Annotated in this window: 45 protein-coding genes and 1 other RNA gene; 20 read left to right on the top strand and 26 right to left on the bottom strand. The window is 47.2% G+C overall.

Annotated elements, in window-relative coordinates; translation table 11 throughout:
• The 3 genes from HMPREF9441_RS09570 to HMPREF9441_RS09560 all read right to left on the bottom strand — a co-directional run.
• Positions 1 to 3,686: hypothetical protein (locus HMPREF9441_RS09570; RefSeq protein ID WP_008620578.1), on the bottom strand; the 3,686-nt coding region annotated here is incomplete at its 3' end.
• A gap of 227 nt (positions 3,687 to 3,913) precedes the next feature.
• Positions 3,914 to 4,558: a hypothetical protein gene (locus tag HMPREF9441_RS09565; protein WP_008620576.1), complete on the bottom strand. Its 645-nt coding sequence runs from the start codon at positions 4,556 to 4,558 to the stop codon at positions 3,914 to 3,916.
• A 78-nt stretch (positions 4,559 to 4,636) separates the two neighbouring features.
• Positions 4,637 to 8,299 (bottom strand): hypothetical protein, encoded by a 3,663-nt coding sequence (locus HMPREF9441_RS09560; protein ID WP_244949719.1) that lies wholly within the window; start codon positions 8,297 to 8,299, stop codon positions 4,637 to 4,639.
• A 157-nt stretch (positions 8,300 to 8,456) separates the two neighbouring features.
• Between HMPREF9441_RS09560 and HMPREF9441_RS09555 the strand changes: the two genes are divergently transcribed.
• Positions 8,457 to 8,882, top strand: a complete 426-nt coding sequence (locus tag HMPREF9441_RS09555) for a BT0820 family HAD-type phosphatase (protein WP_039865136.1) — start codon at positions 8,457 to 8,459, stop codon at positions 8,880 to 8,882.
• A 43-nt stretch (positions 8,883 to 8,925) separates the two neighbouring features.
• On the opposite strand, the gene HMPREF9441_RS09550 is transcribed toward HMPREF9441_RS09555, so the two are convergent.
• Complete coding sequence (locus HMPREF9441_RS09550) at positions 8,926 to 11,433, bottom strand: GumC family protein (protein WP_008620573.1); 2,508 nt, start codon at positions 11,431 to 11,433, stop codon at positions 8,926 to 8,928.
• Positions 11,434 to 11,638: 205 nt separating this feature from the next.
• Here HMPREF9441_RS09550 and HMPREF9441_RS09545 point away from each other — a divergent pair, with 205 nt between their 5' ends.
• From HMPREF9441_RS09545 to rny, 6 genes are all read left to right on the top strand, one after another.
• Positions 11,639 to 13,045 carry an undecaprenyl-phosphate glucose phosphotransferase gene (locus HMPREF9441_RS09545; protein WP_008620572.1) on the top strand — a complete coding sequence of 469 codons (1,407 nt, stop codon included), beginning with the start codon at positions 11,639 to 11,641 and terminating at the stop codon, positions 13,043 to 13,045.
• Between the two features lie 20 nt (positions 13,046 to 13,065).
• Positions 13,066 to 13,956, top strand: coding sequence for a glucose-1-phosphate thymidylyltransferase RfbA (rfbA, locus tag HMPREF9441_RS09540; RefSeq protein WP_008620570.1), 891 nt, complete (start codon positions 13,066 to 13,068; stop codon positions 13,954 to 13,956).
• Positions 13,957 to 14,148: 192 nt separating this feature from the next.
• On the top strand, positions 14,149 to 14,784 hold the full coding sequence (locus HMPREF9441_RS09535; protein ID WP_008620568.1) for a hypothetical protein: 636 nt from the start codon (positions 14,149 to 14,151) through the stop codon (positions 14,782 to 14,784).
• A gap of 54 nt (positions 14,785 to 14,838) precedes the next feature.
• On the top strand, positions 14,839 to 15,132 hold the full coding sequence (locus HMPREF9441_RS09530) for a hypothetical protein (RefSeq protein ID WP_008620566.1): 294 nt from the start codon (positions 14,839 to 14,841) through the stop codon (positions 15,130 to 15,132).
• Between the two features lie 6 nt (positions 15,133 to 15,138).
• Entirely contained in the window at positions 15,139 to 15,441 is a 303-nt protein-coding gene (locus HMPREF9441_RS09525; protein ID WP_008620565.1) for a cell division protein ZapA, read from the top strand.
• Between the two features lie 112 nt (positions 15,442 to 15,553).
• Positions 15,554 to 17,083, top strand: coding sequence for a ribonuclease Y (rny, locus tag HMPREF9441_RS09520; protein WP_008620564.1), 1,530 nt, complete (start codon positions 15,554 to 15,556; stop codon positions 17,081 to 17,083).
• Between the two features lie 103 nt (positions 17,084 to 17,186).
• On the opposite strand, the gene HMPREF9441_RS09515 is transcribed toward rny, so the two are convergent.
• A complete protein-coding gene (locus HMPREF9441_RS09515) occupies positions 17,187 to 18,212 on the bottom strand; it encodes an MraY family glycosyltransferase (RefSeq protein ID WP_244949718.1) in 1,026 nt (341 codons plus the stop codon).
• A gap of 285 nt (positions 18,213 to 18,497) precedes the next feature.
• Between HMPREF9441_RS09515 and HMPREF9441_RS09510 the strand changes: the two genes are divergently transcribed.
• From HMPREF9441_RS09510 to HMPREF9441_RS09500, 3 genes are read left to right on the top strand one after another with little or no spacing between them, the layout of a single operon-like run.
• The gene (locus HMPREF9441_RS09510) at positions 18,498 to 19,169 is read left to right on the top strand and encodes a DUF3874 domain-containing protein (protein ID WP_008620560.1); all 672 of its coding nucleotides are present in this window, start codon (positions 18,498 to 18,500) and stop codon (positions 19,167 to 19,169) included.
• Complete coding sequence (locus tag HMPREF9441_RS09505) at positions 19,147 to 20,040, top strand: Rpn family recombination-promoting nuclease/putative transposase (protein WP_008620559.1); 894 nt, start codon at positions 19,147 to 19,149, stop codon at positions 20,038 to 20,040. Before HMPREF9441_RS09510 ends, HMPREF9441_RS09505 begins: the two co-directional genes overlap by 23 nt.
• Before the next feature lie 46 nt (positions 20,041 to 20,086).
• Positions 20,087 to 20,965 carry a glycosyltransferase family 2 protein gene (locus HMPREF9441_RS09500; RefSeq protein ID WP_008620558.1) on the top strand — a complete coding sequence of 293 codons (879 nt, stop codon included), beginning with the start codon at positions 20,087 to 20,089 and terminating at the stop codon, positions 20,963 to 20,965.
• Here the strand turns inward: HMPREF9441_RS09500 and HMPREF9441_RS09495 are convergent.
• From HMPREF9441_RS09495 to HMPREF9441_RS09465, 7 genes are all read right to left on the bottom strand, one after another.
• On the bottom strand, positions 20,919 to 21,731 hold the full coding sequence (locus tag HMPREF9441_RS09495) for a glycosyltransferase family 2 protein (protein ID WP_008620557.1): 813 nt from the start codon (positions 21,729 to 21,731) through the stop codon (positions 20,919 to 20,921). The genes HMPREF9441_RS09500 and HMPREF9441_RS09495 overlap by 47 nt on opposite strands.
• A gap of 15 nt (positions 21,732 to 21,746) precedes the next feature.
• Complete coding sequence (locus HMPREF9441_RS09490) at positions 21,747 to 22,619, bottom strand: glycosyltransferase family 2 protein (RefSeq protein ID WP_008620556.1); 873 nt, start codon at positions 22,617 to 22,619, stop codon at positions 21,747 to 21,749.
• Positions 22,595 to 24,022: a flippase gene (locus HMPREF9441_RS09485; RefSeq protein WP_008620554.1), complete on the bottom strand. Its 1,428-nt coding sequence runs from the start codon at positions 24,020 to 24,022 to the stop codon at positions 22,595 to 22,597. The genes HMPREF9441_RS09490 and HMPREF9441_RS09485 overlap by 25 nt, the downstream gene beginning before the upstream one ends.
• Positions 23,994 to 25,199 (bottom strand): DUF6337 family protein, encoded by a 1,206-nt coding sequence (locus tag HMPREF9441_RS09480; protein WP_244949717.1) that lies wholly within the window; start codon positions 25,197 to 25,199, stop codon positions 23,994 to 23,996. Before HMPREF9441_RS09480 ends, HMPREF9441_RS09485 begins: the two co-directional genes overlap by 29 nt.
• A gap of 109 nt (positions 25,200 to 25,308) precedes the next feature.
• Positions 25,309 to 26,361, bottom strand: coding sequence for a Wzz/FepE/Etk N-terminal domain-containing protein (locus HMPREF9441_RS09475; RefSeq protein WP_008620551.1), 1,053 nt, complete (start codon positions 26,359 to 26,361; stop codon positions 25,309 to 25,311).
• A gap of 16 nt (positions 26,362 to 26,377) precedes the next feature.
• Complete coding sequence (locus HMPREF9441_RS09470) at positions 26,378 to 28,927, bottom strand: SLBB domain-containing protein (protein WP_008620549.1); 2,550 nt, start codon at positions 28,925 to 28,927, stop codon at positions 26,378 to 26,380.
• Positions 28,927 to 29,559: a sugar transferase gene (locus HMPREF9441_RS09465; protein WP_008620548.1), complete on the bottom strand. Its 633-nt coding sequence runs from the start codon at positions 29,557 to 29,559 to the stop codon at positions 28,927 to 28,929. Before HMPREF9441_RS09465 ends, HMPREF9441_RS09470 begins: the two co-directional genes overlap by 1 nt.
• Before the next feature lie 197 nt (positions 29,560 to 29,756).
• On the opposite strand from HMPREF9441_RS09465, the gene ssrA reads away from it, so the two are divergent.
• The 3 genes from ssrA (at position 29,757) to HMPREF9441_RS09455 (ending at position 31,623) form a co-directional block, all read left to right on the top strand.
• Positions 29,757 to 30,155, top strand: a transfer-messenger RNA (tmRNA) gene (gene ssrA / locus HMPREF9441_RS17820).
• Positions 30,156 to 30,216: 61 nt separating this feature from the next.
• Complete coding sequence (locus HMPREF9441_RS09460; protein WP_008620545.1) at positions 30,217 to 31,398, top strand: phosphoribosylaminoimidazolecarboxamide formyltransferase; 1,182 nt, start codon at positions 30,217 to 30,219, stop codon at positions 31,396 to 31,398.
• A 15-nt stretch (positions 31,399 to 31,413) separates the two neighbouring features.
• Complete coding sequence (locus tag HMPREF9441_RS09455) at positions 31,414 to 31,623, top strand: hypothetical protein (RefSeq protein WP_008620544.1); 210 nt, start codon at positions 31,414 to 31,416, stop codon at positions 31,621 to 31,623.
• A gap of 192 nt (positions 31,624 to 31,815) precedes the next feature.
• Here HMPREF9441_RS09455 and HMPREF9441_RS09450 read toward each other — a convergent pair whose 3' ends face one another.
• From HMPREF9441_RS09450 to hpt, 5 genes are all read right to left on the bottom strand, one after another.
• Positions 31,816 to 33,036, bottom strand: a complete 1,221-nt coding sequence (locus tag HMPREF9441_RS09450; RefSeq protein ID WP_008620539.1) for a M23 family metallopeptidase — start codon at positions 33,034 to 33,036, stop codon at positions 31,816 to 31,818.
• 16 nt (positions 33,037 to 33,052) lie between these two features.
• Positions 33,053 to 33,865: a peptidoglycan editing factor PgeF gene (gene pgeF / locus HMPREF9441_RS09445; protein WP_008620538.1), complete on the bottom strand. Its 813-nt coding sequence runs from the start codon at positions 33,863 to 33,865 to the stop codon at positions 33,053 to 33,055.
• A gap of 9 nt (positions 33,866 to 33,874) precedes the next feature.
• On the bottom strand, positions 33,875 to 35,053 hold the full coding sequence (obgE, locus tag HMPREF9441_RS09440; RefSeq protein ID WP_008620537.1) for a GTPase ObgE: 1,179 nt from the start codon (positions 35,051 to 35,053) through the stop codon (positions 33,875 to 33,877).
• A gap of 5 nt (positions 35,054 to 35,058) precedes the next feature.
• Positions 35,059 to 35,634, bottom strand: a complete 576-nt coding sequence (locus tag HMPREF9441_RS09435) for an adenylate kinase (RefSeq protein WP_039865135.1) — start codon at positions 35,632 to 35,634, stop codon at positions 35,059 to 35,061.
• A gap of 65 nt (positions 35,635 to 35,699) precedes the next feature.
• A complete protein-coding gene (gene hpt, locus HMPREF9441_RS09430; protein WP_008620535.1) occupies positions 35,700 to 36,236 on the bottom strand; it encodes a hypoxanthine phosphoribosyltransferase in 537 nt (178 codons plus the stop codon).
• 160 nt (positions 36,237 to 36,396) lie between these two features.
• Between hpt and HMPREF9441_RS09425 the strand changes: the two genes are divergently transcribed.
• Both HMPREF9441_RS09425 and HMPREF9441_RS09420 read left to right on the top strand, forming a co-directional pair.
• Complete coding sequence (locus HMPREF9441_RS09425) at positions 36,397 to 37,908, top strand: bifunctional ADP-dependent NAD(P)H-hydrate dehydratase/NAD(P)H-hydrate epimerase (protein ID WP_039865129.1); 1,512 nt, start codon at positions 36,397 to 36,399, stop codon at positions 37,906 to 37,908.
• A gap of 21 nt (positions 37,909 to 37,929) precedes the next feature.
• Complete coding sequence (locus tag HMPREF9441_RS09420; protein ID WP_008620533.1) at positions 37,930 to 39,009, top strand: DUF4831 family protein; 1,080 nt, start codon at positions 37,930 to 37,932, stop codon at positions 39,007 to 39,009.
• A 79-nt stretch (positions 39,010 to 39,088) separates the two neighbouring features.
• Here the strand turns inward: HMPREF9441_RS09420 and HMPREF9441_RS09415 are convergent, their stop codons facing one another.
• Both HMPREF9441_RS09415 and HMPREF9441_RS09410 read right to left on the bottom strand, forming a co-directional pair.
• A complete protein-coding gene (locus tag HMPREF9441_RS09415; protein ID WP_039865126.1) occupies positions 39,089 to 40,087 on the bottom strand; it encodes a class II fructose-bisphosphate aldolase in 999 nt (332 codons plus the stop codon).
• 155 nt (positions 40,088 to 40,242) lie between these two features.
• Positions 40,243 to 41,289, bottom strand: coding sequence for an endonuclease/exonuclease/phosphatase family protein (locus tag HMPREF9441_RS09410; protein WP_008620526.1), 1,047 nt, complete (start codon positions 41,287 to 41,289; stop codon positions 40,243 to 40,245).
• A gap of 155 nt (positions 41,290 to 41,444) precedes the next feature.
• Here HMPREF9441_RS09410 and HMPREF9441_RS09405 point away from each other — a divergent pair, with 155 nt between their 5' ends.
• The 5 genes from HMPREF9441_RS09405 (at position 41,445) to HMPREF9441_RS09380 (ending at position 48,411) form a co-directional block, all read left to right on the top strand.
• The gene (locus HMPREF9441_RS09405) at positions 41,445 to 44,003 is read left to right on the top strand and encodes a TonB-dependent receptor (RefSeq protein ID WP_008620524.1); all 2,559 of its coding nucleotides are present in this window, start codon (positions 41,445 to 41,447) and stop codon (positions 44,001 to 44,003) included.
• Between the two features lie 21 nt (positions 44,004 to 44,024).
• The gene (locus HMPREF9441_RS09400) at positions 44,025 to 44,834 is read left to right on the top strand and encodes a DUF5689 domain-containing protein (RefSeq protein WP_244949716.1); all 810 of its coding nucleotides are present in this window, start codon (positions 44,025 to 44,027) and stop codon (positions 44,832 to 44,834) included.
• A gap of 29 nt (positions 44,835 to 44,863) precedes the next feature.
• Positions 44,864 to 46,897: a DUF6359 domain-containing protein gene (locus tag HMPREF9441_RS09395; RefSeq protein WP_008620522.1), complete on the top strand. Its 2,034-nt coding sequence runs from the start codon at positions 44,864 to 44,866 to the stop codon at positions 46,895 to 46,897.
• 202 nt (positions 46,898 to 47,099) lie between these two features.
• Entirely contained in the window at positions 47,100 to 48,035 is a 936-nt protein-coding gene (locus HMPREF9441_RS09385; RefSeq protein ID WP_008620517.1) for a DNA/RNA non-specific endonuclease, read from the top strand.
• 124 nt (positions 48,036 to 48,159) lie between these two features.
• Complete coding sequence (locus tag HMPREF9441_RS09380; RefSeq protein WP_008620510.1) at positions 48,160 to 48,411, top strand: type B 50S ribosomal protein L31; 252 nt, start codon at positions 48,160 to 48,162, stop codon at positions 48,409 to 48,411.
• Between the two features lie 273 nt (positions 48,412 to 48,684).
• On the opposite strand, the gene HMPREF9441_RS09375 is transcribed toward HMPREF9441_RS09380, so the two are convergent.
• The 7 genes from HMPREF9441_RS09375 to HMPREF9441_RS09345 form a co-directional block, all read right to left on the bottom strand.
• On the bottom strand, positions 48,685 to 49,323 hold the full coding sequence (locus HMPREF9441_RS09375) for a DUF3256 family protein (protein ID WP_008620508.1): 639 nt from the start codon (positions 49,321 to 49,323) through the stop codon (positions 48,685 to 48,687).
• Positions 49,324 to 49,408: 85 nt separating this feature from the next.
• Complete coding sequence (locus HMPREF9441_RS09370) at positions 49,409 to 50,326, bottom strand: DMT family transporter (protein ID WP_008620507.1); 918 nt, start codon at positions 50,324 to 50,326, stop codon at positions 49,409 to 49,411.
• Positions 50,317 to 51,123 carry a tRNA pseudouridine(38-40) synthase TruA gene (truA, locus tag HMPREF9441_RS09365; RefSeq protein ID WP_008620506.1) on the bottom strand — a complete coding sequence of 269 codons (807 nt, stop codon included), beginning with the start codon at positions 51,121 to 51,123 and terminating at the stop codon, positions 50,317 to 50,319. The genes HMPREF9441_RS09370 and truA overlap by 10 nt, the downstream gene beginning before the upstream one ends.
• Before the next feature lie 97 nt (positions 51,124 to 51,220).
• Positions 51,221 to 51,703, bottom strand: coding sequence for a GNAT family N-acetyltransferase (locus HMPREF9441_RS09360; protein ID WP_008620504.1), 483 nt, complete (start codon positions 51,701 to 51,703; stop codon positions 51,221 to 51,223).
• A 30-nt stretch (positions 51,704 to 51,733) separates the two neighbouring features.
• Positions 51,734 to 52,354, bottom strand: a complete 621-nt coding sequence (locus tag HMPREF9441_RS09355; protein WP_008620502.1) for a DJ-1/PfpI family protein — start codon at positions 52,352 to 52,354, stop codon at positions 51,734 to 51,736.
• 223 nt (positions 52,355 to 52,577) lie between these two features.
• A complete protein-coding gene (locus HMPREF9441_RS09350) occupies positions 52,578 to 54,923 on the bottom strand; it encodes an endonuclease I family protein (protein ID WP_008620501.1) in 2,346 nt (781 codons plus the stop codon).
• Between the two features lie 225 nt (positions 54,924 to 55,148).
• On the bottom strand, positions 55,149 to 56,021 hold the full coding sequence (locus HMPREF9441_RS09345) for an OmpA/MotB family protein (protein WP_039865123.1): 873 nt from the start codon (positions 56,019 to 56,021) through the stop codon (positions 55,149 to 55,151).
• Positions 56,022 to 56,455 lie beyond the last annotated feature (434 nt).

Raw genomic sequence — 56,455 nt, 5'->3', positions numbered from 1 at the left:
TCGCTCATCTTATCCTGACGGATGTAGATGCCGCGCTGCTTCGGTTCAGCCACACGCACACCGTTGATAGTGTACCATGCGGAACTTACCACCGTTGCCTTACCGTCAGTTACGACTTCGTCAATATTTGTATCCAAGGCATCGTCGATGTCATCCGGCTTGTTGGCATCACCGTCCCCGTAGTACAACAGCTTGAAGTTGTCGAAGCAAGTCCAGTCGTTCGTAATCTTACCTGTCTTACGTACGCCTAATACCGGTTCTTCACCCTCTTCTACACGGAAACTGAAGTCGCCCTCGTATTTACCTTCTTCAAAAACTATTTTCGCCCCACTCACACCATTAATAATAAAATGATATAACATACCTTCATCTTCTGGGGTCAACAACGTATCTGCCACGGCCTTGTCGTCTGTCGTGTATTTATATTCACTTAAGTTCTCGAAGATGGAAACCAGTTTTTTGTTCCACTTGGATTCATTGCCGTCCAAATAGACTTGCGCGTTCAGAGGCTCCACACCTTCACGACGAGACAAAGCCGCAGGAGTAATATCTCCCGCACGGTAGAAGCCATTGTAAACCAAACGGTAGTAACCGGCAGGCATGTTGTAGAGCTTCTGGTGGATTCCAGCAGTATCATTAAAGATTTCATAATTCAATCCACTCGTAGCCGTACCACCGGTAGCCGTCCAACCATCCGATGATGAAGCATCTTCCCATACCTGCGTAGTTTCGTTAAAAGTACGCGTTTGGAAACCCGGGGTGATAATCAGACCTGTGGCGTCCACCGGCGCATCCTTAGACGCGGTAGAGAAATCAATGACCCCACTCACCATCTTGGTATAAGCCTTGTTAATCTTGGCATTATAGTCGTCGATTTCTTCCATGGAAGCAAAGATGCCCTCACCGCTTATCTTTCCTTCGATTTCCAAAACTACCTTTTCAAGTTCCGCAAAACCGTCCGTATCAACATAAGCGTCATAACTTTCTTCACCTACAGAAGTCAGCTTGTCATTATGGTTGTCGTTTCTCTTCTCCAACGCGGTAGCCGCATCAATGGCTTCCTGACCGGCCTTGATAGCCGCATTCAAGTCTGCCACTTGCTCATTGTACACTTCCAACGTCAAACCTTCAGACACAGCCTTGTTTGCCGATTCGATGGCTGTATTCAGGCCGTCCTTGGCTTCTTGTGTAGTGAGAACCTCTTTATTCACCATGTCCGTAGCTGTTGCTATCAAAGCATTGATAGAAGTCTCGGCGCCGGTCATGTCTTCAGCTCCCAAATACTCTACTTCAAACTTATCAAAAACCGTCCATGTACCGGTCCAATCGACAGAAGCCGTAGCTGTTTTGATACCCAGCCGAAGCTTACCATCCTCGCCCACGTAGCAAACCACCTCGTTGACATACCGATCTGGGAACTTCGCAAACGTTTCCGCTACCGCCGGTTTGAGACGAACCAACCACTTATCCTTGTATTGCGGGTCGTCCGTAAAGGTGATTTGTTCGTAACGCTCGGCCGTACCCTTTTCTTCTTCCGTCAAAGGATAGTCCATCACGTGATGAAGCTTCACTGATGCATCGTTGGCGAACAGCGACCCCAAGATGTCATTCGCGGTATCACCTTCCTGTCCCCAAGACTGCTGCCAAGAGTTGGAATTGTTCGAACTCGGGGAATAGAAACCCTGCATCGTAATCTTGTAAGAACCTGAAGGCAAGCCGTTCAGTTCTTGCGACACTTCACCGTCGCCTCCTTTAGCATTCCAAAGTTCGGCCACCCCTGTATTATCATGTTTCAAGTCACCTTTTCCCGTCAATGTCCATCCATTAGTACCATTCGAGAAATCCATGTTGGTGAACAAGCCCGTCACTGTACGCAAGCCATCTTCCGACTGCAAAGACTCCAACACGGCCTGTTTCAGAATCCGGTCTGCACGTGGCTGGATGCTGTCCACTTCGTTGGGATTGAACGTGCGTTGCGCAAGCCCGTCAGCTAATAAATCCAAATAATCCTCATACAAAGGCAGTCCCACTTCCTCGTACTCAGTCCCAGCATAAGCTTCTTCCAATTCTGCAGATTTTTGTGCCAAAGTCTTATATGCAGAAATATCCATAGCTAAGGAGTCCATGCGAAGCTGAACCGTAGTAATGAATCCCATCAAGGTCTCGTCATCCAACTGTTCATTGGCCACCGCATCCTTGGCTGCCTTTATGGTCTCTTCGTATTTTTGCTGGCCGGACACACTGAAACGTTCATTAGCCCCTGTATATTCCGCATATTTGGCTTCCGCATCCTTTATGTTTTGCTCCAACATACTACGAACCGTAGCGGCATCGGCCTTTCCCAAATATTGCAAGGTAAAGTTATCTACGGCTGTCCAGTTAGAGTTTGCGTTTTCTACGACCATTCCAATCGTAGCCGTCCCGCCGATAACAGAAAACTCTAATGTATAAGGAGCAAAATAGCCGTTCGCCTTATCCGGATTTTCAATCGCCGGCACATCCGCTTCTTTACGAACCTCACCGGCCATCGTCTTAGCCATCAGGAAACGTCCCTTGGGACCAGTCACATCGCCTTGTGCCAATACATTGGTCATGATATAAGCCCCTAAACGATACTTGCCATCCGGCAAGTCCTTCAGTTCCTGAGTAATGGACCAATTCGGTTGGTTACCTTCTTTCGGATCGGTCCAATACTCAAAGAAGTTTTCACACTCCTTGCCGTCACTGGCTATCATCTTATCACCCGCCTTACGAGTGAAATTACCGCTCGACCCCTCTCTCTTAGTCACCCATCCATCCGTACTTTCGTTAAATGAAGGTTGGGAAATCAGTTCTGTCACCTCTATCGGTTTGCCAGACGTAGCCGAACTGTATTTAAATTCCAAGATGTCCAGTTTCAAGTCCTCTACAGCTTGCTCTACTTCTTCCGCTGTAGCATCCGTTCTATTATAGAGTGCCGCATAATCGGCAATTTTATCGAAACCTGCCACATCGGCGGCATCCAACTGCTCCTGTAACTTTTTCTTAGCCTTATATACGTTATAAGCCTCCGGTGTCACGAACTTCCAGTCCAGTTGTCCGTTCTCAAATCCGGCCATATTCGTATCGAGCACAGGATTCACACCCGTTTCACCCTCGTTCACGCCCATATAAGCATTCTTATACAATCCACCGCTGGCATTCACACCGAACTTGGTGTCTTCATCCAAAATCTTGATACGGTAATTGCCATCATCTTGTTTCGTGATTTTCCATAAAATATGCCCCTGCTTATTATGATCCACACAAATAGCCATGGAAGCCTCGCGGATGAAAAGTTCATGATAACCACCATTCGTTGGCCCGTTCATCATACTCATGCGCCATCCCTTAGCTGTCGTTCGATCCGGATCGCCCTCGGGACGACGGACTAATTCGTAATCTTCACCGTAACTCAAAGTTATCTCTTGCCCCTCATCGCCCACGACAAGTTCTGTCTTCCAGTTATTTTTCCAATCACCGTTCGTCATGAACTTTTGGGTAGCTACGTGATAGATATAATACACACCACCGCCCGTTTCGTCTTGGGTCAAATTAGGATCAACGAAAGACAAGGTCGGATCCGGCCAATTCTCGGATGCCCACAAAGGCATTGTAGATGAAGTCGCGCCGCAAAGCGCCATCAAAGCAAGTAATCTGTTTTTCATGCTTCTTGAAAATTAAGTTAATATAATGTATTAGTCCTTCTATTAGGATTTATTATGGCAGCAAAATTACAAGAAGTATTTTATTAAAAAAATAATTCAAGAAGAAAAAAGCAGAAAAACTCCATTTTTTAACAGTTTTGTGTCCCCACACAGCCCAAAACTGTGTAGGGACACAAATAGAAATAAGAAACAAAGAGACTTCTTCCTACCTTTTCAACATCTCTTAATCAACGTTTCGGATAAAGTTCCAAATCCTCATTCTGTAACAAATTAAAAACACGCAATGAATTATAATAAGATAAATCTAAATCTAAAGACTCATAAGTAGTAACAAAACCACACCCAGCAGAAGCTTTATCAAAGCCCAAAACAATTTTTAAAACCATCCCGTCAAAAGGGGTAATTTGAAAAGTACCTTGCTTATAAAAGGTACATTTTGCCCACATTGGCTCACGTTCTTCATAAAAAACAGGAACATCAATTCTATCATCTTCTGTAGCTATTTTTTGATTATATACCAAATACAATCGCTTCACATACTCTTCCACATATAACGACCAACCATTATCCGTTAACGGATCCATCGCCAATTCCCAACAAAAAGGTTTGTCCGGATTACTTTTATATTTTACATATACACCAACTGCTGCAAACCGATTGGTTTTGACATCTTCCATTAAACTGTAGATTGAACTACCAAATAAATCCGTTATCTCTATTCCCGCCATCCATGTATCAGGTTCGGAAGATTTTTTCTTCTGCGATTGATTCACTTTTGCAACCTCTTCATCACTTTGCACTAGTTCATCCTTAGTACAAGAATAACAAACACACAAAAAGAATAAAAAACCAATAAAATGTAATACTTTCATTATTATTTTTTTTAAAAGGTCTATGAAACATAAAGACTATGCCCATAGACCTTATAGTTAAAACAACCTAATTATAATTTATCTCACCATCACTTTTTCAGCCTTTACCGTTCCGTCGCTCATCTTGTCCCGACGGATATAAATTCCGCGCTGCTTCGGTTCGGCTACACGCACACCGTTGATGGTGTACCATTCGGAAGCAACCACTGTAGCCGTTTCACCACCGACAAATACCTCATCAATATTGTCCACGAAATCGTCCGGTCTATTGGTTTCTCCATCACCCAGATATTCAAGGGAGAAGTCGTCGATGCAAACCCAATCGTTGACCAATCCGTCATCCTTGCGCACACCGACAACCACAGATTCGCCTTCTTTCACATAGAAAGGTTTATCCACTTCATAATACCCCCATGTCATGGCAGCACGTGCCCCTAAACGTTTATCTGCCACACAGTGGTATGTACGATCGGAACCGGGGAACAGTGAATCGGGTAGCAACGCATCGTCAGGCGAGAGCAAGCCATCGTGTACACATTCGAACAAGCTGGCAAGTGGTGTTGCAAAGTCTTCCGTTTCCGTTTGGACATACAAGGAAGTTAATAGCTTTTCCGTTCCATCACGATGAGCTATTGCCGCCCCTATAAGGTCACCATACCGGTAGAATCCATAAACTTTGACACGATAATAACCTTGTTTCATACAATACAAGCCCTGATGAATATCAGCCTGAAGGTTATTGAAGAACTCGAATACGGAGTCGTTGGCCGCAGCCCCGTCCGGGTTGTTGGAAACCTCTACCTCCCAACCATCATAATTGAACACCATGTTCCCTTCTTCATCTTCTTGCTGGAACGACGGATTCTCCAACAGCTCGGTCACATCTAAAGGTTCGTCCTTGGAAGCTGCAGAGAAGTCGATGGCACTCTGTTTCATCTTGCCGTAAGCATTGTTCATATCTGCAATGTATTGCTCAATCTGCCCCACACTCTCGAATGAACCGCCGTCGATGAAATCCATAACTTCATAAACAATATTCAAAAGCGCGTCTACATCATCCTGGTCATACGAATCGTAAACTCCATCATTATATTCCTGATCATACCGGGTCACTTGACGGTCTATTTTATTCAAGAGTTCGATGGATGTATGGCCTTGTTCTATAGCGGCTGACAACGAGGCCATGGTTTCTTTGAACAACTGACCGGAAATCTCACCTTTTATAACTTCTTCCGCTTCCAAAACAGAAGTCTGCAAAAGCTCCTGCACGTCCAACGGTATCAGGCTCCCGTCAGCTCCCACCTGTCTGGCTTCATTGATTTTAGCCTGTAAGGCTGCCACTGCACCTTCCTGATTGTCCAATCCCAAATAAAGCACCTGGAAATTATCCATCGTCACCCATGATTCATTGATGGTCACACCGGCCAACTTCACTCCCACACGGAGCTTGCCGTCCTCGCCTACATAGCAACTGACGGTATTGAGATAATTCTCCGCATTTTCTTTAAAAAAGGCTTGGGATGAAGCTTTATCGGTGGGGAGCCATTTGCCATTCAGGTTATCATCGGCCGTACCGGTCACCTGCTCCCAACCTCCTTCTGTCATTTTGTCGTTACGCGGGAAATCGGCGATATGATGGAGTAAGGCAGAGGCTTCATTCCCGAATACGGAAGCCTTCACCTTATTCACTTCGTCTCCTTCAAGCCCCCAAGCCCCATGCCATACGGACGTGGTCGGAGAACTCGGGCTATAGAAGCCTTGCATGGTGATTTTATAGAACCCTTCGGGCAAACCGGTCATGTCCTGATAAACTTCCCAATCCCGGCCATTCCAGACTTCGGTCATTTCCGTACCTTCGTTCTTAAAGTCGCCGTTTCCCGTCTTGGTCCATCCGTCATTGCTCTTTGCAAAGCTCGGGTTGACCAACAGCCCTGTCACATTGTCAGTAGCCCCACTCTCCATCATGTCGGCCACATCTTGCTTAAACAGCTTTTCGGCGTATGCCTCAGCTCCGTCTATTTCCGCCGGAGCCATCGAACCATCGTCATAGGCCCGGTAGAGTTTGTCCAAGTAATCCTCATAAGAAGTCAAGCCTACCTCACTGTAAGGACTGTCGGTAAGTTTGTTTTCCAACGCCGGAATCACCACGTCGTTCAGTTTTTTATAAGTAGCAATATCCACTGCCAAGGAATCCTTTCGGGCATTCACCATCCGGATAGCGGCAGCCCAATCGTCATCTGTCAGTCCGGCATTGCCGGCAGCTTCTTTGGCATAGGCCAAGACTTCTTCATACTTCGCCTTGCCCGACGCCGAGAAGTGCGCATTGGCTCCTATCTGTTCCTGCAAATAAGCCTCTGCACTTTTTACCGTGCGAGCCAATTCGGCAGCCAATCCTCCTTCGCTACCCATATATTCGAGCTTCACATTGTCTATACCAAACCAGTTGCAATTGGTGTTTTCGGTCATAAAACCAAGCGTCAAATCACCGCCGCGGGAATAAAACTCCAATACGACCTTACGCGGTGTCGGCACGTCGGCACCACCCGGCGTACCATTCTTTATGCCATAAAATTTCACCGTATGCGCCTCAGCTCTGAACTTCTCGTCATATTTCGACGCATCGGCAAAGAGATATAACCCTCGGGGGATATCGTTCAAATTACTTTGATTGTAACCCAGAGTCACTGCCGACAAACGGTAACGGCCGGAGGGCATGTTTCCGAATTTCTGATAAAGATGTATGGCACTGGTCCCTCCAGGTTTTGTCCACTTCTCACAAAACTGGTCCATTACCACAGATTCATCGTCCGGGTCCTGATATTTATCGTTCTTCTGGTGTCCTAATGTAGGAGAACCGCCATCCTCAATCCAACCGCTGTTGTCTGCATCAAACGAAGGATTAACCAATAAATCGGTAAATTTGGGCTGTTCTTCCGAGGCTCCGGCCCCCAACCGATCGGTCACAGCCTGTTGCAGTTCATCCGCAGCACTCTCCAACTCCTCAGCCGTGGCGTCTGTTTTTTCGTAAAGCACCACATAGTTTGCCACATCCGTATAACCGTTCTCGTGTGCAAACTCCAACTGGGCCTGCAAAGCCTTTTTAGCCTGATATACAAAATAAGCTTCGGGCGTAACAAAAGCCCAATCGGTCTCCACTTTCTCGAAACCGCCCTGATCCTTATCGGCAAAAGGATACACCACCGTGCTGCCGGGATTTACCCCCCACACGCCGTTCACCGTCATCTCATTCCCGGAAACCGTCCCGAAATCGGGATCCTGATCCACAATCTTTATCGCATAATAACCATTTTCCTGCTTTTTGATTTGCCACAGAGTATGGCCGTCCGATCCGCAATCCACGTATGCGCTCCCGGTACCGGTCACATAAATCTCATGGAAACGGTTGCCGTTGGACGGCCCGTTCAGCATGTTGAAAATCCAACCTTTACCCGGCACCTTCGGTTTCTGTACCAATAACGGAGGACGTTCTTCCCCGTAAGCCATGGTTATTTCCTGCCCGATGGAATCTACGCTCAATTGCGTACCGGAAGCATTACCGGCAGCAATAAACTTTCGGGTAGCCACATGATAGATATAATACTTTCCCCCTCCGGTCCCGTCGGTTGCAAGATTGGGTTCCACCGTCACAATCGTAGGGTCGTCATACTCGGCGGCCCACAGAGGCATCGTTGAAGAAGTAGCGCAGCACAATGCCATAGCTGCAAGGATTCGGTTCTTCATTTTTCTACGTTTTTAAAGATTAATGTATAGTCTTTCTTTGAGTCTTTATGCAGATTACGAACGAAGGACTGAAAAAGCACAAAGAAAAGGGACTTTTTTTCGTTTTACCTTTAAAAAGAACTATCTTTGCCTGCAAAAACAATTTAATTTGACGAATATGATTATAGCCGTAGACTTCGACGGAACTATCGTGGAACACCGTTATCCTGAAATCGGACGTGAGATTCCTTTTGCTGTAGAAACATTGAAAAAGCTCATCGAAGACCGCCACCAACTCATCTTATGGAGCGTACGGGAAGGGCGCTTGCTGGATGAGGCCGTGGAATGGTGCCGCCAGAGAGGAGTAGAGTTTTATGCCGTAAACAAGGACTTTCCGGAAGAGGACACCGACAAAAACCGTCATTACAGCCGCAAGCTGAAAGCCGACCTGTTCATCGACGACCGTAACGTGGGCGGACTTCCGGATTGGGGTACCATCTACCGGATGATTAAAGAAAAGAAAAGTATGGCGCAACTGTTACAGGAAGAATGGGAAGAAGACCAGCCCGTAACACAAAAGAAGAAAAAGAGATGGTGGTTCTGACCTCCATCTCTTTTTCTTTCCATGCCCTATATATATAAAGGTATCAATCCTTATCATCGAAATGGTCCTCACGGAGGTAACGACTGCTTCCGTGCCGGGACTTCGACTTACCGGTGTGCGTCTCCTTACCGTAGCCTCCGTAATTACCATAACCGCCATAGCTACCGTAAGAACCGTAGCGGCCGTAGCGGCCATAATTACCGTAACCGTAGTAATAACCATACTTGCGCTGTTGCAAGTCCACCCCGTTAAGCACGAGGTTCATCTTCGGCAATTTTCCTTCCTGATGAATCGTATTCACGATATTAAAATTACGTTTGAGCGAATAATCACACCGGCACACAATAAGAGTGGCATCGGCCAGACGCCCTAATAATAAGGTATCGCTCACCAGACCGACAGGCGGAGTATCGACAATCACTATGTCATACCATTCACGGAAACGTGCAAAAGCATCGTCCAAACGTTCCGAAGTAATCAGTTCACCGGGATTAGGCGGAATCAAACCCGCAGGCAATACATCCAGATTGGCATGCATGCCGGAATTGAACACCTGTTCACGCAAAAATTCGTCCGAACTGTCTTCCCCGGCCAAATAAGTCGTCAACCCATGATGTCCTGTGACCAGACCGAACAACTTGGCCAATCGCGGCTTACGGATATCCAATCCGACCACCAAGACTTTACGCCCCATCAAAGCCATACTCATGGCCAGATTGGTTGACACGAAAGTTTTTCCTTCACCGGATATCACCGACGTACATAAGAGCACCTTTTCGCTCTTCTTCATGACAAAGCCCAAATTGGTACGCAGACTGCGGAACGTTTCTTCCATTATATCGTTGGTATTCTCCCGTACGACAATCGCCCGTTTTCCGTCTTTCAATTCTCCGGCTACAAAAATATCGCTCAAGACCGCCAAGTCGGTCAGCTTTTCAATATCATTACGCCCTTCGATGCGATAGCGCAACAAGTTCAGCACGTATATCAGTCCGGCCGGAATGGCTACCCCCATCACCAAAGCGATAAGCGCTACCAGCTTCTTTTTCGGTGAAATAGGACGAATAGTGCTTTCCGGAGCGTCGATAACCTGAGCCTTGTCCACGGTGGAAGCCAAAGAAATGGCGTTCTCCTCGCGCTTCTGCAACAGAATCTGATAAAGTGCCGCTTTCACAGACTGCTGACGGCCTATATCGGAAAGCACGCGCTCCTGCGTCGGTGCATTGGAAAGTCGTCCGACGAACAAATCATACTGTTCGTCCACATTGCGTTTCTGTACCCGCAAATTGTCATACACAGTAGACAGAGAATGACGTATGCCCGGATAAAGGGAAGCAATGGCATTCGTAGCCGAGACCACTACGGGCGAAGATTCCGGTGCCGTTTTCAGCAAGCGTTTACGATCTACCACCTTAGCGTTATACTCTGCGATAATGTTATTCAGCCCCTGGTCGGTCAGTCCGAGATTTGCCGGAATGACCTCCATATAATTGGTCGGATTTTCAACATATTCCTTTAACGATTTCACCAGAAGCATCTGTGTCTGCAACTCAATCTGCTGCGTCTGATAATTCTCTATACCTTTATAAGCAGCCTCGGCATCCGACATCAAATCTACCAACTGGTTCCTTTTTTTGTACATCTCCAAATCCGACTCGGTCGTACCCAGTTCCGCATCGATAATCTTAATACGTTTGTTGACAAAGGCTTCCGTCTTGAGAGCCACCTCATTCTTCACCTCGTTGGCATCCTCATTATACACGCGAATCAACTCGTTCATATAATCTTCCGCCCGCTGACGTTGCGTATCGTTCTTCGTGATACGGGCTATCGTCGTCATCTTGCTGATAGGTTCAATGGAAGTAGCCTCCAGAAAAGCCTCCGCCATAATCGTCGGACGATAAATGTAAATCCGCAAGGCACGGTCGTCGAACACACAGGTAGGATCGGGATTAGGCCGTAAAGATACCCATCCGGACAAGGTCTTCACCCTCACCGGAAGCGTCTTGACATCGGCTTCAAAACGTTCTTCCAACGCCTCGCCTTCTATATGATATCCCCCCTCCTGCAAGGGTTTGATTTCCAAAAACACCGGCATGGACAGCGTATCCAAGTCCACCGAAGACATATCGGCCAAAATGGGAGACGTACGGTAAAGCTCCTCATCACGCACCGTACCGTCGAACGCATAACGGACATAAAGCTTCAGGTTGGTCACGGCTCTCCGGGCCAACGTCTTGCTGCTCAAGATTTCCACTTCATTGTCGAAACCATTACTGTTCGTCAGGATTCCCAATTGCGAAAAGTCGGCCAAGGCACTCCCTTGCATCCTGCTTTTATAGGGGTCTTCTTCCTTAATCAAAACCTCAGCTCCAGTTGAATAAACCGGAGCCTTATACCTTAAATATAAAAAAGCAATAAAAAGACAACCGACAATGGATATGGCAAACCAATGCCAATGCAAAATGACCGCATCCAATATCTCACGATAATTAAAATCGGAACCTTGTTCTTCTACAGCATCGTTTGTTTGAAAAGTTTTGTTGGGCATATTATTCCTAATTATTCTCTGATTATTTCCATTCAAGCCACAAAATTAGAAATCTTTGACATACATTCCAAATAAATAAACGAAATAGTTCTTTATTTCGGGCTTTTTTAATTTTCAATCAATTTAAAAACAATATATTATTGTAGGATTCCCTAAAAATATATACATTCGCAGTCACGTAACCAACCTTTCGAAGAGATAAAATATGAAAATTAAGAATCTGGAAGAATCCGGCATTGTAAAATCCGCCATCATCTGCAACGATATCATATTGCTGATGGTCAGTTATTGGTTTGCCTTTGCGCTGACCCACAGTTTCGCACTGGCTTTCAGCTTTCCATACGCCCTGAAAACGGAATTGCTCATCGGCGCTCTGACGATATTCCCTACCTTTTATATAGCTCCGCCCGTATTCCTGAAACGTATGGTTTACGGCAACGACATTCTGGGACGTTCGGTTTATACCGTATGTCTGCAAACACTGTTCATGATAGCAGCTATCAGTCTGATACGGCGGATGAACGTGGCCGGCGAAGAACTGCTCATGGGGGCCTCTTTTTTCTTCTGCCTGCTGTATGCGGAGCGAACTATCGTACACAATATCCTGAAACACAGCCGTTCGAAAGGGCATAACCAACGCTACGTCATATTAGTGGGACATCCGTGGAACTTAGAGGATATTTACCATACGCTGAACGACCATAGTCTTGGATTCAAGATTTTAGGCATCTTCACCCGTAAAGAACTGCCGGAAGACATGCAACTGAAAAATCTGGGAGACCGGCGGATGGTGATGAGTTACTTGCGTCAACACCAGGAGGTGACAGACTTATACATGGTGCCCGACACAGACTATACGGCAGAAACAGACGAGATATTCCGTTATTGTGAAGACCACATGATTCGTTTCTACGCCCTGCCCGTATTCATGGAGTTCCTGACCAAACGCATGGAATTGTCGCATTTAGGCAGTACCATGCTGCTGAGCGTACGAAACGAGCCGCTGCAAGACCCGGTGAACCGCGGGGTCAAACGGCTTTTCGATATTTTGACATCCGGGCTATTTCTGCTCACCGTATTTCCGATTGTGTACCTCATTGCAGGTATCATCATCAAAATACAAAGTCCGGGGCCGATTCTCTTTAAACAAAAGCGGAACGGACTGGACGGAAAAGAGTTCTATTGCCTGAAGTTCAGAAGCATGCACGTCAACAAAGACAGCGACCGCATACAAGCCACCAAGAATGACCCGCGCAAATTCAAATTCGGCAACCTGATGCGTAAAACCAACATCGACGAGTTGCCGCAATTCATCAACGTGTTCAAAGGCGACATGAGCCTCGTAGGGCCGCGCCCGCACATGCTGCTCCATACACAGGAATACTCGCGCCTGATTCGCCGTTACATGGTGCGTCATCTGGTGAAACCCGGCATCACGGGATGGGCGCAGGTGCAGGGCTTCCGCGGCGAGACAAAGACGCTGGACCAGATGGAGAACCGCGTGAAGGCCGACATCTGGTACGTGGAAAACTGGAGTTTTGGGCTCGACCTCCGCATCATGTGGCGCACGCTCCTGAACATGCTGAGGCACAATGAGGAAAATGCTTATTAATCACATATACATATAATATTATGAAAGGTATCGTATTGGCCGGCGGGTCGGGCACACGTCTCTACCCCATCACAAAAGGCGTAAGCAAACAAATGCTTCCCATTTTCGACAAACCGATGATTTATTATCCCGTATCGGTCTTGATGCTGGCCGGCATCCGCGACATATTGATCATATCCACGCCTCACGACCTTCCGGGATTCCGTCGGCTGTTGGGAGACGGTAGCGACTTCGGCGTACGTTTCGAGTATGCAGAACAGCCCTCTCCCGACGGATTGGCTCAGGCTTTCCTCATCGGACGCGAATTCATCGGAAACGATAGCGTCTGTCTGGTATTGGGTGACAATATTTTCCATGGAGCCGGATTCACCGGCATGCTGCGCGAAGCTGTGGCTCATGCCGAACGAGAGGAAAAAGCTACCGTATTCGGTTATTGGGTGAACGACCCGGAACGCTATGGTGTGGCCGAATTCGACAAGGCCGGCAACTGTCTGAGCATAGAGGAAAAACCGGCTTCGCCGAAGAGCAACTACGCCGTGGTGGGCTTGTATTTCTATCCCAACAGTGTGGTAGACGTAGCGGCGCACATCAAACCGTCGGCCCGGGGTGAACTGGAAATCACCACGGTGAACCAAGTTTACCTGAATGAAAGGAAACTGAAAGTAAAAACCCTCGGGAGGGGATTCGCCTGGTTGGATACCGGTACGCACGACAGCCTCTCCGAAGCCTCTACTTTCATCGAAGTCATCGAGAAGCGGCAAGGGCTGAAAGTGGCCTGTTTGGAAGGTATCGCCTACCGTCAGGGTTGGATCAACGCGGAGAAATTGCGTGAAGTGGCTCAGCCTATGCTGAAGAACCAATACGGACAATACCTCATGCGCCTGAGTGAGGAGGTTTTCGAGCAGGAATAAACTGATTTCTCTTTTTCATTTTGACCGGCGGGAATGCAAGGGTGGATCAATCCCCCACCGACATTGCATTCCCGCCGTTTTTATGTCCCTAACCTATACATGGCAGAGTCAGAAAACTGCGTTTTCGCTTGTCTCTGCGCTTACCTTTCACTATCTTTGTACCCTGAATTTAACCGAATAAGAGAAAATACAATGGGTATAATAGCAAAATTATTGGGCAAAGCACCCCAAGAAGAGACCGTACGAGTGGGAGGAATGGAGGACTTCATGACCCTCATCCGTGTATATTACCAAGCCGTAATGGCCATGCAAATGGGAATCAGCAATCTGGCCGTACTACCGGACCTGCGCATCTTTAAACAAACGCTGCATGTCCCCACAGTAAACAACAAGCTGGGCATCGGCGAGAGGAAACGTTGCCGCACCATGCTGATGGACGTCTACGGGATGGAAGATAACTTTTTTAAGGAAATAGATGCCAGCATCAAACGCAACTGCCGCAATGTGAACGACATCAAGAACTATCTGCTCATGTTCCAGGGATTCAGCCAAGACCTGATGATGCTCATGGGTAACCTAATGCAATGGAAGTTCCGCATGCCTTCGATGTTCCACAAAGCACTGCGCGGCATGACCGCCAAAACCATACACCAGATCATGACCAAAAACGACTGGCGCGACGACAACGTACGACGCACTTGCGTCAACATCCGTCAATATCAAATGCGTTTAGGCTACAGCGAAGCGTGGATGACCGAATATGTCCACCGCATCGTCCTTTTGGCCAAGAAAGAGCCTAAACCCAAAGACGTGGACGAGAAAAAATAAAAAACGCTTGGGACGTTAAACGTTTTTTCTTAATTTTGTAACGAGAAGGCAAAAATGACAGCAGAAGAAGATGCATTATTACGGACATTAGAGGCTCGTGTCACTCAGGTGACGCTGGAATACAAGGCCTTGAAAGACCGTTATGCCGCGTTGTCGCGCACCATGGAAGAAAAAGATGCCACCATCACCGCGCTACATTCGCAAATCGACCGCCTGCAAACAGATTATGCCAACTTGAAAACGGCCAAGATGATCGACATCAGTAGCGAAGACATGAAAAACGCTAAGTCGAGATTATCAAAGTTAGTGCGTGAAGTAGACAAGTGTATCGCACTTTTAAATGTGTAAAACATCATGGAAGTAAGCGAGGACTTTACCATAACCCTGAGATTGGGGCAGCAACCTCTGTCCATCACCATACGGCGGGAAGATGAGGAAGCCTATCGGGCAGCCGAAAAGCTGATCAACCAAAGATACAACAGCTACGCAGCCCAGTATCCGGATCAGGGCAATGAAATTTATTTGTGCATGGCGGCGTTGAGCATTGCGCTCTCGTTGAAAAAAAACGAATTCCGCAACGATACACAGCCATTCGTTGACAGCATGAAACGCATGTTGGACACTTTGGATGAAACCTTAGGGACGAAAGCACAATAAAAACATTCATTCTACAGGAAAAACCACACGCACTGTTTCTCTTTCTCCGCGCCATGCGGACGGGGTGAGCAGTGCGTGATTTTTTATATTATTCATTATAAACAAAAAAGATATGGTATTTATAATCTCCGTAGCTTGCCTCATCGTCGGATGTATAGCGGGATTCGCTTTATTCCGCTATGTGGCAACGGGTAAATATCGGCAAATTATCGAAGAAGCGAGCAAAGAAGCCGAAGTCATCAAAGAGAAAAAACTGCTCGAAGTGAAAGAAAAGTTCCTGAACAAGAAGTCGGAACTGGAAAAGGAAGTGCAGCAACGCAACCAACAAATACAGCAGCACGAAAACCGCCTGAAACAACGCGAACTGAGCCTGAACCAACGTCAGGACGACCTGAACCGTAAAAAAGGCGAAATAGAAACCGACCGTAAACGGCTGGAAAACCAACAGCAGGGATTGGCGCGTCGCGAAGAAGAGTTGAAGGAACTGGAAGCCAAAGAACGCGAAAAACTGGAAGCCATCAGCGGGCTGAGTGCCGACGAAGCACGCGAACGCTTGGTAGAATCCCTGAAAGACGAAGCCAAGACCAACGCGGCAAGCTACATCAATGAAATCATGGATGAAGCCAAATTGACAGCCAACAAGGAAGCCAAACGCATCGTCATACAAAGCATACAGCGCGTAGCAACGGAAACGGCCATTGAAAACAGCGTGACCGTATTCCATATCGACAACGATGAAGTGAAAGGACGTATCATCGGCCGTGAAGGACGCAACATCCGTGCATTGGAGGCTGCCACGGGCGTGGAAATCGTCGTGGACGACACTCCCGAAGCCATTGTCATTTCGGCATTCGACCCCGTACGTCGGGAAATCTGCCGCCTGGCCCTGCATCAGCTCGTAGCCGACGGACGTATCCATCCGGCACGTATCGAAGAAGTGGTAGCCAAAGTGACCAAGCAAGTGGAAGAAGAAATCATCGAAACGGGAAAACGTACGGCCATCGACTTGGGTATTCACGGCCTGCATCCGGAACTGGTACGCATCGTGGGCAAGATGAAATACCGCAGCAGCTACGGACAGAACCTGTTGCAGCATGCCCGTGAAACAGCTAATCTCTGTGCCGTAATGGCTTCGGAGCTGGGACTGAATCCGAAAAAAGCCAAGCGTGCCGGTCTGTTGCACGACATCGGTAAGGTGCCCGACGAGGAACCGGAATTGCCACACGCCATCTACGGTGCCAAATTGGCCGAGAAATATAAAGAGAAACCGGATATCTGCAATGCTATCGGGGCTCACCATGACGAAATGGAAATGACTTCATTGCTCGCTCCCATCGTACAAGTGTGCGACGCCATCAGTGGAGCGCGTCCGGGAGCACGTCGCGAAATCGTGGAAGCCTACATCAAGCGACTGAACGATTTGGAGAACATAGCCATGAGCTATCCGGGCGTAACGAAAACCTACGCCATCCAAGCCGGCCGTGAGTTACGCGTCATCGTAGGTGCAGACAAGATAGACGACAAGCAGACGGAAAGCCTGAGCGGAGAGATTGCCAAGAAAATCCAAGATGAAATGACCTATCCGGGACAGGTGAAGATCACGGTCATCCGCGAAACCCGCTCGGTAAGTTATGCGAAATAAGAGCACCGCTCTTTAAGGATAATAAATACGAAAAAAGCCTTTCAGCTAACAACTGAAAGGCTTTTGTTTTTCCCCACTCCGACCACCTACCGAACCAAGTATATCAAGCCCGACATTTAGAGCACAAATACATAGCTACATGAAACAATCCGTAAGACAACACGTCAAGTACGACTATCCATGTATCGGAAACTCCCCAAACGTAAAGGGCTGCATTCAAACCGCAAAAGAAAAGAAACAGTCCCATAATGACAGCCCATGCCTGATGCATGGAAAAACCGGCAGCCATCACCAAATGGTGGATATGACTCTTGTCTGCCTCAAAAATGGGCTTGCCCCGATATAAACGGAACAGCGCCACCCGTATGACATCGAACGTCGGCACAATCAATAATGTGTAGGAGATCAACAAGGCATCGCCACGATAAGGCAACACCACCGGATTGTTCGTCGCATATTTAATAGACAAATACGCAATGGCATATCCCAAAAACAAACTTCCAGAATCCCCCATAAAGGTCTTTGTCCCCTTCTCCGCTTTTCCCCACATATTAAAATAGAAAAAGGCCACCAATGAACCCAACAACCCTGATGCCACCAAAGCATAAACAAAAGTACGTTCCATCTGCAAATACAGGAAGATATAGGCCGCAAGAATGCAAATGCATAAACCGGATGCCAAACCGTCAATCCCATCAATCAAGTTTATGGAATTTACGACCAACAAAATGACAAATACCGTGAAAGGATAACTAAACCACACGGGCAATTCATGCAAGCCGAACAAACCATAAAAGTTATTGATGAGCAATCCGCAAAACGGCATCAGCAAGGCAGCCACCAACTGTACCGCAAACTTATGATTGGGTTTCATCCCTACCAAATCATCCACCGTGCCTATTATATATATAAGAAAAGCCCCGACTGCCATCGCCAACGACGACACCTTTAAAGTCAGTACCCCTTGCCACCACGAAGAAGACAGGATCAAAACCGAAACCAACGCCACCAACATGGAAGGCATAAAAAGCAACCCGCCTAAGCGCGGAATGGCACAATGATGTACCTTCCTCCCCCCAGGCAAGTCATAATATCCTCTCTTACGGCAAAAATCCAAAAGAAAAGGCATTATCCCAAACGTTATTCCCATCGCAACTAAAGCTGCAGATATTATACTACATATTCCTCCGCTCATTTTACGTATTCATTAACCTTATTTTGGAAACGTGAAAGAATGGTTTTTATTGTAAACAACCGGATAGAAATCGCAAAAACAGACAAATTTGTCACTCCTTTGCAATCCCCCTACTTTTTCTGACAATAGGCTTCATGCTTCAGCATAATACATAAACCTTTAGCTTCAAGTATATTAGTACCCTGAAGGTTGAAGTAACCAACTTTCAGCCGCCCTCAGGTGACGGACAGCAGTCCTTATAAGCCAAACGATTTTCCGTTGTGCTCTGACCGCCTGTCCGATTATCATCCCTTCCGCGATTATTTCGACCGCCTGCCGCGCATCGCCTCCTTCATCGCCACGTCCAACAGCCACAAACTGCTCTCCGACCCTTCGGGTAGCCACCGTTTCCTCTACGTGGAGATGGAGCGACCCATCGACAGCACAAACATCGAACATACCCAAATCTACGCCCAACTGAAAACCATGCTCCTCGGCGGCGAACGTCATGGATTCACGGCGGAAGAAGAGGCGGAAATCCAACGTGCCAACGTGGCCTTCTACCGCATTTGCCCGGCGGAAGAAGCCTTTGCCCGCCACTTCCGTGCCGCTCGTCCGGACGAAGAGGCCCTGTCCGTTTCCCTTCCCGAACTCATCGCCCTGTTGCGCAAGCGTCAGCCGGGCACGTTCACGGGTATCGGCATACAGGAGTTCAGCCGTGCCCTCGTGGCCGCAGGCGTGGAACGGCGACACACGGAAAAGGGTAACCGTTACCGGATTGTGCCATTGGAAAATTTTATTTCTCAAAAAGACCCTACGGGATTGCTCCATACGCCAAAAAAGACTACCTTTGCAATATCGTACCAACCCTTAAGCGTGGAACACAACCATGGGAAAGAAGATATTCAATGAAGACCGTTATGTAAACCCTTACACCGATTTCGGGTTCAAGAAATTGTTTGGCACCGAGATGAACAAAGACCTGCTTCTCAGTTTCATCAATAGTTTGCTGCATGACAAGGAAAAAATAAAATCACTCACTTACCTCAACACCGAGCATTTCGGAATCAACGAGACTGACCGTCGAGCCGTATTCGACGTGTATTGCGAAAACGAAAAGGAAGAAAAGATCTTAGTGGAAATACAACGTGGAGAACAACAGTTTTTCAAAGACAGAAGCCTATACTATTCCACGTTCCCCGTACAAGAACAAGGGAAGAAAGGGAGTTGGGACTACCAGCTCAAAGCGGTCTACGTCATAGGTATCCTCAACTTCACTTTCGACTACAAGCATGACACGTACTACCACCACGAGGTACAACTGACAGATCGGAAGACTCAGGAAGTATTCTACGACAAGCTGACATTCATCTACCTCGAGATGCCGAAGTTCAACAAGCAGGAAAGCGAGTTGGACGGTATGTTCGACAAATGGCTCTTCGTCCTGCGCAATCTGACGTGGCTCATGGAAAAACCCGCGGCACTTCAGGAACGCGTCTTCACCAAACTGTTCAAGGCAGCCGAAATCGCCAAATTCACAAAAGAAGAATATGACCGCTACGAGGAAAGCCTGAAAGTGTACCGGGACTGGCAAAATACCATCGCCACAACTGAACATAAGGCTGTAGAACGAAGAATGAAACAAGGGTTGAAGGAAGGGGAAAAAGAGGGAGAACTCCACAAAGCTTTGGAGATTGCGCAGCAAATGAAAGCTAATGGAATCTCTCTATCTGTCATTGCGCAATGCACCGGATTGGACATCAATGAAATAGATAAATTATAATACACTTTAACAATGTACTTAAAACAACTTATCCACCCAATGAAGCATGACAAACAATAAAAAACGCATAAATGAAGATTTGGTATCTGTCATCATGCCGACATACAATTCAAGCAGATTCGTAGCAGAAAGCATAGAAAGCATTTTGCACCAGACTTATTCCAATATAGAACTTCTGATTACCGATGACGGTTCGACAGACAATACAACTGAAATTATAAATTATTATGCAAAAAAAGACAAACGTGTCAAATGCTTCTCGTTATCGGAAAACATGGGAGCAGGACACGCACGTAACTATTCTATCCAAAAAGCTAACGGGAGATATATCGCTTTCTGCGACAGTGATGACATTTGGATGACAGACAAATTAGAAAAACAAATCGCTTATATGCAAGAAAAGAAGTGCAGTTTTTGTTTCTCTTCATATTTCGTTTGTGATGAAACGGGAACACAAACCAGTATTGTTTTGGCTCCTCATTCCGTTTCATTAGCAGATACCAAACGCGATGATAAAATAGGATTCCTTACCGCTGTGTACGACACATATGCATATGGAAAATTTTATATGCCTACGTTACGCAAACGCCAAGATTGGGCCTATGTCCTGCTTATTCTTCAGAAATGCAAAAGAGCTTTTGCCCTTCGAGAACCCCTTGCATATTACCGCAAGTCAAAAGGTTCCATTTCCTCTAACAAACTTTCCCTTATTAAATTCAATGCGAAAGTTTATGAAACGGTTTTCGGTTATTCTACATTTTTAGCCTACTTCTATTTATTCAGTTTATTCCTACCGTCCTACTTTCTCAAAAGAGTCAATCATAAGTTCACGAATATATATTACAGGAAAACACTATCCGCCCAAACTTCCGGCAGGATTACTCAGACGAATAAAATGTCTCCAATATATAAGACAAAGCACTAACATTATAGCAATAATAGGCAGGTTTGCGCAGCCCACCTATAGAAACATGCTCTTTATCCCATAAACTTATACTGGGGCAATATACTACAGAGAGACCGTTAGACTTACACTTTTCTGCAAGATAAAGCTCCTCTCCAAAAAGAAAGACCGGATAAGCCGGAATCCCACAACGATTGAAATATTCACGCGTAAGTATCATAAACGAGCCGTGCCCGGCATAAAATCTCAGTCCTTCACGGTAAGTTCTATGGAATTTTTTTCGTTTATAAAACGTTTTTTTGTACATAACACATATCCAAGGATAACTAAACATCAACCGTAAAAGCTGCAAATGTCTCTTTGAATAACGCAACAACACACTAGGATTACGATCATACCCTAACTGGGCAGAAAACAACCGTGGAGCAATCCATCCTACATTATTTCCTAAATCCAAATCAGCCATAGCCAACAAGGAATCCTTGTCGAGAATCAAATCCACATTGCTTATCGCCACATAGTCGTATATTGAAATATCTGTCAAAGCCATCATACGCTGTACAGCACCCATGTATCCTAGATTCTCATGAAATAAAAAAATCCGGATAGCGCACACTCCTTTTTCGACATGTATGGGTTCTGCATCTTTGTCTGTATTATCAGCCACAAATACATCTACTGCCAATACTTCTTTAGCCTTTTGTGCCGCCTCCTGCACAGAAGATAAAAATGAGACCAATTCCCCATAAGAAGCATAATTCACACAATATATTGCCAATCTTTTCATTTTTTCCCTTTCCTGTTAATATTTGCCTAGCCTTCCCATACAGGCATGGCAAATTCCCTTATACATATATTTCATCTTTTCGAGTCTGCCCTCCTCATATAACACAACCAACAGAAATCTTTTGAACACTTCAAAAGCCCAATGCCAAAATACCCTATAAGTAAAGCCTATATATAGATAATTGCGAGCTATATAATAAAGCCTCAATGGAGAATGGTTTAGAACCAAAGCTTCATGTCCCAAAAGGCACACTTTCTTAGCATACCCCACCTCATGTAACAGAAAAGCCCCATGAACGCGTACGACAGAATAACCGGCCGCCCTCATCCTAAAACAAAAATCATAATCAACCCCATCAATAAATAAATCCTCATTAAAGCCCCCGGCAGACTTCCAAGCCTCGACCGAAAGAAAACTACCCGAAGTGATACAGAATTCTATTTCCTCCGCTTCCTTACATCTGGAAGAATACATCCAACCAAAATTCCTATCTTTCACACGACATGTCAATATGCCTATTCTGTCAACCATAAATTTCCGATATTCCTCAACTAACCCTTCGCCGACCACCGAATCCTGATCCATTGTTAAACACCAACCTCCGCCCATAAGTTCAACCTGTCTCATGATTTGATTCAATGCCGTAGCAATACCCATATTTTCGGTATTCTCTATCCAAACAAAATCTTTATGATTTCCCCATAAAGCTTTCACTTCCGCCTTATTAGCCGAAGCATTATCTACAAGGATAATACGCTTCCACCCTATCAATGCATACAGTGCCTCTACATTTTGCTTAAGCCGTTGCACATCTGGATTATAAAGGACTATCCCAACGTACCATCTCATATCTATCCCATTATTTATTTTTTTCTCATTTTCTTCCATACAGTAGACAATACATGTATCCTTAATACATATTCCTCACATACAATAGCATAACAAAGAAAGAAAGCCAAAGCCCAAGCAAGACGGCCAATCCCACTCTCACTTGCCACAAAAATCGTAATCGCCCCTAATACATAAGGCAGCGATATGCAAGCATAACGACAAAACATGGCAAAAGGAAAATTTATACCTAAAAAAGCCTTCACATAATGCAAAGCAACCAACATGACCGCCAACTCAGAAAAAAACCATGTCAAAGCGGCTCCCATACTATGCATTTGCGGAATCAACAAGCCTCCCCCCAACAAGCAAACAGACACACCACAAATGGCTGCACGCAAAATTTCACGTTCCTTTTGCATAGGAATCAGAATCTGTAGTATACATATTTGCTCCGTACCAATGATAAACACTTGAAATACCACAATGCGCATAGGAAAAACTGCCGCTTCAAACCCCGGCCCCGCGATTAAAGAAATTAAATCCGAAGCAAAGAATTCCATAAAAGAAAAGACTGGAAAGGCAAATAAAAATAAAATCTGAAAAGCTTTCTCCGTCAGTTGCCGCACATCAGTTAGCCTGTTTTCCTTGAACAAGACACTCATACGTGGAATTATTACACTTGTCAATGTAGAGAAAAGAGCTATGATAACCTGATGCAAACGCGTAGACGTAGTATAATATCCCACTTCCGTTTCTCCACATTGTAAACCTAACCATACCGTAATAAGCTGTGTATAGACAGAAGACAATACCGCAAACCCACCCAAACGGAAAAAAGGCTTTGCATAACGCTTTATGTCAACATGCCGCAAAGAACAACCAATGTAACGCTTCCTGAAATTCCAATTGAAAATTGCATTCCCCAAAGTCAATGATACAAAAAGAAAGTAATATACACCATAATCTTGTTCCTCATGCACCAACAAATAAACAAAACAAATGAACAACAAACGTAATACAACAGAACGAATTGTAATATAACGGAAATTTTCTATCCCTTTAAAAAACCATTCTATCCAAAATAAATTAGCAACCAACTTAATAGCTCCAATACAAAACAACTCTTTCTTGTCCCATAACTGTGGAACAAGGCATATCATAAGTGCTAATACAAACAAAACTACCAACGTAGATAACAAGTTCAAAGAAAACAAGTCAGCAAACGCTTGCTGTAACAAAACAGGATTAGACTTGTTTCTGGCAATCTCCCGTACCCCTAACGTCGTCATCCCCATCATAGACAATAAAACACAATAATTGATGACACTGTCCACGAAATCTACAGCCCCGATTCCATCTACCCCCAACACGCGACTGATATAAGGGAACACGAGCAAAGGAACCAGATAAGTACTGCATGTCAATACGGCACTATACACTATGTTTTTCTGCAACCCCATAATCCCCAACTTTATTTGTACGCTCTCGCATGGAAAAGAACTTGTCCAACACCATTAAAAACAAAGTCAGTATAGGCACTTCAATCATAGCAAGATGAAAGAAATAAAATTCAAACCAACCCATGCCTAGCAAGCCACACTCAAAGAAATATATCACATATATATATACATTATTAAATACCAACGTACACAGCTTCAAAACATACATCATTATACTCGCAAACAAGACGTATAAAACAAAGCCGGACTCTCCCGAATATATATATATCGTCCCGAAAAAGGTACGGACATTCGTATAACTTATTCCCGTATGGAAAAACAGAGGATTAACAGGAGAAAGAATTTCCTTGTCCCCCAATATTTGGTTGAACAAATTCACGAAAGGTGCTATCAGGATTTCAAAATCCCCCTTATCAGGAAAACCATGGGCCATATCGTAACTCAGCCCCAAAACACCACTAGTAAAATAATGAATAAAGCGTTCATAGACAAGTTCGAAAAGGTCTGAAGTAATTACACTGTCATTCCCCAACACAGGCAAGAACATATACGACACCAAGAAAACGAAAAATGCTCCCAAAGTCGTATAACACAAGAATAACAGATTCAACTTCATCTTTCCTGAATATAACCGTAAAGCCAAACCTGAAATAACCGGAATAATAACCCACCCCTTAACCTGATTGAGAAAATTAATCAGCAATACGGGCACTACTACCAAACACAGCCACCAGTGTTTCTTATCCAAATAATAAATTGCCATAATTAAAATAGGCAAAGATATTAATCGCAAATGAGCCCAAAAACCATAACCGCTAAAATCATTAGCAAAATCATCAGACCCTACAAAAAAGGTGGTACCACCCAATATTTGCCGAAAATGATAAATGAACAACAGTATCACCAATCCTATGAAAAACAAAATCGATTTAGGAAAAGAACCTTTATCTACTTGTCCATTCACAGGCTTGCCATAAAAAGCCAACAGGGCACCAAGTGTTAAACTAGGTATTGCAAACAACAGCATTCCCCCACACCATATCAAAATGCTCGGATAATAAAACTCCACAAAATTAAAGTTCCCGGCCACAGATATAGATATCAACAAAACTACAGTATATGGCAATACAAGGAAAGAAAATGGGGTATATAAAGTTTTCCATGTTTTTACTTCCAAATATATAAGTAAAGACACTTCCACTATATAAGTGACCAATATTAACAAATTCCCGAAAGAGCCCATCACCGTGTTTTTTACGCAAATCCTAACGCCAATTCAGAGTACATTATCTTTTAAACAACCTTTCCTTTAAGATAATCCAAGAGGATGTACCGAAGAATGCAAGAAAAACAAATATAAAAGCTGTCATCATTTTTTTGGGTGCCGAAGCCTGTTGAGGCACAACCGCAGGCTGCACTTCTACACAGACAGGTGTTTTCTCTTGTACTTTTGCCTTAGCCATATCCAATTGCTGAGCCATTTGAGAGTAAGTATTATAAGCTAACGACATTTCGTTTTCCAATTTTTCCTGCTCTGCCTTGACAGACTCAAAAAATAAACTTTGATGAGCATCCACAAAATTTGCGTATGCAGTCTGTGCTTTATAATAATTCGATTGAGACTCCTTATACAGTCGTTCTATATATTGTAAATCCTTACGTGCCTTTGCTGTCCTATATTTCTCTACGTAACCCTGCAACTTGCTCGAAAGTGCTTGAGCTACTGTAGCCGCAACAAGAGGGTCTTGCAAAGCAGCACTAACTGTAATCAAGCCAGTCATCTTGTCGATTTCTACACCGATTGATTTTTCCAACACACTCAACAACGTCATTTGCTTTTCACTTAATTGGAATGATGTCGCCTTGCTTAATTCTATTTCATTCTCTTTTTCCTTACTACCATCTACCAACGAGCGAAAAAAACTTAACGGAACTGTGGTAATACATGACCACCATGGAGATTTTTGGTAAAGATCCAAATAGTCATACATATTAGCTTTTACTTCTCCGTCCAAGGTCTCCACACGTACTTCCATCATTTCCATTAAAAAAGGGGTGGAAGAAACTATTTCAGGATATAAATCCGGAAAAATAGCTTCATTAGAAGATAAATTCGACATATTAATACCTGCCATTGAAGCCAAGGTTCCTAAATTTGACGACAACCCAGACATTCCCCCTGACATTTCCGGTGCTAATATGACTTTCGCCGTATACTCTTTAGGAATACTGAAAGCTACAATCAAGGCTAATCCAAAAGCTATCACACAATTCCGCAACAATATTTTTTTATTTTGCCACAAAAGCCTCAACAAGACAACGATTTCAATATCACGCATAATCCGATTCCTATTATCATTTAAATATATTCACTAACGTAGCAATCATCGTAGCAATCGAAGCCGTTGAGGTCCCGATAGTCATCATTTCTGCCGTGGTCATTTTTGTCTTTTGAGGTTTAGAAGGCACTACTATCTCACAACCAGGCTGAATAGCCTTAGCAGAACGACGACCGAGCTGCTCCACCGCACCATTCATATAAACCGCATAGACACGGGACTTGTGTGCACGGTCCGCATAGCCGCCGGCACGCTTGATGTAATACTTCAAAGACTTACCCTTCTCATAGTTTATGGAAATCGGATACATCACATCACCACTGATTTTTACCGTATTGGAGAACTGTGGAATTTGCAACTCATCTCCTTCACGCAAAAGAACATCGTCCACACTTCCGGGATTTCTCATCGCCTTTTCAAGATTGATGGCCACGGGATAAGTATCTCCCAAATCCAATTTCAGATTCTGGATGGAATCAGCCCGTGCCATGTCAAATGTCTTTTCCGAGCGCATACTCTCCTCATATAATTGGATCTGTGCAGCCTTCATGGCTACCTCCCGTTGTTTTTTCTCTTCATCCGTCAATTTACGTTGTAACCGCGCACCTTTTGCATAAGCCAAAGAAGACAGACCTCCGGCCGCTTTCACCAAGTCGCTCAAACGATAGTTTTTGTTATCCATCGCATAGCTACCGGAAAAGTTCACCTCTCCACTTATCTTTACATTGCGCTGTTCCGAATAAGCCGGACTTTTACGCACAAACACCTCATCGTACGGCTGGAGATGAAAGTCTTGGCCATCGCCCATCACCAAACCGTCACGGAGAGAAAAGCTATAGGTCTCAGACAGTTTCTCATCATCGGTCACCGCATCCGGATTCTTAATTCGGCGGAACACATCGACTTTTGCCATGGAAGCCGCTTCCGTAAGTCCCCCGGCCTGAAGCACAAGATCTTCTATCGTCGTATTGTCCGCATACTGGTATACTCCGGGAAAGTTAACCTCGCCGTCAATGGTCAACGTACGCTCCCCTTTCATATCCAACGAACTCGGGATAAACAAAACATCATTCTTACGCAAAGGAATATCGGCTACCGTCCCGTCCATAATACCTTCCACATCCACAGACAAAGCTTCCATCGTCAGGTCTTCCTTTTGACGGTGCATTACAGCCCGTTTAAGGAAAGCATCTTCACGCAACCCGTCGGCCGCTTTAATCAACTGACGTACTGTCTTGATACTCCCGTCCATCTGATATTGTCCGGGATGGAACACAGCCCCGCGTATTTCTGCCATATTGGAAAAACGGGGAATAATCGAATCGACATACAAAGAATCTCCGTCTTTCAACAGGAAACCATTCATCTCGAACTCACCCACCGTGTACACGGAATACTCACGTCCGCTTTTACGTATCAGCCGCACATTATCCGCATAAGCGTCCCCGGCAAATCCTCCGGCATAATCCAAAATACGGGAAACGCTTTCGTCTTCTTTCATTTCATAAAACATAGGACGCTTCACCTTACCTCGTATATTCACCAAGCATTCGTACGGCCCTACCACAATCACATCGTTATCCGCCAAACGGATATCGCCCTTTGTATTCCCGTTCAGGATGTAATCGTAGACGTCGATGGTTGAAACCACACGTCCCTGACGGAATACTTTTATATCGCGAAGTGTTCCTATCTCGCTAATTCCCCCGGCCGCATATAAGGCATTGAAAGCCGACGAAAGCGCACTCAATGTGTAAGTTCCGGGCACCATCACCTCACCCATCACTTGCACCTGTATCGAACGAGTTTCTCCGACAGTCAGGGTAATATTCGAATTAGAATAAAAACGTCCTAACTGCTTTTTTACATAGTCATTGGCTTCTTTCACAGTCATTCCGGCTAATGTCAAAGGCCCGACTCCCTCTATTGTCACCGTTCCGTCGGGCGACACCGTCCCCTCGAAAGTAGTCTGTGAAGCCCCCCAGACGTCTATAATTACAGCATCACCGGCTCCCAGGCGATAGTTTGCCGGAGTCGGTATATTCATGCTCGGTTCGAAAGTCAACATTTCATTATTGAAGATATTGCGCCCGAACACCTGACGGTCGTCTTCCTTGAAATAATTACGATAATAAATCAACGAGTCTATATCCATAAACCCTATCTCTTCGTTGAGTTGTTGATTCTTCAACGTTTTATCCTCCCCGTCCTTTATTTCACGTTGCGAACGAATCATATAACCATTCCGTTTCTGGCGTTCATCCAGTGTCTTTTCTTTGTTGGTCCTCAAACGAGAAGTACCGCTTTTAGCTTGCGTCGTCCCCGTCAAATCCAAGGCTCCGGGCTGTTTTTGTTCTGCTTCATATTTGTTCCGGATACGCCGCAACTGGTCTACCGTCACACCCTTTTGAAGCAATTGGGAAACAATATACTGTTGGTCTTTCCCCTTCTCTTGCTGTTCCATGACATAACGTACGACCTGATCGTCCGACATGGACTGGGAAAAAATAAATTGAAACCAAAAACACGCCAAACATGCCAGCAATATTCTCCTTGCCATATACATCAGAATTTCTTTCCTTTCAAAATAAAACTTATCGTAGTAAAAATGATTTTCACATCCAACCATAACGAACGTTGCTGCAAATATTCCAAATCCATCTGCAAGCGAATCAGCATTTTCTGCATTGTATCCGTATAACCATTATACAAGGTAGCCTTAGACGTAAGCCCGGGACGCATCAGAAACAAATAATCATAATCCGGATTTTCTTTTCTTATCAAATCAATGAAATAACGGCGCTCCGGACGCGGCCCTACAAAAGACATTTCGCCGACCAAGACATTCCACAATTGCGGCAATTCATCCAAATGATGCTCACGCAGAAACTTCCCCACACGCGTCAACCGGTCGTCTTCTTTTTCCGCCAAACGAGGCTGACCGTCTCTTTCCGAGTCCATTCTCATCGTTCTGAATTTCAAAATGGAAAAAGGTCTCCCTTTATACCCTATCCGTTCCTGTCTGAATATCACAGAATTTGTCCCTTCACATTTCAGCAAGATATACACCAACAAAAAAACGGGAGACAGTACGAGCATCCCCAACAAGGCACACACGACGTCGCACCACCGCTTCACCGTCCGCGCCTCAGCATTCATGCCATCACAAATCTCCATATTGACAGACACTTGATTCATTTTTCAACCTTGAACTATTCGAATTATCTAAAATATAAAACTCTATAAGAGTGAAATTATTGCAAAATAACGATATTTTTTTTTCTCTCACAAATAAAGGCATGACCGTGTATAAAAAATAAAGAATAGAATCAAAAATAACACTCTGTTTATACCTTTATTCAAAAGAAAGCCTTATCTTTGCATTTCAAACATCCGGGGTTGACATGGATTTGACAGCAGGATGGAATGGTACGTAAGCACGCAGAGGGTCGGTGATTTCCTCTATAATCTCAGTTACCAAGAATTTATCTGGCGAAAACAACTACGCTCTCGCTGCGTGATCGAAGTATAGTAGATTACCTTTATTTCGGCACCAGGTGCTGAAACGAGACATCACTCGGAAGCTGTGGCTCCGAAGCATTCCGGAAAAGTGGTGCAGCTAAATCGGAGATAGTCGTCCGCGGCCTTGCACGGACGGTGAAATCTTAAAGGATAAGGCGTAAATGGGTGGCTCGGGTCTTGTTTGCGCACGAAAACCGAAGGCCGGGATAAGCGTGTAGAAAGCGTATGGTTTCCCTGTTTGGACGAGGGTTCGATTCCCTCCAGCTCCACAAATTTGAAAGCAGCCCGTCATGCAGTATGCGTGTCGGGCTGCTTCTGTATTAATCACTCGATATGAAAGAATTAGCTTTAAAGTACGGATGCAATCCGAATCAGAAACCCTCGCGTATTTACATGACCGAAGGCGAACTGCCGATTGAAGTGCTCAACGGCCGTCCGGGGTACATCAACTTCTTGGATGCCCTCAACGGTTGGCAACTGGTCAAGGAACTGAAAGAAGCCACCGGCATGCCTGCCGCCACATCTTTCAAACACGTGTCTCCCGCCGGGGCTGCCATCGGCCTCCCGTTGAGCGACACATTGAAAAAAATATACTTTGTGGACGACGTGCAGATTCCTCTCTCCCCCGTCGCCTGTGCATACGCCCGTGCACGCGGCGCCGACCGTATGTCGAGCTACGGCGACTTTATCGCACTGAGCGACACTTGCGATGCCGCCACCGCCACCCTCATCAAACGTGAAGTCAGCGACGGGGTGATTGCTCCGGATTACACGGAAGAGGCGCTCCAAATCCTGCGTGAAAAACGCAAAGGTACTTACAACGTCATCAAGATAGACCCTGACTATGTTCCCGAACCGATAGAACGCAAACAGGTGTTCGGCATCACATTCGAGCAAGGACGCAATGAAATCAAATTGAACGACCCGGCTTTGTTCGAAAACATCCCCACGGCCAGCAAGACGTTTACCGACGAGGCCAAACGCGACTTGATGATCGCCCTCATCACCCTGAAGTACACGCAAAGCAACTCCGTATGCTACGTGAAGGACGGACAGGCCATCGGCATCGGAGCCGGACAACAAAGCCGTATCCACTGTACGCGTCTGGCGGGCAACAAGGCCGACATCTGGTGGTTGCGCCAACATCCGAAGGTGATGAACCTGCCGTTTGTGGAGAAAATCCACCGTGCAGACCGAGACAATACCATCGACATTTATATCAGCGACGACTATATGGACGTGTTGGCTGACGGAGAATGGCAGAAATTCTTCTCTGAAAAGCCGGAACCGCTCACACGCGAGGAAAAACAAGCCTGGATTGCACAAAACACTGGAGTGGCCTTAGGGTCGGACGCATTCTTCCCCTTCGGCGACAACATCGAACGGGCACACAAAAGCGGCGTGCAGTTCGTGGCACAAGCTGGTGGCAGCGTGCGCGACGACCATGTAATCGAGACTTGCGACAAGTATGGCATCACGATGGCTTTCACCGGCGTCCGCCTGTTCCACCATTAATCCTACGGCACACTTATGGCGAACTTCGGAGGAGATGACATCGACAAGGTTATCACGGGAGGCATCGTGTTTTCAGGAGGCGCTAAAAAGACTTCCGGAAACTCGAACGCCAAAGTGAAAACCAAAGCCAAAAAGAAAGCTTATATCACGGGGGCGCACGGTTCCGGGTCGGCCAAAATGAAAGCTGAAATCCGCCGCCGCAGAGCCAACCGGCATAAAAAGTAATGTATTTTCTTATCAAGAAGAGAAGACCGCAGGCATCACCCTACGGTCTTTTTTCATCCATTAGAGAACGCTAAATCGTTTGGCGCAGAATGAAAAATCGTTCGCCTGAGATTGATTTTTCATTCTGCGCCAAACGATTTACGTCTTTCCGCAAGATGATTTTCAGCTTTTCAAAAGGAGGGAAAAAGATGCTTAATCCTTTCGTACAGAGATGGTTCCGTTCGATTTACGGGTAAAGGTGAGCTTGTCTTTCCTCAACGCATGCCGCCCGTGGTCGAAAATGTAATCACTATTGAACGGCACGCCGTTCACCCGGACTTCAAAATGACAATGCTCCGTCGTGGCCCGTCCGGTACGCCCCACGGTGGCTATCGCGTCGCCAGCCTTCACACGGTCTCCCACGCGGACCAAGTTCTTGGCATTGTGACTGTAACAAGTCTCCAGCCCGTTGGCATGGCGCACCACCACCATGTTCCCGTATGCGGAATACTTTCCGGAGAAGCGGACGACCCCGTCGAACACCGCCCGTATCTTGTCGTGCGGTTTCGTCTTCAGGTCCGTTCCCGTATGGTTCTTGCGTGCCCCGCCATAGGGACTGATCACCTTGGCACCGGGCAGCGGATAACTCCACTTCCCTATCCGGGACAAGTCTATCGTGAACGAAGAAGCCTCGTCGAACAACCCCGGTGTGGCCACACCCACATGTTGCCGTTCCATGGCCGAGAAAGGGCGGTCCAAGTCCACCTGTTCCGGCACCCGGAACCAGTCGAAACGGGGCGGACGTTCGACAATCTCTCCCCTCCGGCAGAAAGAAGCACGGACATAACCGGACTCGTCCAGACGAAACTGCATGGCATCGAACTTCAAACTACCATCGGGACGAGCCAGCGTGGACGGGCTCATCGGCACGCCGTTCACCATCAGGGCGAAATAAGTATAGACCACGCCATGGTCCGCACCGGCCAACGCTATAGCCTGTCCGGCAGAAACATAATCGCCGGACTCCACCAACGTCTTGGCGTGATGGGCATACACCGTTTCCATCCCGTTGGGATGGAGCACCACGACCGTCTTTCCTAAATCCGTCTTACGCACCAGGCGCACCACGCCCTGCATGGCCGCCCTTACCTCATGCTTCACCTCGGGCGACATGATGTACCACCCGACAGGCTCATGACGGAAATCGGGAGTGAACAACACCCCGTCCTCCACCGGAAAACTCCAACCGTCGCGTTCCATATCGGCCGAAGTCACGGTGAAATAACCGGTGCCGTCAAACAATCCGGCAGTCGGGATATGAAGCATGCGCCGTTCCACACGTGAGAAATCCACCCGCTCCTTGCGGCTGCTCGTAAAGGAATACAAAAGTGCCAGCAACAAGGCGAGACACAAAATAGAAATACGCTTCACCATATATCCATATTTTTAATCAGTCCGTCAGAAAAATACCGTTCAGAATGCGCCCCGAACGGATGCCCAAGCGGCGTGCGGAGAAGAAACGTTCGGAATGGAGGTAAGTGCACACTCCGGCCATACGAATCCGTGCAGAGGGCACACCGCAGCCCTCCAACAAGCCCCGGTCGGCTTGCCACAAATCAAGGTGCCATTTTTCCATCCTGCCACTCCCGTCTCCAGTGGCAGGATACCGCCTCGCTATCTTCTCCATCGGGAAACCGGCCGTGCGGAAAGCTTCATACACCTCGTCGCCCACCTCGAAGGCCTCCAAGGATATGCCGGGGCCGATGGCCGCCTCCACATCCTGCGGACGGGTACCGTATGCACCGGCCATCGCTTGCAGGACGGCCTCCGGTATGCGCAACACCGTGCTTCGCCAACCAGCGTGCACGGCGGCCACGGCATGATGCACCCGGTCATATATTAATATAGGTATGCAATCGGCGGTAGACACCGACACGCAAACTTTCGGCACGTCCGTCATCACGGCATCCACTCCTTCGAGCGTAGCCGCCTTGACGGCATCGGTCTGCATAAAAAAAGCCTCATCGATACGACGCACACGTGCGCCATGTACCTGATGAGGTATAATCAAACGGGATGTCTCCAAACCCAAAGACTCGCACAACAAATCACGATTGAGCCGCACCATGCGTTCGTCGTCCCCGCAATAGGCATTGGCATTGAAAGAGGCGTACGCCCCTTCGCTATAACCTCCGCGCCGCTCCGTACTGAAAGCACAGACGCCCTGTCCCAAATCGTATGTCAGCAATTCCGGTCCACGCATTTTCCGGAACTATTTTTGAGGTTCGTCGTCCCAATCCTCTTCGTATTCGAAATCATCAAGGTCTTCTATCTCTTCCTCGTCCACGAACTGGATATCTTCATCCTCGCCCATGGCCTTCAGCTCATTCTGCAGGAAATTCAAGTCCTTGTTCTTATGCACAATCCTGCTTTGGTCCGTAATGGCCTGAAGCTTATTGCTTTCGCTGTTCAGCTCGCGCCACAACACGTCTTTCAACTCGGCTATGCCCATTCCCGTGACCGAAGAGATAAACACATGAGGCACGTCGGGCAGGTTCTCGGAAAGCATCTGGATGAGTTCTTCGTCCAGCAAATCGCTCTTCGTAATGGCCAACACCCGCTGCTTGTCGAGCATTTCGGGGTTGAACGTGGCCAGTTCGTTCAACAGTATCTCATATTCTTTCCGGATGTCCTCCGTGTCGCCGGGCACCATGAACAACAGCAAGGAGTTGCGCTCGATATGGCGCAGGAAACGCAGCCCCAACCCTTTTCCCTCGCTGGCTCCCTCGATGATGCCGGGAATATCGGCCATTACGAACGACTGGTTGTCGCGGTAGGACACGATGCCCAAGCTGGGTTCGAGTGTCGTAAAGGGATAATTGGCGATCTTGGGACGGGCGGACGACACGGCGCTCAGCAAAGTGGATTTCCCGGCGTTGGGAAACCCTACCAGGCCGACATCGGCCAACAGCTTCAATTCCATGATGACCATCATCTCCTGCATCGGCTCCCCGGGTTGGGCATACCGCGGCGCCTGGTTGGTGGCCGTACGGAAATTCCAGTTGCCCAGACCGCCCCGGCCTCCTTTCAGCAGCAATACGACCTGCCCGTCCTCCGTCACGTCGCAAAGGTATTCTCCCGTCTCGGCATTATAGACCACCGTTCCGCACGGCACGTCTATATACTTGTCCTCACCGTCCTTGCCCGACGACCGGGCTTTGGAGCCGTTCCCGCCATGGCCGGCAAAGACATGCCGGTCATAACGCAAATGGAGCAACGTCCAATAGTTGCGGTTGCCGCGAAGGTAAACATTACCCCCACGGCCGCCGTTTCCGCCGTCCGGTCCGCCATTGGGCACGTATTTGGCCCGGCGCATGTGCGCCGAACCGCGTCCCCCCTTACCCGAACGGCAGTATATCTTCACATAGTCTACAAAATTGGATTCTGCCATATAAATTATTTGTTTGCAGCGTCTATCGCTTCAAAGATTTCCGCCAGCATCTGTTCTTTCGAACCTTTCCAGTTGAAAGTGTGGCGCAAACCTTCTTTCTCGAACCACTCGGCCAAAGGAGCCGTCTGGTTGCGGTACACGTCAAAACGCTTCTTGATGGTTTCTTCATTGTCGTCAGCGCGTCCCTGCTCGATGGCACGGTTCAGCAAACGGGCCATCAGCGTCTCTTCGTCCACCACCAACTCTATCATCATGCCCATGTCGTCCTTGCGGTCGGCCAGCATCTTCTTCAAAGCCTCGGCCTGCGCGATGGTACGGGGGAAACCGTCGAATATCACCCCTTGGCCTTTCGTCTGTGCGTCGTATGTCTTGGCCAGGATGTCGATCATCAGTTCGTCCGGAATGAGCTGCCCGTTGTCGATATATCCCTTGGCAATCTTGCCCAGCTCCGTACCGTTCTTGATTTCTCCGCGCAACACGTCACCGGTAGAAATGTGTCCCATGCCGTATTTTGCCACAATCTCGTCACTGTAAGTGCCCTTACCTGATCCCGGAGCACCGAAAATAATAATATTCTTCATCGTTGTTATTTTGTATTGGTTGAAACAATCTTTCTCCTCTTTTTCCGACAATAGAAACTGCCGGCCTATTCCACGACGGTGTAAATGTCACGGGTGTTCCTCCCGTAACCGTCATAATCCAGCCCATACCCCAAAATGAAATCGTTGGGTATGGAGAAACACTTGTACGGAATGTCCAAATCCACCTTCAAATTACCGGGCTTGAGCAACAATGTGCAGATGGAAATGGAACGGGGATTGTACTTCGCCAACATTTCCGTCACGTATTTCATCGTCAGTCCGGAATCCACTATATCCTCCACAACCACGACATCCCGTCCGGAAATATCGACATTCAGTCCTATCATCTCACAGACAGAACCGGTTGAAGACGTCCCCACGTACGAAGCCAACTTGACAAACGAAATCTGTGCAGAAAGCTCGATTTCCCTCATCAAATCAGCCGCAAAGATAAAAGACCCGTTCAATATGGCCAAAAAAACAGGTTCCGAACCGGCCAAATCACGGTTGATTTCTCCAGCCACCCGCTTCACCTGTTTCAATATTTCAGCCTCAGGTATCGACACGGCAAATTTTTTATCCTTTATCTGAAGTGTTTCCATATCTTTTTGCTAATTTTGCGTACAAAGATAGTGAAAGGTGAGCGCAGAGGCAAACGAAAAACAAAGTTTTTCAAGTTTGGACGTGCCGAACCGCCTCCTATTTTATCCAAAAACAGTACCAAACCCAAAAAATACGAAAGAAAACGAAGTTTTATTTGTCATGAAGATACTCACCTCGACCCAGTTTAAAGAATTAGATAAATACACCATCGAACACGAACCCGTCTCATCCACCGATTTGATGGAACGTGCCGCAAAAGCGATTGCATCCGAACTGAAAAGCCGTTGGACCACCGCCACTCGCTTCATCGTGTTTGCCGGTCCGGGCAACAACGGAGGCGATGCCTTGGCGGTATCCCGCCTGCTCTGCAACGCCGGGTACACGGTGCAGACGTATCTGTTCAACATCACGGGACGTCTCAGCGACGATTGCCTGAACAACAAGAAACGGTTGGAAAACCTGGCCGGACTGCTGTTCACCGAAGTATCTTCCCAGTTTTCTTTCCCTGAAGCGGACGAAAAAGATGTCATCGTAGACGGACTGTTCGGTACCGGACTGAATAAGCCTTTGGACGGGGGCTATGCCGGACTCGTGAAAAGAATCAACGCCAGTCCGGCCAAAGTGGTGAGCATCGACATCCCGTCCGGCCTGATGAGCGAAGACAACACATACAATAATCCGTCGGCCATCGTCCGTGCGGACCTGACCCTGACCATCCAGCTTCCTAAACTGGCCTTCTTTTTCGGCGAGAACCAGAAATATCTCGGTGAAGTAAAACCCATGGACATCGGGCTTTCCGCCGAGGGACTGGCGGCTATCGACTGTAGTATTACGGTGATAGAGCCTGGAGAGGTGAAAAAGATACTCAAACCGCGTAACCCTTTCGCCCACAAAGGCAGCATGGGGCATGCCCTGCTCGTAAGCGGACAGTACGGCATGGGAGGCGCAACCATCCTCGCGGCAAAGGCTTGCCTGAGAAGCGGAGTGGGCAAACTGACCGTCCATACGCCGGACATGAACAACAACATCTTGCAATGCAGTGTACCCGAAGCCATACTCAGCCATGATTTGTCCGACATCCGGGTGTCGAAAGCCATAAGTACCTACGACTACAACGCTCTGGCCATGGGTCCCGGACTGGGCACACACGAAGAAACGGCAGAGGCTCTGCGTACATTCATCCGCAATCATCCGGGCGAAATGGTACTCGATGCGGATGCGCTCAATATCCTGGGCAACCATCCGGAATGGATTCCGGAAATCCCGCAAGACACGATTCTCACTCCGCATCCCAAGGAACTGGAAAATCTCGTGGGAACATGTACCGACAGTTACGACCGTATGGCAAAAGCCCGTGAGCTGTCCATCAAAATGCAATTATATGTCATCGTGAAAGGACACAACAGCATGATTTGTACACCGACGGGACGCGTCATCATCAACCCCACGGGCAATGCAGGCATGGCCACAGCCGGAAGCGGCGACGTGCTGACCGGCATCCTTACGGCTTTACTGGCACGGGGATATACGGCCAATGAAGCTTGCCAGTTGGGCACCTATCTGCACGGCCTGGCCGGTGACATCGCACGCGAAAGGTTAGGCGAAGAAAGCATGATAGCCAGCGACATCATCGACGCGCTCCCCGAAGCCTTCAAGAAGTTAAAAGAATAAATACTGATAAAAATAAAGTTTATGAAAGCAAGAACCCTGTTATGCGGACTGGCACTTTGCACACTCGGTGCCGTCGCACAAACCGAAGTAAGCCCGTACGTACCCGGCGCCACGGTGGAGGGCGTAACCTATTACTTGCCCCGTACAGCCCTTCGCTTGGTCGTCGTGGCCGAAAAGCAAGTCTATACCCCCGGAGAATTCAGCAAATATGCCGACCGCTATCTCCGTTTGTCCCAAATAAACCAGGAACCTTACACGAAGTGGAGTATAAAAAGTATAGATATGGTACCCTACGGAGTACCCGATCCTCAAAAAGTTTACAGCATACAGCTTAAAAAGAGAACCGTAGCTCCGTTGGTAGGTCTCACTTCCGAAGGCATCCTCCTGTCCATCAATACCGACGGGGAAGAGGAACCGTTACCGGCCGTTCCGAAAGGAAATGATGCTCCTAAAAGACTCAATCCCAGAGATTACATGAATCAGGAAATCCTTTCTGCCGGAAGCAATGCCAAAATAGCCGAACTGACGGCCGAAGAAATCTATGATATCCGAGACAGCCGCACGGCATTGATTAAGGGCGAAGCGGACAACATGCCGAAGGATGGCGCTCAACTCAAACTTATGCTCGACCAATTGACGATGCAGGAAACAGCCCTTACACAACTGTTCAAGGGCACAGTGGACACCAGTACGGAGGTTTTCACCATAGAACTCACGCCTGCGGAGTTTACAGACCGGATGGTGCTGTTCCGTTTCTCGGAAAAACTGGGCGTAGTGGACAATGACGATTTATCCGGCGAGCCGGTTTACCTCTCTTTGAAAAACATGAATACCCTCCCCCTGCCCGTCGTGGACGAAAAGGCTGCCAAAAAGAAAGGTAAAATGGAGGAAGGAGTATATTATAATGTACCTGAACGAGTGGCGGTCAGCGTATTCAATGCTTCCAGAGAGTTCTGCAAAGGGGAGTTCCCCATGGGGCAATTCGGCCATGTGGAAATCCTGAGTAATGTGCTCTTCGACAAGAAAACCACCACCCAAGTCACTTTCTACCCCAGCAACGGAGCCATCAAACAACTGACGGACAACGGCGAGGAAAACTGAAAACCTACTAAACATGCAATAAGCAAAAAAAGGGCTGCCCGAAAGCAGCCCTTTAACTTTTATATGTCGTACGACCGGATTACAACTTGTTGTCAGAACCCAAAACGTTGACAATCTTGTGCTCGTACAATTTCTTCATGTTGTCGCGAGCCGGACCCAAATATTTACGCGGGTCGAACTCTGCCGGCTTCTCAGCAAATACCTTGCGAACAGCAGCCGTCATAGCCAGACGAGAGTCTGAGTCGATATTGATTTTGCAAACTGCACTCTTGGCAGCCTTACGCAATTCGTCTTCGGGGATACCGATAGCTGCTTCCAACTTGCCACCGTATTTGTTGATGGTGTCTACTTCTTCCTGAGGAACAGATGAAGAACCGTGCAGTACAATGGGGAAGCCCGGAAGCTCCTTCATTACGCCGTCCAATACATCGAATGCCAAAGGAGGAGGAACCAAACGGCCTGTAGCGGGATCAACGTGGCACTGTTCGGGTTTGAACTTATATGCACCGTGAGAAGTACCGATAGAAATAGCCAAAGAATCGCAACCGGTTTTGGTTACGAAGTCAACTACTTCTTCAGGACGGGTGTAGGTGTGATGTTCAGCCACAACGTCGTCTTCTACTCCGGCCAATACGCCCAACTCACCTTCTACGGTTACGTCGAATTGATGAGCGTATTCTACGACTTTCTTCGTCAAAGCCACGTTCTCGTCATACGGAAGGTGAGAACCGTCGATCATCACTGAAGAGAAACCTGAGTCGATACAGCTCTTGCAAGTCTCGAAAGTATCTCCGTGGTCGAGGTGCAACACGATTTGAGGATTGGCACAACCCAATTCCTTTGCATATTCAACAGCACCCTGAGCCATATAGCGCAACAACGTAGCGTTGGCATACTGACGGGCACCCTTAGAAACCTGAAGGATCACCGGAGACTTGGTCTCTACGGCTGCTTGAATGATAGCCTGCATCTGCTCCATGTTGTTGAAGTTGAAAGCAGGAATGGCATAACCGCCATTAATGGCTTTTTTGAACATCTCTCTGGTGTTCACCAAGCCTAAGTCTTTGTAATTAACCATATCTTTATAATTTATAAAAAGAACAATTCGTTTCACTCTTTTTTGGTAGGACAAAGATAGGCATTTTTCTTCAAATCCAATCTCCCGCCCATATCTTTTAAACAAAAAAAATCCCCCGAAGCGTATTTTACCGTTTCGGGGGAGTGCTTGTAGCGTCATTTCATCTCTTTTACCAAATATACCACAACCGGAAGGTGGTCGCTATAACCGTTCAGCCACACTCCGCCGGCATGCGTACGCTTGGTATTGCCTTTGTATCGCCCTTCGGTTTGAAACAGATAATTGCGCGAGAATATCTCATTCTTAAAGAACTTCAAGGTCGAATAATCCTTCTTACCATCCAAATCCAATAAATTGGGAGTCATTACAATCTGGTCGAACAAGTTCCACTTGCCGTCATACATCAACGTGCCCCGTCCGTCTTTAGCCAGCACGTTCCACCAAGGATTATACAAATCGGACTTGCCCACATCTTTCATTTCGCGCTTGGCTCCCAAAGCTTTCGCCATACTCGGACTGAAAGGATCGTCGTTCATATCCCCCATCACGATGATTTTCATTTCCGGATTTGCCTTGCTGATACTGTCTTTCAACATACGGACTTGTTTCCCTGCACGCTCCCTATAGTATGAAACCGCTGCACGGCTGGGCCAATGGCATACGATAAAGGTCACATCATCGCCCGCCAGTTTACCTTGTACGGTCAGGAAGCCACGCGTATGATAAGCACTGTCTTTCGCCTCATATACATAAGGTTGCAGAAACGACTTTTCCGGTGTAAAGAAACGGGGATTGTATATCAGCGCACAATCTACGCCACGCTTGTCCGGCCCTTCTATATGAACGAACTTCATTCCACGTGCTTTCAAAGGCGGCTGTTCCACCAAATCTTGCATCACACGGCTGTTCTCAACCTCAGACACCCCGATGACAGACGCACCGATATTGGGCAACTTGTCTGTCCCCATCTCCGACAATACAGTGGCCATGTTCTTCAATTTCGCGAAATACTTCATTCCGTTCCATTTCATAGCCCCATCGGGCAGATACTCAAAATCGTTTTTCCCCTCGTCATGAATGGTATCGAAAAGATTTTCCTGATTATAAAACCCAACCGCATACATGCCGAATTTCTTCTCTTGGGCACGTGCCACCGTAAACAGCAGTACGAACAAGCCCATAACCATAAACATTCGTTTCATAAGATGTTTTTTTAACGTTTTGTTAATTCTCTATTACAAATATGGCTTTTTTCGGCTATCGAGCCAAAAAAAAATGGCAAAAAGTTAGTCCGGGATGACTTTAATTTGAAAATAATGTGTTTCTTTGTAACAACAATATAATAAATCTACGAGATATGGGGAAAAAGACAACTTTGATTCTATCGGCATTCTTTGTGTCAGCCTTGCTCCACGCACAACAGACAGACACTCTGGCCGTGCTCCAACAACGGGCACAGAATGAGAATGCGGACTTTTCGTTCACAGAATCGCAACTCAATGAAGATGACGACGCGGGCCAGACCGTTTCGGCCATCACAGGAGTCGGCAACGACCTGTATTTGTCTGAAGTGGGCTATCTATTCAGTCCCATGCGCTTCCGCCTGAGGGCCTATCAAAACTCCAACAACGACATGTTCATCAACGGTATCCAGTTCAACGATGCCGAGCGAGGCGTATTCAGTTACAGTTCCATCGGAGGACTGAACGACGCAACCCGTAACCGTGAAGGCTCCCCGTTTTTCCTGATGAACCAATTCGGTTATACGTCGGTGGGAGGAGCGGATAATATTAATGTACGGGCCGGACAATACGCCACAGGCCACAAATTATCGTTGTCCGGTACCAATCGAAACTATCGTGCACGAGGCATGTACACCTACTCTTCGGGACTGATGAGCAACGGATGGGCCTTCACCGGTTCCATCGGTTACCGTTGGGCCAATGAAGGATTCGTAGAAGGTACGTTCTACAATTCGTTCAGCTATTTGTTAGGGTTCGAGAAACGGTTCAACGACCGACACAGCTTGAGCTTCACGACCTGGGGTTCCCCCACCGAACGTGCCCAGCAGGGTTCTTCCACAGAAGAAGCGTACTGGTTGGCCAACGACCATTACTACAACCCGAACTGGGGTTACCAAAACGGCGAAAAGCGTAATGCACGTGTGGTAAATTCTTTCGAACCGACAGCGATTGTCACTTGGGATTTCGACATCAACGAACGAACCAAGCTGTCTACATCGTTCTCCGGAAAATACAGCATGTATGCCAGCAGCGCTTTAGGATGGAGTGGAAATGCCGCCGACCCGCGTCCGGATTACTACAAAAAGTTACCGAGCGGACAAATCAGCGGCAACGTATTCAACCAACCGTTGAGCGACGAGGATGTGGAGACTTGGCAAAACGCATATAATTACTGGACCAGCGCAAAGTCCCACCGCCAACTCGATTGGGATGCCATGTACTTTGCCAACGCCCAACAAAACACGTTAGGGGGCGAAGCCTTGTACTACGTAGAGAATCGTCATAACGACCAAATGGCCTTCAACTTCGGTTCCACCCTGAAACGCGACATGGACGAGTACGGTTATATCACAGCCGGCGTAAACGCCAGCACCACCAAAGGCATGCACTACAAAACCATGAAAGATTTGCTGGGTGCCAACAAATATACGGACGTAGACAAATTCTCCGTTCGTGACTACGGCTACAACTCCAGCATGATTCAAAACGATCTGGACAATCCCAACCGCCTGATCGGTGAAGACGACAAGTTTGGCTACAATTATAATATATTCGTCAATAAAGCCAACGTTTGGGCCAACTACCAATTCGATAAAAGCTTCTACAGTTTGTTCTTTGCCGGACGTTTGGGCGGAACGACCATGGAACGTGAAGGTTTGATGCGCAACGGTCGTGCGGCCAACAACTCAAAAGGCAAGAGCGGCACAGCCAAATTTTTGGAAAGCGGAGCCAAGGCCGGAGCGACTTTCCGTATCGGAGGCAAACACGTGTTCAACGTCGGGCTTGGATATGAAGAAAACGCACCGTTGCCTTACAATGCCTTCATCGCTCCCCGTCTGAAGAACGACTTCGCCACGAATCTGACCAACGAAGAAGTAATGACTGCCGAAGCCAGCTATGCGTTCAACGGCCCCATCTTCGCTTTCAAGGTCAGCGGCTACTACACGCGTTTCAACAATGTGACCGAACTCGACCAGTTCTACAACGACCAGGAGTCGCGCTATACTTATCTGTCGATGACTGGGGTAGAGAAAGAATATATGGGAGTAGAACTGGCCGCCAGCGTAAAACTCACGTCAAACCTGACCCTGAAAGCGTTGGGCACATTCAACAACGCCGAATATGTGAACAACCCGAACGCCAATCTGACTTACGAAAACGAAAGCGAGACTACGCAAGATGTCGTGTACATCGACGGAATGAAAGAAAGCGGAACTCCGCTCTCTGCCTACAGTCTCGGACTGGACTACAATGTGAAAGGCTGGTTCTTCAGTATCAACGGTAACTACTACCACCGCGGATTCATCGACTTCTCTACTTACCGCAGATTAGGTAAGGTTTTGGGTGTGTCAGCCGGCGAGAACGGGACCGTAGGTGAAGACGGCAACAAAGTAAGCGTAAACATCCCCGGACAGGAAGAGTTCGACGGCGGTTTCATGCTCGACCTCTCCATCGGAAAATACATCCGCCTGCAAAAAGGCCGCGCCCTGAGCATCAACCTGACGCTGAACAACGTGACCAACAATACGGACATGAAAACCGGAGGATACGAACAGAACCGCGACGATGCCTACGATGACGGTCGCGAGCGTCCTTACCAGTTCTCACGCCACTCTAAATATTACTACGCACAAGGACTCAACGGGTTCCTCAACATAGGATTCCGCTTCTAACCTTTTAAAATGAACTTGAATATGAAAAATATTAAATTATTGCTCGTCTCCATGTTGGCGGCCGTCTTCTCCGGCTGTATGGACCACCATGACGACCCGACTAATTATACATACGGCAATCCCGCTGTAGGAGAAGCCAATACGACTATCGCTGACTTAAAGACAAAGTATGCCGGCATAGTCAGCAGCAACAAAGCGGAAGAAGTACAAGAGAACCTGGTCATCTCCGGTGTGGTGGTAGGCGATGACGAATCCGGTAACATCTACAAGAACCTGTACGTCAACGACGGAAGCGGTACTTTAGTTGTGGGCATAAACGCCACCGGACTGTATGCTTTCTTACCTGTAGGCCAGAAAATAGCCATCAACTGTAAAGGACTTTATGTAGGCGGTTACGGTTCCATGGCCCAGTTAGGCACCTTGTACCAAGGCAAGATAGGCCGCATGCCGGAATATACATGGAAGGAACATGTCAAAGTTATCGGCCAGCCAGAACTTTCTTATCCCGAACTGACTCCTATGGAAATCGACGAAGCCTGGCTGTCTTCGGCCAATAAAGCTGACGCGGCATTCTTTGTCAAGATCAACGATGCGGAATTTGTAGAAGCCGACGGACTGACGCAATATGCTCCGGAAGCAGAAGGCGACGGAGGAAACGGTGTAAACCGTACCCTTAAGGTAGGAAATACCAACATTCCTTTCCGCACCAGCACTTACGCCAACTTCTCTACGGAGTACATGAAGATGGGAAAAGTGGACGTCACGGGGTTACTCACCCAATATAACGGCGAATGGCAACTCACCGTACGCACTTCAAGAGACATTCAATAAAATGCATTCACCAACAAAAACGAAATAATATGAAAACGAAAAGTTTTATCAGCCTATTATGCCTGACATTAGGCATGTTCCTGTTCCAGGCATGTAATGACGTTCCCTCCCCTTACGACATACCGGGCAAGGGAGATGCCAACAGCATATACGGAACCGGAACCAAAGATTCCCCCTATACCGTCAAAGGTGCTTCGCTGAACCAAAACGGCGGATATGCTTGGGTAAAAGCCTATATCGTGGGCTACATTCCCGTTTCAACCGGAGACGGCGGCCCGAGTTACACCATATCAGACGTAGTATTCGGTGCTGACGGAGCTGGTGCTCCCAACATTGTCATTGCCAGTTCGCCCGACAGCAAGAATATCAATGACTGCATGGCCGTACAGCTTCCGAGCGGTGATGTGCGTAACGCACTCAATCTGCAAGCCCATCCGGAAAACCTGGGCAAAGAAATCATGCTCTACGGTACCATGGAGAAATACTTCGGTGGGTCGGGCGTGAAAAGCGTGACAGCCGCCATCCTCGACGGACAAGAGATAGGCGACATGCCGGAGGAATCTGGCGAAGCCATCTTCAGCGCAGACTTTTCACAATCTCTCGGAGAGTTTGCTTCCGTTTCGACATCCGGAAGCCTTGAATGGTACAATGATTATTCCAGTGCCATGATTACAGGATATAAGGACTTTAATGGAGATGGTGAGAAAGAAAACCAAGCTGGAGTAACTTTCCTTGTCGGTCCGGAAATAGACCTGTCACAAATCGAAGAAGCGTATGTCGCTACTAATATGGCCATCAACTATGAACGTGGTGACCTCAATGCAAACAATTCAATTCTTATCAGCAAGAATTACTCAGGCGATGCAAACAGTGCAACGTGGACACAATTAACGTATGATACTGAAGGACTCAATTCCGACTTTACATTCAAGAATAAGAAAACAGCTATTCCTGCCGAGTTTATGGGAGGAAAAGTCTATATAGCTTTGAGACATACCTGTAGCGACACCCAATCCTCAACGTGGGAGGTAAAGAAAATAGAGGTCATCAAAGGAAAGATTGAGGATACACCGGAAGAACCAAACCCGGAAGGCGAATATCTCAATCAGGATTTCACAAGTTCATTGGGTGGTTTTACGTCAACTTCAGTTTCCGGAACCCTCGAATGGTACAATGACTTCCAAAGTGCCATGATTACCGGTTACCAAGACTTTAACGGGGATGGACAAAAAGAAAACCAAGCCGGAGAGACTTATTTCGTGAGTCCGGCTTTCACGATTGGCAGCACATCGGCTGTACATATGGCTATCAATATGGCCATCAACTATGAACGCGGAGATCTTAATGCCAATAATTCCATACTCATAAGCAAGGACTATACAGGCAATGTAAACAGCGCAACGTGGACACAGTTAACTTATGATACCGATGGGCTTAACGCAGATTTCACTTTCAAGAACAAGGAAATCAATATTCCGTCTGAATTTATAGGCAGTAACGTTGTCGTAGCCCTTCGTCATACTTGTACAGACACTCAATCCTCCACTTGGGAGGTGAAAAGTATCAAGGTGTTATCCGGCAACGCGGAAGAACCGGGTACAGACCCAGAACCTACTCCGGGTGGAGAAGGAGATGCCTTGATTGCCATAGACGGAGCGACCGTGAGCCTGACAGCTCCTGAGGCCACCGCGTCGGACAACGTAACGACCACCGACCTCAACTCTTTCGGATGGGAAAATGCAGGTGACCCCTTGGGAGCTACTGATTCAGAAGGAACTGAAATCATCTTTGCACAAGAGGAAGGCAACAATCCTCCTAAATTCTATACGGCCACAGGAGGCGTACGCATGTATGCACTCAATTCGATGACGTTAAAAGCTTCCAAGCCCATCGCCAAAGTTGTACTTAACTGCGATTCCTACCAAGGTACTAATTATGTCGGCAACACACAACTTTATGCCACAATAGACGGTAACAATTGGAAAATAGTAAATGACCATACGTCAAGTAGTGGTGGAGTCCAATTGCGTATCAAAACGATAGAAATCACTTACGCCGAATAAAATAAGGAAAAAGCAGAGAATAATACAAACCACCCCGCAACAAAATAAAGTTGTTGCAGGGGTGGTTTCTTTGTTTCCGACAATTCATGTAAACGAATTGCGGAAAACATATTCTTCTTCTCCTTATTTTCTTGCAAAAACCTTGCAAAGAAAAAAAGAAATCCCTTATATTTGTAAATAGAAAAAGAAATTATAAATATCAATGAAAATAAACTCTATCCTTTTCCTTAGTGCAATATTTTTGCTCATCGCCTGCAATGACGACACTCCCGACGGAACATCGGGCGACAACTCGAACCAGAACGCCAATCCTACGGTTATACGAAACGCCAGAAATCTGGAGATGCCGAGGCTGGACGACCAAACGGGCGACATTTATTCCCATTACGTAACTTACAGAGGAGAGCAAGTATTGAACTACACCTTAGACTGGCACAAAGAAAAGAAACACTCGCGATGGGTTGCTTTCGTCTTTACCAACACGACGTCCGGAACAAGCTGGAATCGCAATAATTGGAAAGGTACAGAATGGAACGGCAAAGTCTGGGAGGGCGATCCCTTCCAACCCGATCCGGATATTCCCGCCGGAGAACGAAATGAATTGAGTGATTTCAGCCGGAGCGGTTACCAGCGCGGTCACCTCTGTGCGTCGGCCGACCGCCTCTTCTCCATGGATGCCAACGGACAAACGTTCTACCTCTCCAACATGAGTCCGCAAATGGGCAGTTTCAACTCCCCCAACTGGTCGGACCTCGAAACGCAAGTACGCAATTGGGGACGCAACAACAATTTCCGCGACACACTTTTTGTCGTAAAAGGCGGAACGATACGTGACGACCAAATCATAGAATACATCGGTGGAAAAGACCCCAGTTCCCCCACGAAAGTCGCCGTACCGAAGTACTACTTCATGGCTTTGCTCTGCAAAAAGTACGACGGCGGACAAAACACTTACAAAGCCATCGGTTTTTGGGTGGAACACAAACGATACGGCACGACTCCATCACTCCGCACGTGGGCCGTCAGCATCGACGAACTGGAAGAGAAGACAGGTATCGATTTCTTCTGCAATCTGCCCGACCGGATAGAAATACCGGTAGAGCAGACTTATAATATAGAAAGTTGGAGCGGATTATAGCCGAAAATATTCCGCAGAAAGTTTGGCGGTTCTGAATAAAAGGCTTAACTTTGCACCTCGTAAATCAGACCATTACACATATAGTTACCAGCTATAAGTTGAACTGACAAAAATTTATAAGACAATGAAGAAAGATATTCATCCTGAGAATTATCGTCCCGTAGTGTTCAAGGACATGAGCAACGGTGACATGTTCCTTTCACGTTCTACTTGCAAAACGAGCGAGACCATAGAATTTGAAGGCGAAACCTATCCGGTAGTGAAAATTGAAATTTCCAGCAGTTCACATCCCTTCTATACGGGTAAGAACAAATTGGTGGACACGGCAGGTCGCGTAGACAAGTTCATGAGCCGCTACGCAAAGAGCCGCAAATAAATCGGGATTCCATATTTTATCGGAAAGATAAAAAAACGGTGTGGTGACAACAGTTTCCACACCGTTTTTCTTTTCCTTCCCCGTACAAGGGGATCACGGAAAAGTCCATATTTTTCCACACCTCCGGAGGCTTTCGGATGCGCTTGCGGAGCATCTGATTTCAATCTCCGCCAAACGAAAAACGAATCTCAGCAGATTGATTTTTCAATCTGCTGAGATTCGTTTTTCGTTCTCCTTAGATTTTTTGAGAATACTCAACAAGCTAAAAGACAATCACTTGCCGTCGACCAAGACAAAACGTTTACCCTGCCATTCATATACGACAGGACGTAAAACCTTTTTCATACGCTCTGCCTCCTCCTTGTCCACTTCGCCGGGCTGCAAAACAAAAGTCAGCCGCATATCGTCCGGTTGCAGGGAAGCCGTCACAAAGCGCATGTCCTGCAAATGCTGCAGGCGTGACACTTCCTCTTTATCTACCGAATCATTCGTTTCCCAAAAATCGGCATACGCGGGAAAGGGTATCCACTTCTCTTCCGGCAACACGTTCCAATCCGGCGCGTAAAGGGCGACCTTCGTCTCGGTTACCGGCCCGGAATAAGTACGCGCCACGCAAATATAGTTCAGCGTATCTTCGGCCGGCAAAAGCTTCATCTCCACCCGGCAATTCGGCGTCAGTTGCAAGTCGAGATAGTCCGCCGTCAACGCTTTCAACACGCTAAAACCGTCGAAACGGTTGCGCACTTTAGCCTCCATGTCGTTTTCTATGAAGTCGATACAATCCAGACGGTTGTTTTTCGTCATGATGCCCAACACGCTGTCGGGCATGGCGGCAAACACGTCGCGCATCTTCTGTGCCTGAAGAGCCTGGCCCAATGCCAACGTTATGATAAGAGGTAAAAAACGTTTCATATATCCATTTTATTTTACGGGCACAAACTTAGTCATTTTTATCGACATTACGCGCCTCGCACCTTATTAATAACATCTCTTCACGTTAACGGGAACCCAAATAGAGGAACACCATTCCGAGCAGGACCAACACCAGGTCCACCGCCTTGCTCTGCAAGTTCTTCTCGCGGAAAACCATGGCTCCGAACAGGAACGAAACGACCACACTGCCGCGGCGCACCATGGAGACAATGGAAATCATGGCACCGTCCAAGCTGAGTGCATAAAAGTAGACGAAGTCTGCCGCTGACAGGAAGAGCGAAATCGGAAGGATGCACCAATCCCACCGGAAAGGCGTGGTCTGCTTCCTGCGCGGCCACCACAACAGAAGCATCATGACGCCCATCATCGCCAACTGGTAGAGGTTATAATAACTCTGCACCACCATGCGGTCCAGCCCCACTCCCCCATTCTCCGGCGAAGCCATCAGATATTTGTCGTACAAGCCGCTCACGGCTCCGAGTACACTGGCCAAGACGATGAAATAAATCCACTTGTCGTGCCGGAAGTCGATGCCTTCTTTTTTACCGCTCCGGCTCAACATGAAGAACGACAGCACAGCCAAGGCCACACCCACCCACTGATAAAGGTTCAACCGCTCGCCGAAGACCAACAGTGCACCGACGAGCACCATGACGGGGCGTGTGGCATTGATGGGACCCACTATCGTCAACGGCAAATGCTTCATGCCGAAATAACCGAATATCCATGAGGAAAGCACGATGCAGGACTTCAACAGGATGTACTTCTGCGCTCCCCAATCGGTCGGGGGGATATAAAACAGGCTGCCGGTGTCCGTCATTCCCCAAGCCGAACCAAGGATGAACGGCAGGAAGATAAGGCTGCAAAACAATGTATTGAGAAACAAGACGGGAATCACCGCATTGCCTCTCAATGACTTTTTCTTGAACACATCGTAAAAACCCAATAGGGCGGCGGAAGTAAACGCCAGAATCAACCACATATCTCTTTTTCTTTTCCGTTTCTATTCTTTACCATGAAACATTTGTCCGGATAGGCCACATCCACTAAGAACAGGGCGTTCCCCGGCATGGACTCTCCAGCCCGGCAACGGTCTTTTCCTTCTATCACCGCCCGGAAGCCTTCCGGCGTAAGCTTGCCCCGCCCCACCTCGACGAGCGTACCGACGATGGCACGCACCATGTTGCGCAAAAAACGGTCCGCCTGGATTTCAAAACGCCATTCGCCGGGCGCAAGCTCCGTCCAGCGAGCTTGCATGATACGGCAGTTGTTGGTCTTCGTGTCGGTATTCACTTTGCTGAAACTGGTGAAGTCGGTATAATCGAACAATGCGGCAGCGGCTTCGTTCATCTTTTCAAAATCGAGCATCCGGTACAGACGGCAGGAATAAGCCCGCAAGAACGGGGACTTGCCGAAATGCAGGTAATAATGGTAGGTGCGCGACAAGGCATCGAAACGGGCATGTGCATCGGCTGCCACAGGCACCGTCTTGTAAATGGAGATATCCGGCGGCAGCAGGCGGTTGAGCTTGTCCGTCAGCCACCTTCCGTCAATCCGGCGCACAGGGTCGTCGGCATACTCGAAATCGAAATGGGCCACCATCATCCGAGCGTGTACTCCGGTATCCGTCCGTCCCGCCCCCGTGATGGATACGGGCTGCCGCAAGAGGGTGGCCAAGGCTTTCTGCAACACCTCTTGCACACTGATGCCGTTGGGCTGAATCTGCCAACCGTGGTAATTCGTGCCGTCATAGGCCAAATATAAAAAATATCTTTGCATCCGTCTGATTTGTAAACGGATGCAAAGATAATGCTTTTATTTAGATTCTTACCGATTTTTCCTTACTACCTACATCGTAACACCATAGGCTTTTACACTATAAGTCCAAATAAAAGAAGTGGGAATCATCGTAAGGATAATCATACTCAACCGGAAGTTCTTCTTTTTCTATTCTCCTGAAACCGGCCTTCTCGTAAAACAAATGCGCCCTATCCGTATTTTTGGGTGTATCGAGAATTATCCTTGAAAAACCATGTAGTTTCGCAAACTCCAAAAACACACCGTACAACTGCTGTCCGAGGTTATGCGGTTTCCCCCTATACGGTTCGTACACAAAGAATTTTTTCAATATACATAAGCCGTTTCCCTTATTCATCAAACCGATAGTCCCGGCGACCTTTCCGTTTTCCTTTGCCACCCAAAAATTACCTCCGTCATAGATATATTCTTCTTCGATATGAAGTAAATCCGACTGGTCTTCGACACCCACCAACGGACGGGTACCGTCATTCTGGCAATGTAGCACAAGAGCTATGACGCTTTCTTTATCGCACGTTGAATATGTTCCTATTTCTATCATCTTTATTGTTTAAAGGCATACCTATATACTTCAGATTTGCTTGTATTGCGGGAACAAGTCACAAAACCCTCGCTTGTTAAATTGATAGTACATTTCGATACGTTCCGGCGTATCGTTTTCAAGCAATAGAAGAAGTTCTTTGGCAAATTCAAGCGTTGCAGAACCGTTGGCTGTTACAATCCTGTTATCACTGACTGCCGGCGTATGGACGTAACCTTCGAAATGGGTATAATGGTCTCCTCCCCAAAGCTTAAGTTGTTCCAAACCATTCCCAGTGTGCCGGACATGATTAAGGAAACCACATTTAGCCATGAACGATGCGGCATTACATATCGCACCTACCACCTTGCCTGCCTCAATGGCCTTACTGACAATCGGTGCGACTTTCTCTGCAACCGGTGCAGTCCATCCGAAACCGCCAATCAGCACCAACGCCGCATAGTCTTCAGGCATCGTGTCAAACGAATAATCCGGTATGACTCGGAACCCGCCTATCGACTTCACCGGCTCTAAAGTCGGAGCCACAACTTTATTAACATATTTCGGGTTCTCTTTCAAGGCAAACTCGTCTGAAGCAATGGCTTCTGAGAGATATACCATCTCATGTGCCGCATAATCGGGCAAAAGGACATATAGGACTTCCTTATTCATATAGTCGTATTTTCGTTCAACAGTATTTTTGCAAAAGTACGAAAAATGCAGTTTATGCAGAGCGACAGTAGGCTCTTTTTACTCCTTTTCAGTGAAATAAAAACAGTGGCAGTTTATTTTTCCTCTTTCTCATGAGCCTTACACCCAAAAGAACAATACGTAACGAAACGCCATTTTAGCAGACTCGTTACGTATTGCTCCAATGTACCATGCCGGTATGCGTTTATTTCACAATATAATAATCCGGCCTCAAACCCTTCAGCGCATCTTTACGCTTAGCCTTACGTACCCAAATGCCGCCCAGGGTATACACATCCACCCACTCATCGGGATTCTCCACCCGGATTTGCCGCACACCGTCGCCCGTACCGTAATCGCTCATCTGTATATCGTCCACGTTGATTCGCTTCGAAGAGGTTCCCGTCACGCTGAACTTCAACCGCACAAGACCGTCTACGTCTAATTTATAACCGTAACGTTTCCATTCTCCTTTGTTGAAAGCCAGATTATTTGCCACAGGCAGCCACGTCATTCCTCCATCCAAGGAATATTCCACAGTGAGCTTCACGCCCGTATCCTTCTCACCATACAGCCCGGCATAGAACCACAAAGAGTCGCAACCCTCCGTCTTGTTTTCCATCATCTCCAGTTCTGTCGTGACACCGGATTTGGCCTGCATACGCACGCTCCAATCACCGTTTTTCCTGTCGTCCGCCAAGTTGCCTATCAAGGTCTGCGCCATCCGCCACTGCGCGGCCACACACGTCACCTGGCCTTCCTTATAACTGTTTTTAAAACCGGTCTCAAAGGTCTCGAAAAACGCCTTTTTCTTATCCACTTCTCCCAAAAGGCTCACGATGATGTCTTCCGCCCCAGGAGTGGACAGCACCATTTCGCCTTCTGTCATCCCTTCCTCAGGCATTGCCCCCATGCGCACCATGAGACGTTGTTCCGTACCTTCCACAGATGCCTTGGTACTCCATTCCTTACCGTCTGCACTCACTTCAAACGGAGCCTCTACCGTGGCTGTGGTCACATACTGGTCTACGCCTAAAGCCGTAACCGTCACTGTCTGCGGGGAAGAAACCCGTCCGGGCACAGACGTGAAATGCAATTCAGAAGCATCGGCCGTAAACACAGGCGTGACCTCCGGCATGCGGACTTCCACCTCGTTGGAAACCATCGCCTCTCCGCCCTCTCCGTCCGGAAGGCTTACCGTATAATAATAAGTCGTAGCGGGAAGCAGGCCTTCCACTGTGGCGGAAACGCCAGCCAACGTTTTGGGATAGCCTTCAAGCATCTGCTGACGGCCGCCCTCATCCTTTGTATAGACAGCCAACGTGTAATCCGATCCCTCTCCCATGTCCATCCACGAAGCAGTAAATCGTTGGGCATTCACCGTACAAACCACATCACGGGCCGGATAGGCAGGAATACCGTCCACATACTCTACTCTCAGGGGATTCCGGTGCTCGAAACCGTCGCCTTTCAACAGGAGTACAGCCTCGTGCACCCCGGCTTCGGCAGTACGGCAACGTACCGTCAAGGTCACTCCCCGAACGATTTCGTCTTCCGTCAGTTGCGTCTTGTCCGCCTCAAAACCGGACTGTCCGAAATCTAAAGCCAGTCCTCCGGGTAAGTTACGCCCCCGAATGGTCAAACGGCCCTCCAATCCCTTGGACAAGGCTTGCAGACCGAAGTCCACCGTCTCCCCTTCTCCGGGCACAAACAACTCGGGGCTCGTGGATGTGCGGTCGATATAAAAAGCATAATCCGTACTGTCTCCCCAAATATAAGAAGCCAACTGCGGATAATCCACAAAGGGATTACGATTTCCCTGAATACCGGACACGGCTTCGTTACGCTCACGTTCTACGTCGTCCACAGGGTCGGCTTCGCTCCACGCTAACAATAGGTTGCTCACCCAAGGCCGCAAAGTCGGATAACGGTTTTTCTCCACCATCAACAAACCTTCTGTCGTCTGCCACAAATCAGCGTAATCCTCATAACAAGTAGCCATATAGAAGTAAGTACGTGCAAAATCTCCTTTCCATTCATCCGCCGGTTCCCACACAGTAATCAACGAATCCGCACAATAAGATGCGGATTTCCCGACGCGAGTCATCCCATTGTCGAAAGCGGGCGTTTCCGTGACCACTCCAATCGGGTTGTTGCTTTTCCTCCCGTTGGCCGTCCCGTCACTGGGAAACAGGTTAAACAAATCACAGTAGGCATTGTTCACAGTATGCCCCCACCAACTGTTGGCAAAAGAATGCTCGATGTTCATGCCCTCCACAGCATTCAATCCGTTGAACTCACGAACGACATTACTGTAACGGTCGCGCACCGTTCCGTCCGGCATACGGTCGGTCACGACAAAGCCCGACCAGGTATAGCCTTCGCCCTTACCACCATAGTCCAATACTTTCTCCGGCTGTATCAACTCATGAAGCGCGGTTTTCAACTCCGACTTCTTCAGCCCTTCCACCGGCCTGTAATAATCCTCCTGTCCGTAAGCCATCAGCCCACAGAACGCAAGGCACCAAAATTCAAGTAATAACTTCCTCATACTTATGATATTTGCTCAAAAGCAAATATACAATAAAAAACAAAGAACAAGCATTATCCGGCATAAAAAATCATATAAAATCCTGTACCCGTTACAGTTCTTCGCTAAAGAAAGCCAAGGATTGTGATTATTCTGCAATACAAAGAAGGAATAAAAAACGCCCCAACCTAAACTCTATACAGAAAGTTTAGATTGGGGCATTTTCACGTTTGTTTATTATAAGGCTTATTCAGCCATGGGCTCCGTAGCTTCGGGAGCCTGGTCTATAAGTTCCATGAACTGGTCCAACTTCGGCGTAATGATGATTTGCGTCCGGCGGTTACGCATCTTACCTTCCGGAGTGTCATTGGAAGCCACAGGATTATACTCACCCCGTCCGGCTGCCGTCAAACGCTTGGGATCCACCCCGTATGTATTTTGCAAAGCCTGAACCACAGAAGAAGCACGCAATGTACTCAAGTCCCAATTATTACGGATATTAGGCCGCGAAATAGGATCGGTATCCGTATTGCCCTCGATCAGCACTTCATACTCCTTGTAATCCATGATGATTTTGGCAATCTTGCTCAACGTCTCACCGGCACGCTCACTGATTTCATAACTGCCCGACTTGTACAGCATATTGTCTGCCAAGGAAATATAGACTACGCCTTTCAACACCTGAATATCCACGTCTTTCATTTCCTCACGACTCAGCGAACGCGTCAAGTTGTTGGTCAACACCATATTCAAGGAGTCAGACTTATCCTTTGCCTCCACCAACTGTTTGATGAACTTATTGGAAGCATTGATTTCGTCTACCAACTTCGAGATATTCACGTTACCTTGCGAATTTTGTTGGATACTCTTATCCAATGAGCCTTGCAAAGCTGCGTACGAAGCTTTCAACTCTTCATTCGCCTTCTGGGCTTCGGCCAAACGCTCTTCCAAACTCTTGGATTTCGTACCGCAAGCCACCAGTTTCATTTTCGTATCCTGGTACGACTTGTCCAATTTGTTATAGTCCGTCTGTAACTGCGCATACTGTTTCTTAGTCACACAACTCGAAAATACCAAAGTTCCCGAGAGGAAAGAAAACATAAGAAATGAACGATTCATATTGATTTGATTTTTTAGTATTAATTGCCCATAAAGATATCATGTTGCAAGTTAGTCATTTTTCTAAATTCAGCGAAACATTATTATATAAGAATAAGAAAATATCATATTTATTTAAGAATAATGGTGGACCGCCCTCGCTTCAGCCCGCATACAAACAAATGTAAATTGGAACACTTCCCCTTCTCTGTAAGACACAATTTTACTTTATCTGCATAAAGCAACAACAGGGCTTCCGGATTGACGACCAAACACCGCAGAAGAATGGACTGCCTCCAGGACGGCCAAAGGGTACGGAAAAAGGAAAAGAAGAAAGGGACGGAAAGTCTCGGCAAAAAGTCTCAGAAGAAACTGCCTCAAAAGTTTTATGTCCGGCTTTCGGAACGCTTCAGCCCGTATACAAACGAAAATCCCCCGTGCTGACGGAATTGCTC

Origin of the sequence: Paraprevotella clara YIT 11840 (genome assembly GCF_000233955.1) — a bacterium.
GTDB lineage: Bacteria > Bacteroidota > Bacteroidia > Bacteroidales > Bacteroidaceae > Paraprevotella > Paraprevotella clara.
Note: the sequence above shows the minus strand (reverse complement) of the source record. Positions and strands in the feature narration are given on the sequence as shown.

Excerpts from the sequence above, each read along its gene's own strand:
- HMPREF9441_RS09505 (WP_008620559.1), top strand. The coding sequence starts at position 19,147 with ATGGGAAAGAAGATATTCAATGAAGACCGTTATGTAAACCCTTACACC.
- HMPREF9441_RS09415 (WP_039865126.1), bottom strand. The coding sequence starts at position 40,087 with ATGGTTAATTACAAAGACTTAGGCTTGGTGAACACCAGAGAGATGTTC.
- HMPREF9441_RS09530 (WP_008620566.1), top strand. The coding sequence starts at position 14,839 with ATGACAGCAGAAGAAGATGCATTATTACGGACATTAGAGGCTCGTGTC.
- HMPREF9441_RS09355 (WP_008620502.1), bottom strand. The coding sequence starts at position 52,354 with ATGAATAAGGAAGTCCTATATGTCCTTTTGCCCGATTATGCGGCACAT.
- HMPREF9441_RS09405 (WP_008620524.1), top strand. The coding sequence starts at position 41,445 with ATGGGGAAAAAGACAACTTTGATTCTATCGGCATTCTTTGTGTCAGCC.
- HMPREF9441_RS09565 (WP_008620576.1), bottom strand. The coding sequence starts at position 4,558 with ATGAAAGTATTACATTTTATTGGTTTTTTATTCTTTTTGTGTGTTTGT.
- HMPREF9441_RS09460 (WP_008620545.1), top strand. The coding sequence starts at position 30,217 with ATGAAAGAATTAGCTTTAAAGTACGGATGCAATCCGAATCAGAAACCC.
- obgE (WP_008620537.1), bottom strand. The coding sequence starts at position 35,053 with ATGGCAGAATCCAATTTTGTAGACTATGTGAAGATATACTGCCGTTCG.
- HMPREF9441_RS09555 (WP_039865136.1), top strand. The coding sequence starts at position 8,457 with ATGATTATAGCCGTAGACTTCGACGGAACTATCGTGGAACACCGTTAT.
- HMPREF9441_RS09385 (WP_008620517.1), top strand. The coding sequence starts at position 47,100 with ATGAAAATAAACTCTATCCTTTTCCTTAGTGCAATATTTTTGCTCATC.
- HMPREF9441_RS09485 (WP_008620554.1), bottom strand. The coding sequence starts at position 24,022 with ATGGGGTTGCAGAAAAACATAGTGTATAGTGCCGTATTGACATGCAGT.
- HMPREF9441_RS09475 (WP_008620551.1), bottom strand. The coding sequence starts at position 26,361 with ATGCGTGATATTGAAATCGTTGTCTTGTTGAGGCTTTTGTGGCAAAAT.
- HMPREF9441_RS09465 (WP_008620548.1), bottom strand. The coding sequence starts at position 29,559 with ATGAATCAAGTGTCTGTCAATATGGAGATTTGTGATGGCATGAATGCT.
- HMPREF9441_RS09400 (WP_244949716.1), top strand. The coding sequence starts at position 44,025 with ATGAAAAATATTAAATTATTGCTCGTCTCCATGTTGGCGGCCGTCTTC.
- HMPREF9441_RS09420 (WP_008620533.1), top strand. The coding sequence starts at position 37,930 with ATGAAAGCAAGAACCCTGTTATGCGGACTGGCACTTTGCACACTCGGT.
- HMPREF9441_RS09515 (WP_244949718.1), bottom strand. The coding sequence starts at position 18,212 with ATGCCTTTTCTTTTGGATTTTTGCCGTAAGAGAGGATATTATGACTTG.
- HMPREF9441_RS09380 (WP_008620510.1), top strand. The coding sequence starts at position 48,160 with ATGAAGAAAGATATTCATCCTGAGAATTATCGTCCCGTAGTGTTCAAG.
- HMPREF9441_RS09410 (WP_008620526.1), bottom strand. The coding sequence starts at position 41,289 with ATGAAACGAATGTTTATGGTTATGGGCTTGTTCGTACTGCTGTTTACG.
- truA (WP_008620506.1), bottom strand. The coding sequence starts at position 51,123 with ATGCAAAGATATTTTTTATATTTGGCCTATGACGGCACGAATTACCAC.
- HMPREF9441_RS09535 (WP_008620568.1), top strand. The coding sequence starts at position 14,149 with ATGGGTATAATAGCAAAATTATTGGGCAAAGCACCCCAAGAAGAGACC.
- HMPREF9441_RS09560 (WP_244949719.1), bottom strand. The coding sequence starts at position 8,299 with ATGAAGAACCGAATCCTTGCAGCTATGGCATTGTGCTGCGCTACTTCT.
- HMPREF9441_RS09490 (WP_008620556.1), bottom strand. The coding sequence starts at position 22,619 with ATGGAAGAAAATGAGAAAAAAATAAATAATGGGATAGATATGAGATGG.
- HMPREF9441_RS09470 (WP_008620549.1), bottom strand. The coding sequence starts at position 28,927 with ATGTATATGGCAAGGAGAATATTGCTGGCATGTTTGGCGTGTTTTTGG.
- HMPREF9441_RS09425 (WP_039865129.1), top strand. The coding sequence starts at position 36,397 with ATGAAGATACTCACCTCGACCCAGTTTAAAGAATTAGATAAATACACC.
- HMPREF9441_RS09435 (WP_039865135.1), bottom strand. The coding sequence starts at position 35,634 with ATGAAGAATATTATTATTTTCGGTGCTCCGGGATCAGGTAAGGGCACT.
- HMPREF9441_RS09545 (WP_008620572.1), top strand. The coding sequence starts at position 11,639 with ATGAAAATTAAGAATCTGGAAGAATCCGGCATTGTAAAATCCGCCATC.
- HMPREF9441_RS09550 (WP_008620573.1), bottom strand. The coding sequence starts at position 11,433 with ATGCCCAACAAAACTTTTCAAACAAACGATGCTGTAGAAGAACAAGGT.
- rfbA (WP_008620570.1), top strand. The coding sequence starts at position 13,066 with ATGAAAGGTATCGTATTGGCCGGCGGGTCGGGCACACGTCTCTACCCC.
- HMPREF9441_RS09455 (WP_008620544.1), top strand. The coding sequence starts at position 31,414 with ATGGCGAACTTCGGAGGAGATGACATCGACAAGGTTATCACGGGAGGC.
- rny (WP_008620564.1), top strand. The coding sequence starts at position 15,554 with ATGGTATTTATAATCTCCGTAGCTTGCCTCATCGTCGGATGTATAGCG.
- HMPREF9441_RS09500 (WP_008620558.1), top strand. The coding sequence starts at position 20,087 with ATGACAAACAATAAAAAACGCATAAATGAAGATTTGGTATCTGTCATC.
- HMPREF9441_RS09360 (WP_008620504.1), bottom strand. The coding sequence starts at position 51,703 with ATGATAGAAATAGGAACATATTCAACGTGCGATAAAGAAAGCGTCATA.
- HMPREF9441_RS09450 (WP_008620539.1), bottom strand. The coding sequence starts at position 33,036 with ATGGTGAAGCGTATTTCTATTTTGTGTCTCGCCTTGTTGCTGGCACTT.
- HMPREF9441_RS09395 (WP_008620522.1), top strand. The coding sequence starts at position 44,864 with ATGAAAACGAAAAGTTTTATCAGCCTATTATGCCTGACATTAGGCATG.
- HMPREF9441_RS09370 (WP_008620507.1), bottom strand. The coding sequence starts at position 50,326 with ATGTGGTTGATTCTGGCGTTTACTTCCGCCGCCCTATTGGGTTTTTAC.
- HMPREF9441_RS09350 (WP_008620501.1), bottom strand. The coding sequence starts at position 54,923 with ATGAGGAAGTTATTACTTGAATTTTGGTGCCTTGCGTTCTGTGGGCTG.
- HMPREF9441_RS09345 (WP_039865123.1), bottom strand. The coding sequence starts at position 56,021 with ATGAATCGTTCATTTCTTATGTTTTCTTTCCTCTCGGGAACTTTGGTA.
- HMPREF9441_RS09525 (WP_008620565.1), top strand. The coding sequence starts at position 15,139 with ATGGAAGTAAGCGAGGACTTTACCATAACCCTGAGATTGGGGCAGCAA.
- HMPREF9441_RS09495 (WP_008620557.1), bottom strand. The coding sequence starts at position 21,731 with ATGAAAAGATTGGCAATATATTGTGTGAATTATGCTTCTTATGGGGAA.
- pgeF (WP_008620538.1), bottom strand. The coding sequence starts at position 33,865 with ATGCGTGGACCGGAATTGCTGACATACGATTTGGGACAGGGCGTCTGT.
- hpt (WP_008620535.1), bottom strand. The coding sequence starts at position 36,236 with ATGGAAACACTTCAGATAAAGGATAAAAAATTTGCCGTGTCGATACCT.
- HMPREF9441_RS09375 (WP_008620508.1), bottom strand. The coding sequence starts at position 49,323 with ATGAAACGTTTTTTACCTCTTATCATAACGTTGGCATTGGGCCAGGCT.